At 63.9% G+C, this 56,573-nt stretch carries 59 protein-coding genes and 1 riboswitch (1 of these 60 running past the window's edge); of the genes, 38 read left to right on the top strand and 21 right to left on the bottom strand.

The features are described 5' to 3' along the window. From BS38_RS0119505 to BS38_RS0119485, 5 genes are all read right to left on the bottom strand, one after another. Positions 1-585: the 5' portion of a sugar phosphate isomerase/epimerase family protein gene (locus BS38_RS0119505; RefSeq protein ID WP_028272329.1), read on the bottom strand. It extends 234 nt beyond the left edge of the window; only the first 585 of its 819 coding nucleotides appear in the window; the start codon lies at positions 583-585; its stop codon lies beyond the left edge, outside the window. Between the two features lie 78 nt (positions 586-663). After that, positions 664-1,650, bottom strand: coding sequence for an ABC transporter permease (locus BS38_RS0119500; RefSeq protein ID WP_028272328.1), 987 nt, complete (start codon positions 1,648-1,650; stop codon positions 664-666). A gap of 3 nt (positions 1,651-1,653) precedes the next feature. Further along, positions 1,654-3,162: a sugar ABC transporter ATP-binding protein gene (locus BS38_RS0119495; protein ID WP_028272327.1), complete on the bottom strand. Its 1,509-nt coding sequence runs from the start codon at positions 3,160-3,162 to the stop codon at positions 1,654-1,656. A 53-nt stretch (positions 3,163-3,215) separates the two neighbouring features. Continuing rightward, positions 3,216-4,352, bottom strand: a complete 1,137-nt coding sequence (locus tag BS38_RS0119490; protein WP_231511341.1) for a substrate-binding domain-containing protein — start codon at positions 4,350-4,352, stop codon at positions 3,216-3,218. A 74-nt stretch (positions 4,353-4,426) separates the two neighbouring features. Next, positions 4,427-4,912, bottom strand: coding sequence for a hypothetical protein (locus tag BS38_RS0119485; protein WP_028272325.1), 486 nt, complete (start codon positions 4,910-4,912; stop codon positions 4,427-4,429). A gap of 210 nt (positions 4,913-5,122) precedes the next feature. On the opposite strand from BS38_RS0119485, the gene BS38_RS0119480 reads away from it, so the two are divergent. Further along, positions 5,123-6,208: a LacI family DNA-binding transcriptional regulator gene (locus BS38_RS0119480; RefSeq protein ID WP_043439316.1), complete on the top strand. Its 1,086-nt coding sequence runs from the start codon at positions 5,123-5,125 to the stop codon at positions 6,206-6,208. Positions 6,209-6,555: 347 nt separating this feature from the next. On the opposite strand, the gene BS38_RS25730 is transcribed toward BS38_RS0119480, so the two are convergent. Further along, the gene (locus BS38_RS25730) at positions 6,556-7,524 is read right to left on the bottom strand and encodes a LysR family transcriptional regulator (RefSeq protein WP_081818980.1); all 969 of its coding nucleotides are present in this window, start codon (positions 7,522-7,524) and stop codon (positions 6,556-6,558) included. Between the two features lie 77 nt (positions 7,525-7,601). Here BS38_RS25730 and BS38_RS0119470 point away from each other — a divergent pair, with 77 nt between their 5' ends. From BS38_RS0119470 to BS38_RS0119400, 15 genes are all read left to right on the top strand, one after another. Next, positions 7,602-8,930, top strand: a complete 1,329-nt coding sequence (locus BS38_RS0119470) for an MFS transporter (protein WP_028272323.1) — start codon at positions 7,602-7,604, stop codon at positions 8,928-8,930. A 41-nt stretch (positions 8,931-8,971) separates the two neighbouring features. After that, complete coding sequence (locus BS38_RS0119465) at positions 8,972-9,901, top strand: carbon-nitrogen hydrolase family protein (RefSeq protein WP_028272322.1); 930 nt, start codon at positions 8,972-8,974, stop codon at positions 9,899-9,901. A 946-nt stretch (positions 9,902-10,847) separates the two neighbouring features. Then, a complete protein-coding gene (locus tag BS38_RS0119460) occupies positions 10,848-11,852 on the top strand; it encodes an ABC transporter substrate-binding protein (RefSeq protein ID WP_028272321.1) in 1,005 nt (334 codons plus the stop codon). Further along, positions 11,849-12,676 (top strand): ABC transporter ATP-binding protein, encoded by an 828-nt coding sequence (locus BS38_RS0119455; protein WP_051629037.1) that lies wholly within the window; start codon positions 11,849-11,851, stop codon positions 12,674-12,676. The genes BS38_RS0119460 and BS38_RS0119455 overlap by 4 nt, the downstream gene beginning before the upstream one ends. Next, a complete protein-coding gene (locus tag BS38_RS0119450) occupies positions 12,673-13,473 on the top strand; it encodes an ABC transporter permease (protein ID WP_197024997.1) in 801 nt (266 codons plus the stop codon). Before BS38_RS0119455 ends, BS38_RS0119450 begins: the two co-directional genes overlap by 4 nt. 137 nt (positions 13,474-13,610) lie before the next feature. Further along, entirely contained in the window at positions 13,611-14,270 is a 660-nt protein-coding gene (locus BS38_RS0119445; RefSeq protein WP_231511339.1) for an ABC transporter permease, read from the top strand. 63 nt (positions 14,271-14,333) lie between these two features. Further along, positions 14,334-14,999 (top strand): N-carbamoylsarcosine amidohydrolase, encoded by a 666-nt coding sequence (locus tag BS38_RS0119440; RefSeq protein ID WP_028272317.1) that lies wholly within the window; start codon positions 14,334-14,336, stop codon positions 14,997-14,999. 137 nt (positions 15,000-15,136) lie between these two features. Beyond that, positions 15,137-15,931: an aldo/keto reductase gene (locus BS38_RS0119435; RefSeq protein WP_231511337.1), complete on the top strand. Its 795-nt coding sequence runs from the start codon at positions 15,137-15,139 to the stop codon at positions 15,929-15,931. Positions 15,932-16,087: 156 nt separating this feature from the next. Continuing rightward, positions 16,088-17,551, top strand: coding sequence for a Rieske 2Fe-2S domain-containing protein (locus tag BS38_RS25725; RefSeq protein ID WP_231511335.1), 1,464 nt, complete (start codon positions 16,088-16,090; stop codon positions 17,549-17,551). Positions 17,552-17,553: 2 nt separating this feature from the next. Beyond that, complete coding sequence (locus tag BS38_RS0119425) at positions 17,554-18,159, top strand: 3-phenylpropionate/cinnamic acid dioxygenase subunit beta (protein ID WP_051629035.1); 606 nt, start codon at positions 17,554-17,556, stop codon at positions 18,157-18,159. Then, the gene (locus BS38_RS0119420) at positions 18,156-18,488 is read left to right on the top strand and encodes a hypothetical protein (RefSeq protein WP_028272314.1); all 333 of its coding nucleotides are present in this window, start codon (positions 18,156-18,158) and stop codon (positions 18,486-18,488) included. Before BS38_RS0119425 ends, BS38_RS0119420 begins: the two co-directional genes overlap by 4 nt. 18 nt (positions 18,489-18,506) lie before the next feature. After that, the gene (locus BS38_RS0119415) at positions 18,507-18,701 is read left to right on the top strand and encodes a ferredoxin (RefSeq protein ID WP_028272313.1); all 195 of its coding nucleotides are present in this window, start codon (positions 18,507-18,509) and stop codon (positions 18,699-18,701) included. Beyond that, complete coding sequence (locus BS38_RS0119410) at positions 18,701-19,933, top strand: NAD(P)/FAD-dependent oxidoreductase (protein WP_028272312.1); 1,233 nt, start codon at positions 18,701-18,703, stop codon at positions 19,931-19,933. The genes BS38_RS0119415 and BS38_RS0119410 overlap by 1 nt, the downstream gene beginning before the upstream one ends. Before the next feature lie 20 nt (positions 19,934-19,953). Further along, on the top strand, positions 19,954-20,679 hold the full coding sequence (locus BS38_RS0119405) for a class II aldolase/adducin family protein (RefSeq protein ID WP_028272311.1): 726 nt from the start codon (positions 19,954-19,956) through the stop codon (positions 20,677-20,679). After that, complete coding sequence (locus BS38_RS0119400; RefSeq protein ID WP_197024996.1) at positions 20,676-21,527, top strand: IclR family transcriptional regulator; 852 nt, start codon at positions 20,676-20,678, stop codon at positions 21,525-21,527. The genes BS38_RS0119405 and BS38_RS0119400 overlap by 4 nt, the downstream gene beginning before the upstream one ends. Before the next feature lie 373 nt (positions 21,528-21,900). Here BS38_RS0119400 and BS38_RS0119395 read toward each other — a convergent pair whose 3' ends face one another. From BS38_RS0119395 to BS38_RS0119365, 7 genes are all read right to left on the bottom strand, one after another. Beyond that, complete coding sequence (locus tag BS38_RS0119395; protein ID WP_028272309.1) at positions 21,901-23,985, bottom strand: hypothetical protein; 2,085 nt, start codon at positions 23,983-23,985, stop codon at positions 21,901-21,903. Positions 23,986-24,123: 138 nt separating this feature from the next. Beyond that, positions 24,124-24,858, bottom strand: coding sequence for a DUF6338 family protein (locus tag BS38_RS0119390; protein WP_156037188.1), 735 nt, complete (start codon positions 24,856-24,858; stop codon positions 24,124-24,126). A 721-nt stretch (positions 24,859-25,579) separates the two neighbouring features. Beyond that, positions 25,580-26,500 carry an AEC family transporter gene (locus BS38_RS0119385; protein ID WP_028272307.1) on the bottom strand — a complete coding sequence of 307 codons (921 nt, stop codon included), beginning with the start codon at positions 26,498-26,500 and terminating at the stop codon, positions 25,580-25,582. Positions 26,501-26,606: 106 nt separating this feature from the next. Further along, on the bottom strand, positions 26,607-27,935 hold the full coding sequence (locus tag BS38_RS0119380; protein ID WP_028272306.1) for an enolase C-terminal domain-like protein: 1,329 nt from the start codon (positions 27,933-27,935) through the stop codon (positions 26,607-26,609). Continuing rightward, entirely contained in the window at positions 27,932-29,548 is a 1,617-nt protein-coding gene (locus tag BS38_RS0119375) for an aldehyde dehydrogenase (NADP(+)) (RefSeq protein WP_028272305.1), read from the bottom strand. Before BS38_RS0119375 ends, BS38_RS0119380 begins: the two co-directional genes overlap by 4 nt. A gap of 42 nt (positions 29,549-29,590) precedes the next feature. Beyond that, complete coding sequence (kdgD, locus tag BS38_RS0119370; RefSeq protein WP_028272304.1) at positions 29,591-30,505, bottom strand: 5-dehydro-4-deoxyglucarate dehydratase; 915 nt, start codon at positions 30,503-30,505, stop codon at positions 29,591-29,593. A gap of 174 nt (positions 30,506-30,679) precedes the next feature. Then, positions 30,680-31,564, bottom strand: a complete 885-nt coding sequence (locus BS38_RS0119365) for a LysR family transcriptional regulator (RefSeq protein WP_028272303.1) — start codon at positions 31,562-31,564, stop codon at positions 30,680-30,682. Positions 31,565-31,707: 143 nt separating this feature from the next. Here BS38_RS0119365 and BS38_RS0119360 point away from each other — a divergent pair, with 143 nt between their 5' ends. The 5 genes from BS38_RS0119360 (at position 31,708) to BS38_RS26550 (ending at position 35,662) form a co-directional block, all read left to right on the top strand. After that, the gene (locus BS38_RS0119360) at positions 31,708-32,709 is read left to right on the top strand and encodes a Bug family tripartite tricarboxylate transporter substrate binding protein (RefSeq protein ID WP_028272302.1); all 1,002 of its coding nucleotides are present in this window, start codon (positions 31,708-31,710) and stop codon (positions 32,707-32,709) included. Between the two features lie 5 nt (positions 32,710-32,714). Continuing rightward, positions 32,715-33,239 carry a tripartite tricarboxylate transporter TctB family protein gene (locus BS38_RS0119355; protein ID WP_231511333.1) on the top strand — a complete coding sequence of 175 codons (525 nt, stop codon included), beginning with the start codon at positions 32,715-32,717 and terminating at the stop codon, positions 33,237-33,239. Between the two features lie 9 nt (positions 33,240-33,248). After that, complete coding sequence (locus BS38_RS0119350) at positions 33,249-34,781, top strand: tripartite tricarboxylate transporter permease (protein WP_028272300.1); 1,533 nt, start codon at positions 33,249-33,251, stop codon at positions 34,779-34,781. Beyond that, a complete protein-coding gene (locus BS38_RS0119345; RefSeq protein WP_028272299.1) occupies positions 34,778-35,182 on the top strand; it encodes a universal stress protein in 405 nt (134 codons plus the stop codon). Before BS38_RS0119350 ends, BS38_RS0119345 begins: the two co-directional genes overlap by 4 nt. A 144-nt stretch (positions 35,183-35,326) precedes the next feature. Then, positions 35,327-35,662 (top strand): hypothetical protein, encoded by a 336-nt coding sequence (locus BS38_RS26550; protein ID WP_051629033.1) that lies wholly within the window; start codon positions 35,327-35,329, stop codon positions 35,660-35,662. A 39-nt stretch (positions 35,663-35,701) separates the two neighbouring features. Here the strand turns inward: BS38_RS26550 and BS38_RS0119335 are convergent, their stop codons facing one another. Further along, positions 35,702-36,451: a TetR/AcrR family transcriptional regulator gene (locus BS38_RS0119335; RefSeq protein ID WP_028272297.1), complete on the bottom strand. Its 750-nt coding sequence runs from the start codon at positions 36,449-36,451 to the stop codon at positions 35,702-35,704. 108 nt (positions 36,452-36,559) lie between these two features. Between BS38_RS0119335 and BS38_RS0119330 the strand changes: the two genes are divergently transcribed. Next, the gene (locus tag BS38_RS0119330; protein ID WP_028272296.1) at positions 36,560-37,945 is read left to right on the top strand and encodes a flavin monoamine oxidase family protein; all 1,386 of its coding nucleotides are present in this window, start codon (positions 36,560-36,562) and stop codon (positions 37,943-37,945) included. Positions 37,946-38,058: 113 nt separating this feature from the next. After that, the gene (locus tag BS38_RS0119325) at positions 38,059-38,541 is read left to right on the top strand and encodes a pyridoxamine 5'-phosphate oxidase family protein (protein WP_028272295.1); all 483 of its coding nucleotides are present in this window, start codon (positions 38,059-38,061) and stop codon (positions 38,539-38,541) included. A 33-nt stretch (positions 38,542-38,574) separates the two neighbouring features. Here BS38_RS0119325 and BS38_RS0119320 read toward each other — a convergent pair whose 3' ends face one another. Together BS38_RS0119320 and BS38_RS0119315 are read right to left on the bottom strand one after the other, a co-directional pair. Continuing rightward, positions 38,575-39,180, bottom strand: coding sequence for a DUF6919 domain-containing protein (locus BS38_RS0119320; RefSeq protein WP_028272294.1), 606 nt, complete (start codon positions 39,178-39,180; stop codon positions 38,575-38,577). A gap of 75 nt (positions 39,181-39,255) precedes the next feature. Next, positions 39,256-39,840 (bottom strand): hypothetical protein, encoded by a 585-nt coding sequence (locus BS38_RS0119315; protein ID WP_156037187.1) that lies wholly within the window; start codon positions 39,838-39,840, stop codon positions 39,256-39,258. A 166-nt stretch (positions 39,841-40,006) separates the two neighbouring features. Here BS38_RS0119315 and BS38_RS0119310 point away from each other — a divergent pair, with 166 nt between their 5' ends. Together BS38_RS0119310 and BS38_RS0119305 are read left to right on the top strand one after the other, a co-directional pair. Then, positions 40,007-40,396 (top strand): VOC family protein, encoded by a 390-nt coding sequence (locus tag BS38_RS0119310; RefSeq protein ID WP_028272292.1) that lies wholly within the window; start codon positions 40,007-40,009, stop codon positions 40,394-40,396. A gap of 51 nt (positions 40,397-40,447) precedes the next feature. Beyond that, positions 40,448-40,627, top strand: coding sequence for a PspC domain-containing protein (locus BS38_RS0119305; protein ID WP_051629032.1), 180 nt, complete (start codon positions 40,448-40,450; stop codon positions 40,625-40,627). On the opposite strand, the gene BS38_RS0119300 is transcribed toward BS38_RS0119305, so the two are convergent. Then, entirely contained in the window at positions 40,611-41,678 is a 1,068-nt protein-coding gene (locus BS38_RS0119300; RefSeq protein WP_028272290.1) for a LacI family DNA-binding transcriptional regulator, read from the bottom strand. The two genes, BS38_RS0119305 and BS38_RS0119300, sit on opposite strands and share 17 nt — an antisense overlap. Positions 41,679-41,825: 147 nt before the next feature. Here BS38_RS0119300 and BS38_RS0119295 point away from each other — a divergent pair, with 147 nt between their 5' ends. Beyond that, positions 41,826-42,755, top strand: coding sequence for a hypothetical protein (locus tag BS38_RS0119295; RefSeq protein WP_028272289.1), 930 nt, complete (start codon positions 41,826-41,828; stop codon positions 42,753-42,755). On the opposite strand, the gene BS38_RS25720 is transcribed toward BS38_RS0119295, so the two are convergent. Beyond that, positions 42,724-43,359 (bottom strand): thymidylate kinase, encoded by a 636-nt coding sequence (locus BS38_RS25720; protein WP_442853354.1) that lies wholly within the window; start codon positions 43,357-43,359, stop codon positions 42,724-42,726. The genes BS38_RS0119295 and BS38_RS25720 overlap by 32 nt on opposite strands. Positions 43,360-43,560: 201 nt before the next feature. Here BS38_RS25720 and BS38_RS27710 point away from each other — a divergent pair, with 201 nt between their 5' ends. Next, complete coding sequence (locus BS38_RS27710) at positions 43,561-44,040, top strand: hypothetical protein (protein ID WP_231511331.1); 480 nt, start codon at positions 43,561-43,563, stop codon at positions 44,038-44,040. 111 nt (positions 44,041-44,151) lie between these two features. Here BS38_RS27710 and BS38_RS0119275 read toward each other — a convergent pair whose 3' ends face one another. Continuing rightward, positions 44,152-44,556 carry a DUF5997 family protein gene (locus BS38_RS0119275; protein WP_028272288.1) on the bottom strand — a complete coding sequence of 135 codons (405 nt, stop codon included), beginning with the start codon at positions 44,554-44,556 and terminating at the stop codon, positions 44,152-44,154. A 90-nt stretch (positions 44,557-44,646) separates the two neighbouring features. On the opposite strand from BS38_RS0119275, the gene BS38_RS0119270 reads away from it, so the two are divergent. Then, the gene (locus tag BS38_RS0119270) at positions 44,647-45,447 is read left to right on the top strand and encodes a LysR family transcriptional regulator substrate-binding protein (protein ID WP_028272287.1); all 801 of its coding nucleotides are present in this window, start codon (positions 44,647-44,649) and stop codon (positions 45,445-45,447) included. A gap of 86 nt (positions 45,448-45,533) precedes the next feature. Next, positions 45,534-45,857: a hypothetical protein gene (locus BS38_RS0119265; RefSeq protein WP_231511330.1), complete on the top strand. Its 324-nt coding sequence runs from the start codon at positions 45,534-45,536 to the stop codon at positions 45,855-45,857. 20 nt (positions 45,858-45,877) lie between these two features. Here the strand turns inward: BS38_RS0119265 and BS38_RS0119260 are convergent, their stop codons facing one another. Together BS38_RS0119260 and BS38_RS0119255 are read right to left on the bottom strand one after the other, a co-directional pair. Then, a complete protein-coding gene (locus BS38_RS0119260; RefSeq protein ID WP_028272285.1) occupies positions 45,878-46,213 on the bottom strand; it encodes a hypothetical protein in 336 nt (111 codons plus the stop codon). Positions 46,214-46,263: 50 nt separating this feature from the next. Further along, a complete protein-coding gene (locus tag BS38_RS0119255) occupies positions 46,264-47,277 on the bottom strand; it encodes a LacI family DNA-binding transcriptional regulator (protein WP_028272284.1) in 1,014 nt (337 codons plus the stop codon). A 152-nt stretch (positions 47,278-47,429) separates the two neighbouring features. Here BS38_RS0119255 and BS38_RS0119250 point away from each other — a divergent pair, with 152 nt between their 5' ends. The 9 genes from BS38_RS0119250 to BS38_RS0119210 all read left to right on the top strand — a co-directional run bounded on the left by BS38_RS0119250 (position 47,430) and on the right by BS38_RS0119210 (position 56,573). Beyond that, the gene (locus tag BS38_RS0119250) at positions 47,430-48,608 is read left to right on the top strand and encodes a Gfo/Idh/MocA family protein (protein WP_028272283.1); all 1,179 of its coding nucleotides are present in this window, start codon (positions 47,430-47,432) and stop codon (positions 48,606-48,608) included. Further along, positions 48,605-49,639, top strand: a complete 1,035-nt coding sequence (locus BS38_RS0119245; RefSeq protein ID WP_028272282.1) for a sugar phosphate isomerase/epimerase family protein — start codon at positions 48,605-48,607, stop codon at positions 49,637-49,639. The genes BS38_RS0119250 and BS38_RS0119245 overlap by 4 nt, the downstream gene beginning before the upstream one ends. Before the next feature lie 115 nt (positions 49,640-49,754). Next, positions 49,755-50,186 (top strand): DUF3592 domain-containing protein, encoded by a 432-nt coding sequence (locus BS38_RS0119240; RefSeq protein ID WP_028272281.1) that lies wholly within the window; start codon positions 49,755-49,757, stop codon positions 50,184-50,186. Positions 50,187-50,188: 2 nt separating this feature from the next. Next, positions 50,189-50,620 carry a DUF3592 domain-containing protein gene (locus BS38_RS25710; RefSeq protein ID WP_081818978.1) on the top strand — a complete coding sequence of 144 codons (432 nt, stop codon included), beginning with the start codon at positions 50,189-50,191 and terminating at the stop codon, positions 50,618-50,620. A gap of 186 nt (positions 50,621-50,806) precedes the next feature. Continuing rightward, positions 50,807-51,544 (top strand): DUF5058 family protein, encoded by a 738-nt coding sequence (locus BS38_RS0119230; protein ID WP_028272279.1) that lies wholly within the window; start codon positions 50,807-50,809, stop codon positions 51,542-51,544. Between the two features lie 23 nt (positions 51,545-51,567). After that, on the top strand, positions 51,568-52,332 hold the full coding sequence (locus BS38_RS25705; protein ID WP_051629030.1) for a hypothetical protein: 765 nt from the start codon (positions 51,568-51,570) through the stop codon (positions 52,330-52,332). 14 nt (positions 52,333-52,346) lie between these two features. Next, entirely contained in the window at positions 52,347-53,597 is a 1,251-nt protein-coding gene (locus BS38_RS0119220) for an amidohydrolase (protein ID WP_028272278.1), read from the top strand. Between the two features lie 99 nt (positions 53,598-53,696). Next, entirely contained in the window at positions 53,697-54,695 is a 999-nt protein-coding gene (locus BS38_RS0119215) for an Lrp/AsnC family transcriptional regulator (RefSeq protein WP_028272277.1), read from the top strand. A gap of 83 nt (positions 54,696-54,778) precedes the next feature. Continuing rightward, positions 54,779-54,876, top strand: a riboswitch (glycine riboswitch). 254 nt (positions 54,877-55,130) lie between these two features. Next, complete coding sequence (locus BS38_RS0119210) at positions 55,131-56,573, top strand: L-serine ammonia-lyase (RefSeq protein WP_028272276.1); 1,443 nt, start codon at positions 55,131-55,133, stop codon at positions 56,571-56,573.

Raw genomic sequence — 56,573 nt, 5'->3', positions numbered from 1 at the left:
GGCGGCCGGGTCGCCGCCGCCGGCGGCAAGATGGGCGGTGTCCGGGCAGAAGCCGATGCGGGTCAGGCCCATCAGCCGGTTCAGCTCGTCGGGGTTCTCAACGATCGTCGTAAGGTGGGGATGGTAGCTGGCAGAGAGACCGGCGGACTCGGCGATGTCGGTGACCCTGTCCAGGGACTCCCCCAGCCGGCGGTAGTCCTCGTCCGTGGTGCCGGTGGCGCGCCGGGCGCCGCCTCCTACGACGAGGCGCTCGGCCCCGAAGGCCGCAGCGAGCTCGGCGGCGCGCTGGATGCGGTGCAGCTCGTCGGGCAAAATGTCAGCGTAGATGAAGTTTCCGCCGGTGTAGACGCTGGCGAGGGTGACGCCGGCCTCGTCGAGGATGCTGCGGAGTTGCTCGGGCTTGTCGGCGTATTCGGCGAGGTTGCCGTCGAACATCTCCACGCCCTCGTAGCCGGCGGCTGCGATGTCCTTGATCGCCCTGTCCATGGGGCCATGGGTCATGTAGAAGAGGTCTTTAATGCTGGTCACCCCTACCGGGTGGCCTACGACGCCACCCCAGGTGATGGTGGAGTATCCGAGTTTCATGTTGAGGCCTTTCAGATAAGTCAAGAGAAGACGGGTGGGTTACGGGGCCGGTGGCGCTGGCAATTGTGCTGGCCAGGGCTATTTCTTCCGGGCGAGGGCGACGGCCAGGATGATGATGGCGCCGCGGACCACCTGCTGCTGGCTGCTGTCGAGGCCGGCCAGGATCAGTCCGTTGTTGATCAGGCCAATTAGAAGGGCGCCGAAAAGAGTGCCGATGATGGATCCGAATCCGCCGAAGAGGCTTGTCCCGCCGAGGATGACCGCGGCGATGGCGGAGAGCTCATCGCCCGATCCCCACTGGAAGCGGCCGGACTGAAGGCGGCCGGCGTACAGCATGCCGGCAACGCTCGCGACCGTGCCCGAGATGAGGAGCACCTGGAATTTGATGCGTTTGGTGTTGATGCCGGTGAACTCCGCGGCGTTGCGGTTACCGCCGGTGGCGAGGACCTGTCGGCCGAACTTGGTGCGGTTCAGCACGACGGCGCCGATGGCAACGAAGATGGCGCTCCAGACGACCAGGCCAGGTACTGGACCGAAGTCACCGGATCCGAACAGCATGTTGAAGGTGTCATTCAGGATCGGCTGGGGGGCCGACGCCGTGATCCACTGGGCGACTCCGGCAGCGATACCCAGCATGCCGAGTGTCACCAGGAAGGAGGGGATGCCGAGGAGACTGACCAGTGCACCGTTGATGGACCCGACCACGAGTCCGACTGCGAGGCCGGCGAGGATGCCGGGGACCAGGCCCCACTGGGACAACGCCATTGCCGTGCAGACGCTGGACAGTCCGGCCACCGATCCAACGCTCAGGTCGATTTCTGCGCAAGAGATGACGTAAGTCATCCCCACGGCGATAACGGTGATCGTGGCCGTCTGCCGGAAGATATTGAGCAAGTTCTGTGGGGACAGGAAGCCCTGGTCACGCAGCAGAATGGCGAAGAAAATGAAGACGACGACGAAACCGATGTAGATGACGTAGCGCCGCCAGTCGAGCTCTTTTAGCATGGTGCCGAAATTGCGGGGTGCCGCGGTGTCGCGGGGGGTGATGGTGTTTGCGTTGCTCACTGTTCAGACTCCCTGGACTGCAAGTTGAAGATATTCCTCGTCAGCGATCTCGCTGCGGGGGATGTCACGGATGACGGAGCCGTCCTTGAGGACGAGGACGCGGTCACTGACCGCGAGTAGTTCGGGGTACTCGGAGGAGATGACGATGACGGCTTTGCCGGAGTTGGCGAGATCGCGGATCATGTCCAGGATTTCGCTCTTAGTACCGATATCGACGCCGGCGGTTGGTTCGTCCAGGATCAGGATGTCCGGATCAGTGCCCAGCCACTTGGCGATGACCACTTTCTGCTGGTTGCCGCCCGAGAGCAGGCGCACGGGGCGGTGGGGGTGAGCGACCTTGACCGCGAACTTTTTGATGAGGGACGAGGACAGTTCCTTGCCCTTGGCGGAGTCCAGAAGAGGTCCGCGCTGGATCTGGCCAAGCAGCGGCAGCAGCAGGTTGTCTTGGACTGAGTGGTCCAGGACGAGGCCTTGGGCCCTGCGGTCCTCGGGGATGAGGGCGACACCGGCATCGATGGCCTGCTGCGGGGAGCTCAGGTTGATTTTCTCCCCCCGGATGAGGATCTCGCCGCTGTCCCGGCGGTCGATGCCGAAGAGTGCGCGGGCCAGTTCGGTGCGACCGCTACCCATAAGACCGGCCAGGCCCAGGATCTCACCGGGCCGGATGGCGAAGGAGATGTCCCTTACCCGCGGCCCGGCGTTCAGCCCGCGGACCTCCAGCAGCGGGGCGCCCTCATGAGCCACGTGGTCCCGCTCGCGGTAGGCAAGTTGGCCCTCGATCTTCTTGCCGACGATGCCTTCCACGATCTGTTCGGGTGTCACGCCGGTCAGCGGCTCGGTGAGGAGTCGACGACCGTCGCGCAGGATGGTGATCCGGTCGGCAAGCCGGTACACCTCGTCCATGCGGTGGGAGATGTAGATGATTGAGATGCCGCGCTGCTTGAGACGGTCTATCAGTTCGAAGAGCGCTTCGGACTCGTGCCGGGCAAGGCTGGCGGTGGGTTCGTCCATGATGAGCACCTGGGCGTTTTGCGAGAGTGCCTTGGCGATCTCGGTCAACTGCCAGTAGGCCGTGCCGAGCCGGGAGACTTCGGCGTGGGGGTCGACGTCAACCTCCATCTCGGCGAAGACCTCCTTGGCCCGCCGCTCCGAGGCGCGGTCGTCGATGAGGCCGCCCGCCCCGAGCGGCTCAGCGGCAAGGAAGATGTTCTGAGCGACAGTCAGGCTCGGTACGAGGCTGAATTCCTGGAAAACCATCCCGATGCCGGCGGACTTCGCGTCCTGAATCGAGTTGATGGCGACCGGTTTGCCTCCAATGAGGATCTCGCCGGCGTCTGCCTGATAGACGCCTTGGAGGATTTTCATAAGGGTGGACTTCCCGGCGCCGTTGCCTCCTGCGAGGGCGTGGACTTCGCCCTTCCGGACGTCGAAGCTGACATCCTTCAGGACTGAAACGCCGTTGAAGCCCTTGGAAATCGAGCGCATCTCGACGACATTGTCTGCGGTGTTCATTGTTGCCCTTTCGGGACAGTGGGGGAGGGTGGGTGCCCCGCCCTCGGGGCTGGCTACTTTTTGTAGGACTCTTGAATGTCCTTGGGAGCGTCCTCGTGGTAGACCTGCTTCCAGGCTTCGAGGACGTTGGAGTGGTCAACCGGGAGTGCACTCAGCGCCACATATGCCGGCGCTTGCTTACCGATCAGTGCGCCTGCGGCCAGCCGGGCCTCCGTAACGCCTTGGTCGAACGGAACCTGGGCCCCGAGGCCGACGATGAGTTGGTCTTTGGCCAAGGCGATGGCGACGTTCTTGCCGAGGTCCTCCGTGGCGATCTTCAAATCCTGTCGGCCCGCGGCACGGGCTGCGGCCATCACACCTTCCGCGGGGACGTCCCAGACCGCCCAGATGCCCGACAGGTCGGCGTATTTGCTCAGCATGGCGTTCGCAGCGGCCTGGGCGTCCCCGGCGAAGTCCGGCCCGGCGATGCCCTTCTCCTCGACGATCTTGATCTCGGGGTACTCCTTGGTGATCGTTTCCTTGAATCCCTGGTAACGCTGCTTGGTCACGAAGAAGTCGGCCTGGTGGAAGACAAGTCCGATCTTCCCCTTGCCACCGATGGCCTTGGCCATTTGGTGGGCGGAAACGACACCGTTGCCGTAATTGTCGGCAGAGACAACGGAGACGTAGTCCTTGCCGGCAGTCAGCCCCTGGGGAATGTTGTCCATGAAGACGAGCTTGGTGCCGGCGGCCGCGACTTTCTTGTAGGCGGAGGCCGTTGCCACGGGGTCCGTGGGGATGGAGACGATGACGTCCGGGTCCTGCGTCATGACAGTCTCGAGATCCGAAACCTGCTTGTCCGGCTTGAAGTTCGCATCGGTTGTGGCGATGACCTTGATACCGAGCTTTTCGAATTCACTCTTTAGCCCGTTGGTTTGGGCGGTCGCCCAGTCGTTGCCGCCGTAGTGCATCACGATTGCGGCCTTGGCGTTGAGTGCCTTGACCTTCTCGATCTCGGCGGGTGTCAGATCTGCAACGGATGACGGAGAGGGCGTCTCGCCGTTGGGGCCCTTGCTCAGGACCTGTCCCTTGATCTTGTCAAGGGCCTGCTGGGCCTTCTCGGATACTCCTGCATCGGGAGCGTTTGAGGTGCCCGTTGTCGAACTGCTGCAGGAAGCGACGGAAAGTGACAGGGCTGCGGCCAAAGCCACGATGGGAAGCCTGCGGATCATCATTGTTCTCCAGTGCTTGTGAGTGGATGGATAGGTCGGAAGGTGGTGGTGGATCAGGCCAGGGCTATGGCGAGGGCAGGGGGAAGCGGCGACAGGACGAGCCCGCTGGCGGCGGCGGCCGTGCGGATAGCAGCGGCCTTGTCTGACGCCGTCAGGATCGCCTCCGCCTGCGCTTTGTCGACGAAAAGGCCCAGGGAGCACGGTCCGTGATGGGATTGAACCCACCGAACCGCCTCGCCTGCCGCTTTGGTCATTTCAGCGCCAGCTGTCTCGGTGACCGAGCCGTCAATGGTTGAGAGTGACGTCGGCGCGCCTGATTGGTCGACAGAGACCACCAGGCTCGCCCAAAGGAGATTGTCATCAAAGACGCCGACGACAGCCGACGAGCCTGCGGAGACGAAGGTGCGGACAGCAGCTGCGAGATCATCACGTGCTGCGTTCGTCAGGAGCATTTCCAAATTGGCCCACTGGGCGGGGTCAATATTTCGAATGCCAACGCTGGGATCGAGTAAAAGTGCATCGACGATGGTGTTGCTCATACCGTTCCCTCTTCGTTGAAGTTCGCCTCCGTGAACGTTTACGAAGGTACCGTGAACGTTTACGCTCCAAATCGTAAACGTTTACGGAGGTTTGTGTCAAGCATCACGCCACGGGCCGATTTGAGGTTCAGTAAGCGGCCGGCGACGTAAGATTAAGGACGCACGGAACGACCGCGGACCCGGCCCGGCCAGTGCAGGACAGGAGAGCAAGTGAGAGCAACAGCGATCCCCCGCGAGGCGAAAGAGGGGCTTCCAGACGCTTCCTTGCGGCGGAAGCCGACTATCAACGATGTGGCGCAAATCGCCGGCGTCTCGTTCGGGACTGTCTCGCGAGTCCTCAACAACGCACCGGACGTCAGCGCTTCAACTCGCGAGCGGGTTCTGCAGATCGTTAAAGACATCGGGTACCGGCGGAACCGGGCCGCGACCGCGCTGGTCACCAGCCGGTCAACTTCCATCGGAATACTCTCGGACGGCTCGCCACGATTCGGCCCTGTCGGGACACTCATGGCCCTTGAGAACATTGCGCGTAAGAAGGGCTACGCCACAACCGTCATCAGTGTCGAAAAACCCTATGACGAGTCTGTGCAAGCAGCCCTCGACACCCTGGACGATACCGGCGTCGGGGGGATCATAGTCATCGCACCTCTCGTCGACATGGCAGCAGCTGTCTGGAATGCCTCATGCCGTGTACCAGTGGAAATGATTGCGGCCGGAGCATCATCAACTCCAAACGTCTTCACATACTCAGAAAATCAGGAGCTCGGAGCGAGGCTGGCCACGCAGCACCTCATAGACCTTGGCCACACCGACATCGCCCACTTCGCCGGCTCTATGGACTGGTTCGACGGACGCGTACGCAAGCGCGGCTGGGAGGCCGCGCTTCGTGATGCCGGACTTGCACCAGGACTGTGCATCGAGGGAGACTGGAGCCCCAAATGGGCTTACGAGACCGGCCTCCAGCTCGTCCGGGAGGGAAGGATCCCTCAGGCGATCTTCGCAGCCAGCGACCATACCGCCCTTGGGCTTATTCGCGCTTTCGCCGAAAATGGCGTCCGAGTCCCGGACGATGTCAGTGTCGTCGGATTCGACGACATCGAAGGGTCGGACTATTTCCTGCCGCCCCTGACCACTGTGCGCCAGGACTTCACCGCGCTGGCACTCATGAGCACGGAGGTGCTTCTCGGTGCCATGGAAGGCCGGGACGTGGACCGTACACCGATCACGCCGACGCTTGTAGTACGCAACAGCTCCACCCGCGCCAGCCCCCACAGCACCTCACCACAAGACACATGACCTGCCTCTAAGCAATAGAGCCGGCCAGTACAAATGGTCCTTTTCGGCTGCCCTCTAGCAGGAACCAAGCCCAACGGACGGGTCCTTGGTGTTTGCCGCTGCCGGGCAGGTAAGCGCCTTTCCACCGCGAGGCTCGTAGGTTCGGTGGGGGGCCTATCCGATTCTTCCAAGACGGGGGACAGGCCGACGGAGCCTGCAGGAGATGAGCCTCTGCCGCTCTCGCCGCATCAAGCGGTCCCGAAGCCGGGGCAGGGCCCCTCTCCTGCAAGCCCGTCACCAGCCAAATCACCGCCGGCCACAGAATCCCCGTGCCAGGGCCGACACGGCTGCAGGGCTGAGCGACCCGGTCACTTACGGATGACAGCGCCTTCGACTGCGACGGAGGCGGAGGGAAAGTCGAGGTCTGCGCAGGATTCGACCATTTTTCTGAGCCAAGCATGTTCGGGCTGCGTTTCCTTTGGCACCTCCCAGAGCAGGGAGATGGTAAATCTGGGCACCGGAATCGGTGGGCGGCTCATCGTCAGCCCTGCCACTTGGGAGAATTCTTTAGCCGTGTAGGTGGGGATCGTGGCGATCAAGTCCGCGTTGTGCAGAACGGTGACAGCCCCGGCAAAGTGACTGATGGATGCGACCGCCTTGCGCTCATATCCTTGAGTCTCGAGGATCTCATCGACGAAACCACGTTGCGCGTCGTAGGAGACGCGAAGATGTCCGGAATTCGCATAGTCCTCAAGGGACAACGGATCCGATAATTTCATTCGCCGTCCGTCGTAGAGGCATGAATAGCTGGATGCGAACAGGACGCTGTGCTGGTAGGCGGCAGGCACTTGTGGCGGAGTCGCGCAAATCACCAGGTCCATCCGTGAATCGTCCAGAGCGTCCTGCCAGAGCAGGCTGTTGGTCTGGTGAAAGGCGAATTTCACGTTCCAGCTGCTGCGGATGGCTTTAGTGACGATTTTCGGTACGAATACAGCTTCGAGATCGTCGGACATCGCGATGTGGAAGGTTCGGTTCGAGGTCGTCGGATCGAATTCCTCGTCTTCGAACACCAAATCAGAAACCATCTTCAAGGACTGGCCAATCCTGGGCGCTAAGGCCAGCGCCTTAGCCGTCGGCACCATACCGGACCGTGATTTTTGAAACAGCGGATCCTCGAATATGAGGCGTAGGCGCCCAAGGGCGGCGCTCACGGCTCCTTGGGTTATGTACAGCTTCGCTGCCGCCCGTGTGACGTGGCGCTCTTGCATCAGCACATGGAAGACCACGAGAAGATTCAGATCAATCTTCCGGAGATTAGTTTCATTAATGGTGCTCATCCTGACTATTAGTTGTACATGTGACCAGCCTAACTGCGATTCTGTTGGAAAGCCCCCATCTATCTGGAGAGGAACCAATGAAACGTGCAGTAGCGCTGACGGAGCCGGAGGCTTCACCGACTGTTCCACAACCGGCCAAGACCGACATCCGGAAGCGGCAGGTGGCCGTGGGGATCGGAAACTTCATGGAATGGTTCGACTTCGCCATCTATGGGTACTTCGTGGCTGTGATCGGTGCGCAGTTCTTCCCAGCCGGCGACCCGGCAACCGAAGTGTTGTCTTCGTTGGCCGTTTTCGCGGTTGGATTCATCGCCCGGCCTCTCGGCGCCGTCGTCTTGGGTCCGATCGGAGACCGCCACGGGCGCAAGCTGGTCCTCGTGATCACGGTGCTGGGCATGGGCCTAACAACGGCACTGATCGGCGTCATTCCTTCCTACGCGTCGATTGGAGTTGCGGCACCAATCCTGGTGGTCATCCTGCGTTGCATCCAGGGCATGATGGTCGGCGGTGAATGGTCGACCGCCGCCACGTACTTGGGCGAGAGCGCCCCGGCAAACCGGCGGGGGCTCCACGCCAGCCTGGTCACCGCAACCGCCGGTCTGGCATTCCTTGTTGGAACAGTCGTGGCTGCAACCATCAATGGCATCCTGACGCCACAGGAAGTGTCCGCATGGGGCTGGCGGGTTCCGTTTATCGCATCGCTGGTGATGGCGGTCGTCGCAATCTTCATCCGTCAGAGGCTCGGCGAGACCCCGGTCTACGAGGAAATGGCCCGCCGCCGCGAAGAGTTCAGGCCCGACCCCGTGCCGATGGCCGTCAAGATGCGCGCGTTCGTCCTGACCTTGGCATTTTCGGCGCTCTTCGGTGTCAGCCTGTACTACTTCATTACTTACGCGAACAACCACCTGTCAGGGGTAGTGGGCATGCCCCGTGTCGAGGCCCTCACGGCCTGCGGCATTGCACTGGCGGTTTATGTGGTCGCCAACCCCCTGCTGGGCAGCCTCAGCGATCGCATCGGCCGGCGCCCCCTCGTGTTGCTCTCAGCCCTGGGCCTGACCATCTTGAGCGTCCCGATCTTCTTTGCCCTGAACAGCGGCATCTTCGCCGTCGTTCTCCTTGGGCTTGTTGTTCTGGGAGTGCTGGTAGCCATGGCTGCCGTCATGAACGTGGTGCTGCTGGTTGAGGTTTTCCCAGCATCTATCCGCTCCACCGGCTCCGCATTGGGCTACAACGTCGCACTGGCTGTGTTGGCTGGCCCGGGCCCCCTGGTCGCGGCCAGCCTCATCAAGGCCACCGGTAACAATGTCGCGCCAGCCATCTACCTCGCGGGCATCTCCCTCGCCGCGCTGATCGTTCTGTGGATCATGCTGCCGGAGACAAAGCACAAAGACATTAGCGAAGGCTAGCCCCGGCGCATCGATCACGACCATCTGAAAGGTAAGTACCAATGACCCAAGTAGCAGTAGTTCAAGCAGCATCCGTCCCCTTCAACGCCCAAGCGGCGGCAGACAAGGCCGTGGATCTGATCCGGCAATGTGCCGAAGGAGGAGCCGAACTCGCAGTCTTCCCCGAAGCGTTCGTCGGCGGCTACCCCAAGGGCAGCACCTTTGGAAGCACCATAGGTAACCGAAGCGCGGCCGGCCGGAAGCTCTTCGAGCAGTACTGCTCCGCTTCGATCACTCTGGACGGCAAGGAAGTCGCCCAGCTCGCGGCCGCGTCGCGCGAGTTCAACGTCTTCGTAGTTATCGGCGTCATCGAACGACTCGGCAACACCCTCTACTGCACCGCCCTGATGATCTCACCCGAAGATGGTCTGGTTGGCAAACACCGCAAGCTCATGCCAACCTCCGTGGAACGCCTGGTCTGGGGATTCGGCGATGGCTCCACCCTGGACGTCGTGGACAGCCCGGCCGGGCGCCTCGGCACTGTCATCTGCTGGGAAAACTACATGCCCCTGCTGCGGCAGGCGATGTACGCCAAAGGTGTGGAAATCTATTGCGCCCCGACCGCGGACGACCGCCCGAGCTGGCAGCACTCCATGGTGCACATCGCCATCGAAGGCCGTGTCTTCGTATTGTCGGCATGCCAGACCATCACCAAAGACGCCTATCCGGCCGACTACGAATTCGAGTTCGAAACCGGCGAGAACGTCATGCGTGGCGGAAGCATGATCGTGGACCCGCTTGGCAACGTCCTCGCCGGACCTGTTTTTGACGAGGAAACCATCCTGTATGCCGACGTAGAACTCCGCAAGAAAACAGAATCCCACCTCGACATGGACATCACCGGCAACTATGCCCGTCCCGATGTCTTTTCGCTCAGCGTCGACACCAGGGCGAAGAACTCCGTCGAATTTTACGGCCATGTGACCGTGTAGTCCCGAGTAGAACCATGAGGCCCCTGCTTTGTCGGGGGCTCTCATCGGTTCCTGCTCCGGGGCGTTCGCTTCCGCTGCATGCGACGAGCGCCTTAGCCACCATTCCCGGAAAACCTAACCGTGCCACTATCGACCCCATCGCTGAACCCCCGAAGGATGCAATCGCCTACACCTGCTCGGCGGGGGCGGCTCTTAACGCCGGTTTGGCATGACGCAGGTTACTGATACACACGTTTTCCCGGCTGATGGCGTTTTGATGGGCAAGCTGAATTCGGGATTCCTATCCCGCACGCCGGACCAGCGTGACCACTCGGGCTTTTCCGCCCGCGGTATGCCCAGCCTTACTGGGGCAAAGGCGACGCCTTCCCGCTGCCGCTCCTAATGAGGAAGCGTTCCCAGCCTCTCGCGGAAAAGGCAAACATGCCAACTACACGCTGCCAGATGGGGTGTTCTTCAAAGCTGTTGTTCGCTCAGCTGCGACGGACGCCAGTCCGCATGCGGCCGGTTGCAAGACCTGAGCAATGAGGCACTAACCGTTCCCTTGGAAGTCTCACCGCTAGTGTCTTGCTGCCCTGTCTCTCACGCGACGGTTCTATTGCTGTCATCAAGCAGTGCTGTGACACGGGTCAAAGTCGGACATGACCTAGCCGATAGGTGGAACGCCGTCCGACGAGGGCTCGGGATGTCGTCTGTTGACGCTTCTACCGGAGCTGCGCCAATTTGACATCGGCGCAGCGTCTCGGCGATTCCAACAGCCGCCGACCGCCCGTGTCGTGGGTCGTTGCTTCCTGGGCTCAGCCGGCGGTACTCGTGGTCGGGGCACCACTGCCGCCCGGCGGCCTATCTGCCACATCTCTGCTCTACAGAATTAACATCTGGACAGCAGTGATGTGTTGTGCTTCACTTGCTGAGTTACGGATCTGACACAAAGACGAGGGAGAACCGAATGAGTTTGGATGCTTTTGGCCGCCGGGGGTTTTTGAAGATTTCCGCCGCGGCAGGAGGGGCAATATTTCTTAGCACCGCAACGGGCTGCGCATCAGCAGGGAACAGTGCCGTGGGAGGGGGGACGGCCTACTCCGGAGATGTCGCTATTACTGGCCTCGCCAGCCTGATCCACTCTGCTCCGTTCTTCATCGCACAGTCCGAGGGCTATTACGCGGACGAAGGACTCACCCTGGAGCACATCCAGTTCCCCGGAGGACTGGACACGGTGCGGGGAATCGAGTCGGGCATAGGATTTGGCACCTCTTCGACGATCCCCGTTTTTATCGGCGCGGAGAAGGGGATGAACGTAAAGATAATTGGCAACGTCTACACTGCCGCATCGGTGGACTTCATCGCGCTGCCGGACTCGCCGGTCAATTCCATTGAGGACGTCAGAGGCAAGAAGATCGCGGTGAGTACGCCCGGCTCCAACTCGTCGTATTTCGCAGAACGCACCCTGCGGGAAGCCGGCATCATTCCCGGCAAGGATGTCGAGCTGATCAGCGTCGGTTCAGCCAGCGATTCCTGGACCGCTGTGTCGCAGAAAGTCGTCGACGTCGCGTGGACCGCCTCGCCGCTGTCCGAGAAAATCGCCGCAGAAAGCGGGGCGAAGGTTATCTGGCGTTCCCGCGACTTCGTCACGGACTGGTCCGACACATGCCTCGTTGCCACAGGGTCTTTCATCGATGAGAATACCGAGGCGTTAAAGAGCTGGGGCCGGGCGCTCAAGAAGGCAACGAACCTTATCTCGAGCGATCTGAATAAGGCCGCCTCAACGTACGGCAAGGCGATCGGGTACAAGCCCGAGGTGGCACTCGAGGCGCTCAAGAATTCGCAACAGTTCTTCAGCCTGGACTTCACCGACGCGCAGTTAGCTGCCGTTGTGGCCGCGGGCAAAGCCCAAGGCCAGCTAACCAAGGACCCGAACATGGACGCCATCGTTATGAGGAGTTTCCTGTCATGAGCCAGTCACCCACCGTGCAATCGATTGCCCACGACAGCGAAGTCGTTTTTGACAACATCGGCATGACATTCGACACCGGCGCCGGGGTCACCCGAGCGGTCGCGAACGTTTCCGGGACCATACCGGAGGGAAAATTTGTCTCCGTCATCGGTCCCAGCGGCTGCGGCAAGAGCACTCTGCTGGACATGGTTGGCGGTCTACTCAAGCCAACACAGGGCACCGTGAGAATTAACGGTGAGACGGTGACCGGGCCACGGCGCGATACCGCAATGGTGTTCCAGGAGGACTCCACCCTGCACTGGCGCACAGTGCTGGATAACGTCGCGTTCGGTCTCGAAGTCAAGGGCGTTTCAAAAGCTGAACGCTATGAAAAGGCGCGCCGCATGACTGAGCTCGTGGGGCTCACCGGGTTCGAAGACCACCGTCCAGGCCAGCTCTCCGGCGGAATGAAACAACGTGTGGCTATTGCACGGGCGCTGGCTATGGAACCACGCGTCCTTCTTATGGACGAACCGTTTGGCGCTCTCGATCAGCAGACCCGGCAGTTCATCGGACGGGAGTTGTTGCGCATCTGGGAAAAAACCCGCAACCGCGTCCTCTTCATTACCCACGACATTCAGGAGGCCGTCTACCTCTCCGACGAGGTCTGGGTCATGTCCGCCCGGCCCTCCGTCGTCAAGGAGGTGGTCACGATTGATTTGCCGCGACCTCGACCGGAAGGAACCCACGCGCTGTCCCGGTTCAGGGAACTGGAAGATCATCTCTGGGCACTTGTAAAGGTCGAAGCGGCAAAAACCCTCGGCCCAGGGGCGCAGCGGGCGTGACTGTTGCGGAAAAGACCCGGCGCGTCCGGTCCACGCAGAGGAACCCGCCGTTGCCGCGCGCCACAGCCGTCCGTTGGGTGATCCTGGCCGGCCTGATCATCGCTCTCGAGCTCACCACCAGGACTGGGCTAATAAACCCCACGCTCGTGGTGCCGCCTTCTGAGATCCTGGCGCGTCTAGTGTCGATAATTCCGACAGAACAGTTCGGCCTGGACGCAGCCCGCACCCTTACGACGATCGTGATTGCCTTCGGCATCGGACTTGTCCTAGGGGTTCCCCTCGGCGTCTTCTTGTGGCGGATTCCGGCTGCCGGGAGAATTCTTGAGCCGTTCATCGTCACAGGATATGCAATGCCTACGCTGTTGTTCTATCCGGTTCTTCTTGCCGCCATGGGACTGAATGCAGGACCCATCATCCTGATTGCGGCCTCCATGTCCCTGATCCCGATCGCGCTGACCACGATGGTCGCCTTGAACGCCATCAAGCCGATCCTTCACAAGCTCGCGAACTCTGTGAGTGCTTCGCCTGCCCAGTATTACCTGAAGGTCCTTTTCCCCGCAGCCACGCCGCTTATTTTCCCCGGCGTCAAGCTCGGGTTCATCTACGCCGTCATCGGCACCGTGGCCATGGAATTCATTCTGGCAGCGCAGGGCATCGGTTTCCGGGCCGGTCTTTACTACCGGGAACTCAACACCTCCGACATGTGGGCCTACATCGCCGTAGTGATAATCCTCAGTGTGCTGGTCAACAGCGGCCTCACCTGGTTGGAAAAGCGTATTAGAAGGGACATGCTGTGAGCACCGACCTAACAAGTCCTTCAACTCCGCAAATTACCGCCCACGCGGGGGCAACGAGGTCACGGAAGCTAAAAGACAACCTATGGCGTGCTGCAGTACTGGTGGCGCTGGTCCTCATCTGGGCACTTCTGTCTTCCATGAGCGATCTGATCGCTTCTCCCACGGCCTCAGTTACGGCACTGGGGAAACGTTTCGCCGATGGCTCCATCTACCGGCACCTCGATGCAACGCTGCAAGCGGTGGCCATCGGTTTTCTTATCGCTGCTACCATCGGCTTTCCTCTGGGCTATGCCATTGGACGGAGCAAGTTTCTCGGGGCGGTGTTCGATCCGATAGTGGCAGGCGCGTTCGCCATTCCGCGTGTCGTCTTCTTTCCCATCCTTCTCCAGATATTCGGCGTCGGTGTGGGAGCCCAGGCGGCCATGGCTGCCCTGGCCGCGGTATTCCCCATCATCGTCTCGACGACCGCGGGCGTCCGAGCCATTAACGCACTCTTACCGAAGCTGGCTCGGTCCCTGAGCCTGTCTCCGCTGCAGACTGTGTTCAAGATATACATCCCCGCCATGGCGCCGTCACTGATGGTTGGCATCCGAATCGGATTCAGCATTGCGTTCATCAACGTGATCATCGCGGAGTTCTTTGCCGCCCGGGCCGGGCTGGGCCTTCTGGCACTGCGCGCCTACGGCATGCTGGACCTGCCCACGATGTACGGCATCATCGTCTTGCTCGCCGCAATCGCACTGGCGGGAAATCTGGCGCTCTGGGCTGTGGAACGCCGTCTGGGTGAAAAGGCTTAGGGCCGGCCCCGTGCGCTTTCTCGTCACATCTTTGACATCTGAACGTTTTAGGAAGAGGTAACCATGTCAGCGAGTGCTGCCTTTGAAGAATATGACCAGCTGCGGGCCGAATTCAAGGAAAAGGGGCTGGGCGGGAGAATCGGGTTCGGGAATCGACCGGCCCTGCTGGTAGTCGACTTCATCCGGGGTTTCACCGACACAAGCTCGCCGCTGGCCGGAGAACTCGACGACCAGATCGAGGCGACACAGGAACTCCTGCAGAGTGCCCGGGCCGCGGCGGTTCCAGTCATCTTTTCAACCGTCTCCTACGACACCGACCTGCAGGAAGCGGGCAAGTGGATCCGGAAGATCCCCTCCAATAGCTGGCTGGTGGAGGGGAGCGAGTGGGTAGAGCTGGATGAACGGCTCGACCGCAGAAGCAATGAAATGCTCTTGGTCAAGAAATACGCGTCCTGCTTCTTCGGTACTGACCTGGCCGCACGCCTCGTTTCGAGGGGTATCGATACGTTGATCATCGTCGGCTGTACCACCAGCGGCTGTATCCGCGCCACCGCAGTTGATGCCTGCTCGTATGGATTCCACACCGTCGTTGTAGAAGAGGGCGTCGGCGACCGTGCCGAACTGCCGCATCTGGCCAGCCTGTTCGACATCGACAACAAGTACGGCGACGTCGTTGGCTTGCAGGAGGCAAACGCCTACCTTGGGTCGCTGGCGCCCGCGATGGCCTAAACAGACAAGCTGGGGCTTCAGCCTTTGAGCAAACTATCGACAGATTCGAAAGACGAGGCCCTTCAATGACAGAGGACACGAGTACGTCTCCGGGACCAGGTACGACATCAAAGCTGCCCTTGCTGAACGGACACAGTATGCCGCGGATCGGCCTCGGAACATGGCCGATGCTGGACGCCGAATGCGAGCAGGCCGTCCACTGTGCCGTTCAGGCAGGCTACAGGCTGGTGGACACGGCCGTTCAATACCGGAACGAAGAAGCCGTGGGGCGCGGCATCAGAACCGCCGGAGTCCCCCGGGAGGAACTCTTTATTTCCAGCAAGTTCAACAAGGAGTCCCACAGCGTCGACGGGGTCAGGCGGGCCTACGACGAAAGCCTGCGGAAGCTCGGCGTCGACTATCTGGACATGTTCATGTGCCATTGGCCGGTGCCTGCGCTTGGCGCCTATCCGGAGGCATGGAAAGGCCTTGTAACCCTGTTAAGGGAAGGCGCGGTCAAAGCCATCGGCGTCTCCAACTTCAAGCCGGACCACCTGAGGAAAATCATCGAAGCGACGGGAGTCGTTCCGGACGTCAACCAGATTCAGCTAAGTCCCACCCTGGCGCGCACACAACCGCGTGCGGTCCACCGGGAGCTGGGAATCCTCACCCAATCCTGGAGCCCGATCGGGCGTGAATCCGGGCTGCGCGGAAACCCCGTAGTGGTGGCCATCGCGGGCCGTCTGGGCAGGTCACCTGCCCAGGTCCTGCTGCGCTGGCACATTCAGCAGGACCTGGTGCCCATACCGCAGGCGTCGGATCCCGCCTGGTTGAGAGAGAACCTCTCTGCATTCGATTTCACCCTGACCGCTGCCGACATGAACGATCTCGCCCGCCTTGATATGGGCGAAACAGCTGCGCGGGACTCAGATGCTGCGGAAAACGGTCATTGAGTCCCGACAACGGGCGCGGTCCGGCAAGGCCTCGACCATCTGGTCGAGTGGGGCTTGACGAACGGCACCCTTTAAGTCATTCTCTTTCTAACAGAATCTTTCTCTGGTTGACAGAGAATTCCGGCATCTTGCCGGCACAGACAAGGAGCTCCGTCCATGACTGACCACAGCGGCGTGATTCAGGACGTACGGCAGGGCATGATCCCTGCGCACATTTACAACGACAAAGAGATCTTCAAGCTTGAAAAGGAACGGGTCTTTGGTCGAAGCTGGCTTTTCGTTGCCCACGAATCCGAGGTGCCCGAAGCTGGCGACTACGTGGTGCGCCGCGTTCTGGAAGATTCATTCATCATTTCCCGTGATGAACATGGGGAAATCCGGGCACTGTTCAACATGTGTCTTCACCGCGGCATGCAGGTCTGCCGCACGGAGATGGGAAACGCTTCCCACTTCCGTTGCCCGTACCACGGGTGGTCCTACCGCAACGACGGCCGAATAGTCGGACTGCCCTTCCACAAAGAGGCCTACGGCGGGGAAGAGGGTTTCAAGAAGAAGGGACAGACGTTGCTGCCCGCTCCTTCCCTGGGCATTTACAACGGCCTTATCTTCGTCAGCCTGGATCCTGACGCAGAGCCGTTGGAGGACTTCCTGGGTGACTTCAAGTTCTACATGGACTACTACACGAAGCAAAGTTCCGGCGGGATTGAACTGCGCGGGCCGCAGCGGTGGCGGGTGAAGGCCAACTGGAAAATCGGAGCCGAAAACTTTGCTGGCGACATGTATCACACGCCCCAGACCCACACCTCGGTCGTCGAAATTGGCTTGTTCCGCGAACCAAAGGCGGAAAAGCGCAAGGACGGCACAACCTATTGGGCCGGCAACGGCGGCGGAACTACCTACAAGCTCCCAGAGGGGAGCCTGGAGGACCGCCTCCGCTACGTGGGCTACCCGGACGAGATGATCGCCCGCATGAAAGAGCAGTGGAGCCAGGAGCAGCTCGACGTTGTGGGCAAGGATGGGTTCATGGTGTCGGCGGCGTCGGTGTTCCCGAACATGAGCTTCGTTCACAACTGGCCGCGGGTCGAAGAAGACTCCAATGAAGTGCTCCCGTTCATCTCCATCCGGCAGTGGCAGCCAATCAGCGAAGACGAGACTGAGATCGTATCGTGGTTCGCCGTCGATAAGAACGCGCCCGAAGAGTTCAAGGCACTGTCCTACAAGGCATATCTCATGTGCTTTGGCAGCGGCGGCATGTTCGAGCAGGACGACGTGGAAAACTGGGTTTCTTTGACCAGCACCGCCGGAGGCCCGATGGCACGGCGCCTGCTGCTGAACAGCCGCATGGGCATGCTGGAAAACGGACAGAACGTTGTGGAACCCCTGACGCCCGAGCAGTACTCCGGCCCAGGTTCGACCCGCGTCGGATACAGCGAATACAACCAGCGTGAACTGCTCCTGCGATGGGCAAACCACCTTGAACGACCGATGGAAAAAACGGCCCAGGTGCACGTCGGCAGCAATCCGGTGCAGGACTGCCCGGCTGACACGCCGGATTCGTTTCGGGCTCCCGCTGAGCACAACGGGCACGCCCCGGCAGTGACCGCTTCGAAGGAGGGCTAGCCGTGGGTATCGAAGCCGTAACCGAACGCAGCAACAAATCTCTCTCGGAGCAGTCGGTGCTGGGAGGGCACGCCCCCCGTACTCAAAGGACGGGTGACTCCCTGCCGTTCAATGATGAACTTCATCTGCAGGCCCACAAGTGGCTTGTCGATGAATCCTATTTGCTCGACGCACAGGAGTACGACGAGTGGCTGAGCCGTCTCACGGACGATGTGCACTATCTCATGCCAGTGAGGGTGACCACTGCCCTCGGGGCCGGTTACAGCACGTCGCCCGGGATGGCGCACATGGACGAAAACAAGTACTCCCTGAGCCGCAGGGCGGCGCGCTTCGCCACGGAACACGCCTGGACCGAAGACCCTCCGTCGCGGCTGCGCCACTATGTCACCAACGTCCGGACGTTCCGTACCGGTAACCCGGAGGAGATCATCGTGGATTCCGCGGTCCTCCTGTTCCGCAGCCGGGGCGACGTCCGCGAAGCCGCGACCGTCTCGGCGGGCAGGGAGGACCTACTGCGCCGCACCGGCTCCAGCTGGCAGCTCGCCCGCCGCACCATCATGGTCGACGAGGCGGTCATCCGGATGCAGAATCTGGCCATATTCCTATGAAACTCGAATGGGAAGGCGAAGAGGAAGACCGCCTTGCCGCCATTCGAGCGGCCGAGGAGCGCGACCGGTTGGAAGCCCGGGTCAATGGCGCCCCGATCGTGATCGCCAACGAATTCTCCGAAGTCCGGGTAAGCCGCGTCGAGACGCGGAACGGCTCGCGGCTGATGATCAAGTCCCCGCGCTCCGGCCAGTGGGTGTCTTTGTGCCCCCTGGAGCTGGAAGCCCTCACCTGGCAGGCTCCGGCAACCTTCTCGGCCATGATCGGGCATCCGTTCGGGCCGCTGGTCGCCGAGGACGAGCAGCCGCCCCAAAACAAAAACAACATCTAGAGGCCAAGGAGATTGACAATGCCTACCGTAAAAGCAGATCTGCACGCCTGCCAGGGCTACGCCAACTGCGTCGTTGGGGCAACCGACTACTTTGATCTGGACGACGACGGAATCGTCGTCCTCCTCAAGACCAAAGTTCCCGAGCCCGAGCGTTCCCGTGTCACCGAGGCTGCCCGCAGCTGCCCGGTCTCCGCACTAGTAGTGGAGGACTGATGAACACAACCACAGTTATCGTCGGCTCCTCGATCGGCGGCGTGCGTACTGCCCAGTCCCTGCGCCTGGAGGGGTATGAAGGCGACATCGTCATCGTCGGTGCTGAGAGGGCACTCCCGTACGACAAGCCGCCGTTGTCCAAATCCATCCTCTCCGGCAACGCGGAGGAGTCCTCCATCCTCCTCCTTACCCGCGAGCAGGCGGAGGAGGCCAAGATCCAGCTCCTGCTCGGGCACGCCGCCACAGGCATCGATGTCGCCGGAAGCCTGTTGTACCTCCAAGACCACGAACCCCTAAACTTCGACAATCTTGTGATCGCCACGGGTGCGTCTGCCCGGCCCTCACCCTGGGGCCAGCGGCCCGGGATCCATGTGCTCCGTTCCCTGGACGATTGCCGGAAACTGCGCGCCGACCTCCTGAAAGGCGGGGGACTGGCAGTGATCGGCGCCGGTTTCATCGGTGCGGAAGCAGCCGCTACGGGACGTACGCTCGGTCTGGAAGTGACCGTCATCGATCCGCTTCCCATTCCCATGAGCCGCATCTTCAACGCCGAAATCGGGCAGCTGTTTGGAGAACTCCACCGCAACAACGGCGTCACCACGATCTTTGGCACCGGAGTCGAGGCTATTGAGGGCGAGCAGGGATCCTTCAGCGTTCGGCTGACCAACGGCCAGACGGTACAAGCCGCCACCGTGCTCGTCGGGATCGGCGCGGTTCCCAACGACGCCTGGCTGGACTCATCGGGACTGCTGGTGGACAACGGCGTCGTGCTGGACGAGTTCTGCAGGGCGGTGGACGCCCCGAACGTGTATGGAGTCGGCGACGTGGCGCGCTGGCGGCATCAGAAGCACGGTGCGGACATCCGGATCGAGCACTGGACAAACGCAGTTGAACAAGCCTCGTGCGTCGCCCACAACATCACCCATCCGGACAGTCCCCGCGAGTACACACCAGTTGAGTACGTCTGGAGCGACCAACACGACTGGAAAATCCAGGTCGTCGGTCGCGTGGGAGGCAACGCCGACCATGTCCTCATCGGAGATCCTGAGCTGCACGGTAAGTTCGCAGCGCTCTACACCACCGACGGAGTGGAACTGTATGGTGCCGCGATCGTGAACTGGCCGAAGGCCCTGCTTGCCTGCCGCCACGGCATGGGATCAGAAATCGGCGTGCAGGAACTCCGGGACAAACTCGAGCTACTGCTCGAGCCTCAGCCGACGGCGGCACTCTAATGCGGGGAAGTCAGCCGCCGGTGGCCCACGAAGAGCAAAGGGAGGCCATCGCAATGGCCTGCCGGGTCCTGGCCAGCCGCGGCCTCGCCGACGGAATCCTCGGTCACATCAGTGTGCGAACGGGGGAGAACGAGCTCTTGGTCCGTTGCAGGGGTCCCCAGGAGCGTGGCCTCGCTCACACCGAAGCCAACGACATCCGGCTTGTCGACCTCGACGGCAATCCCGCCGCCGAAGGCGAACTCGACAGCGGCTACACGGTCCCCAACGAGCTGCCTCTGCACACCGAGCTGCTGCGGCGGCGCCCGGATATCAACTCTGTAGTGCATGCCCACCCACCGCAGGTCGTGACCGCCGACTTGGCAGGACTCGCCGTCCGGCCGATCGTCGGGGCGTTCGACATCCCGGGCACCCGCCTCGCGGCAGGCGGAATACCCGTCTACCCGAGAGGAGTGCTCGTGCGGAACCGCGAGCTCGCAGCGGAAATGCTCGACGCCATGGGCGATAGGCCCGTGGTGCTGCTGCGCGGACACGGCCTCACCAGCGCGGCGCCGACGATGGAGCAGGCGGTCCTCCAGGCCATCAGCGTAAACACCTTGGCAGGGCTGTCCCTTCAGATCACAGCAGCCGGAGGGCAGCTGCAAGACCTTCCCTGTCCCGACATGGCGGAGCTGCCGGATCTCGGAGGGCCGTTCAACATAGCGACCGCCTGGCGACACGAGCTCGCCCGGCTGAGCGTCAGTCCATGAAGTCGGCCAGCGCGGCAGTGCCGACAGCCCCGCCGACGCTGGGTACGATACAAAGCATGCGATCGACAGAGACAGAAGACGGATCCAAATACGGTCCGCCGCCGCAATACCCCATCGAGTCGGTTGATAACGCCCTGCGGCTTCTCCTGCTGTTCGAAACCCAGCCCAGCATCAGGCTGACCGATGCCAGCACCTACTTGGGCGTGGCGTCGTCAACGGCGCACCGGCTGATGGGCATGCTTCTCTACCATGGCTTCGTTCGGCAGAACCCGGCGACCCGAGCCTACGAACCTGGGCAGGCGCTGAGCTCGATTGCCTTTGCGATCAGACGGCAGGTGGACATCCGGACACTGGCCCGGCCGGTCCTCGAACGGATCTTTGAGGAAACGGGGGAAACCGTCCACTTTGCCAGGCTGGAGAGGACCGACACCCAGTTCATCGACGCCATTGAAAGCGTGCGGGCGGTGCGAGTCGGTTCCCGCCAAGGCCTCACCTTGCCAGCAAACTGCACTGCTACCGGTAAGGCAATGCTCAGCCTCCTCGATGAGGAGCAGCTACGGAAGCTCTATCCGCGGCAGGAACTACCCCGGCTAACTACTAACTCAATTACCTCCAGATCGGACCTAGAAACGGAGCTCGACGAAATCCGGCGCAGGGGTTACGCAACCAGCCGAGAAGAGAGCGAGGACGGGGTGACATCGGTCGCCGTGCCTCTTGCCGGTCCAAGCGGCACTGTCTACGGAATCAATGTATCCGTGCCGGCCCACCGCATGTCAGAGGAGCTTCGCAGCGACCTCGGGGCCATACTACGGGCAGCCGCAGAAGAACTCCGGGGGCGTCTGGTCTAGAAGACTGGGCTTGACGTAAATCCGCTATCGGTGTCTGTCCTTTTAGAGGCGGAAGTCCTTCGGGCAAAGCGCAACTGCAGTAAGCCGTCTGCGGTCTGCCCGCTGTGTAGGTTGGTGTCCACCAGCCTGTGCCAGCAGTTTCTGTCGCGCCTTTCCGCCACTTTGGCTGGCTTGTAACGCTGATAATGGAGATTTCGTAAACCTAGGGTATGCAGTACCTGCGTATCCTCCCGGCGTGCGGCCATCACTCATGAGACAGCGCTCCTGGAGGAGGAGCGACAAGGACCGATTCCGGCAGTCCAATGCCGTAGGGAGCGTTAGGCTGCACCGGCCAGTGAACTTGAGTCCCGCTTAGCTTGGTGGCTTCCTCGTGTCAGCCGTTGGGCGAGGCCACTTTTTCTCGGTCCTTGGTTAGCGATTGATCAAGAAGGACTTTTCGTAGCTCCTTGGCTTGAATTCGGGCGGCGAGTCGCCGTTCCACTGGTGCGAGCCACTGGGTGACAGTGCCTTGCCCGAGCGAGTCAAGGATGGCCAGGCCGGCGGCAACCACAGCAGCAACAATAATCGACCACTCAAGCCAGTCCGGGACTTCCTTGAGCCATGGAGGATCGATAAGTTTGAGGGCCACCAAAGCTACCAGGGGAACCGCAATACACCAGAGGATCACCTTGGAAATGAACTTGGCACGTCGATCGGCATGGGACTTGAGAGCGGTGCGGCGATCGGCGTCTTCCTGGCGACGATTCTTTAGTTCCACTTGGAGACCTTCGTTGGTCTCCTTTTGTTTCTGAAGTTCGCCGGCGAGACGTTCGACTTCTTCGTGAGTCTTCATCCATGCTGCGGCGGCATTGTCTGCTGATGTCGTGGCAGAAGCTTCACTGTTCTGACGCGCTCGGAGCTGTTCGAGGACCGGCTCCTCAATCTCACTACGAATGCGCTCAAGCACAGCGAGAGGTGATTCTGAGGTCATTTCGGCATCGATGCCGAGCGTTTCTTCCATAAGAGCGTTGCGACCAACTGACGTGGAGCGGAGGACTATGGCATCGTCAGCGCTGACACCGCCTCGCCCTTCTAGAACTCCCACTTCATCGACGTACCGCGACCATAGATGTGGGTCCGGTTGCATCCCAGCATATGCAGCAGCAAGCACCATGTGTCGAGGAAGCTCCGTTGCCACTGTGGGGCTTCGGGCCCAAAGGATGCCGGCCAATGCGGAATCTGTCATTGCTAGCGGCCAATCGTGACGTTCGTCTTCCACAAGCTGAACCGCTCGGACCAGTTCGGTATTGTCCGTCAGCAGCACAGCACCGCAGCGGTCAAGAGTTCCGCGAGAGCTTCCCTTTCGGAGGCGATGGATGGCCGAGATGCTTTCGACATCGTACCGGCGTGTATTTTCAGATTTGTAATGGACTACGTCCTGAAGCGACTTCTCAAGCTTCTCCTCATCCAAGCCGTATCGGCGGTAGTCGTCGGGCTTCATCGATGTTTCGATGCCAAAAGCTTTTATGGCATCGGGTACAGATTGACGAGCGATAACGATGTCGGCAGCATTCCACCCCTGCTCCTGGAAGTGGAGATCAATCGGACGTGCCTCCCTTCGCCCTGCACTGCGGGAGTAGTTCTCGGCACTCTGCAGGACTCCGTCGACTTCTCTAAAGGAATGTTCGAAGACTCGCAACGAGGCTCCCTGGGCCTGCGCGAGTTCTATCAGCTGGTTTGTTGCGCGCATCGAAGCAGCGCCCGAGTAGCCGAGTAAGTCAATCAGCACGGGCGTGTCTAGGTAGATCGAAAGGGCTCCAAGAGAGTTCCGGAAGGATGACGTGTCTAACGTTACGACCGCGGCCAGAATGGCCCCCTTTGCAGACTCCTCGATGTACGAGAACCCAACGTCGTCGCGCTCGTAGAGATGAGCAACAAAGCGAGCGATTACATACTCAAATCCCGGCGCCTGACGATCTGACTGTGGCCGGCTGACACCTCTTCCTTTGACCGAGCTAGCTATCAGGGGAACGGCGTGGCGTTCGAGATACTTGCTAAGCTCTTCGGCTACTGGCGCGGCCAACATATCTCTATGTTCCGGAAACTCGGAACCCACAAACTTCAGGAAGCGATCCTCGAGCTCCCTCTGCTGGCGGAGATATTTGTCTCGCAAGCCTCGGACAGCGGGGGCAGTCTTGAGCCCCAATTTCGTAAGGACATACCCCGTCTCGCTACCCTCGATATGCTTGGTGTGCTTCGCACGCTTAAGAATTTTGCCGACAACCAGGTCTGGGATGCGAATGCCAAAACTGTCGTTAATCTCGGAGGCCACTACATCGCGAGTGAGCGGTTTCGGCTCATGTTCGGCGAGAACGCCGAGAACGAAGCCTCGGAAGTTGTCGATGTAGCTCGGCGCTTCGGCGTTGTAGTTGGCTCTAAGAACAGCAAAGCCCACTAGTGCACTCGAATACTCGCTCATGTCATCCCCCTTGCGGCGGCCAACGATAGCAGCCGCATGACTTACTTGGCTGCCCCGCCAAACTATTCCAATCCTAAATGGAATATCGATCTTCTCCGCCTGACGTATAACGTGTGGCGCTGGCCATCAGTGTGACTTTCACTTTCCTGAGGACGATTCATTGTCCTCAACGCTGCCGCCTTCGTGTTCTATGGGTTCGTAGCCCACCATCAGGTGATCGATTTCCGCAGCCTGAACGACCACTGTTGAAAAGTCCTCCATGGCGTGCAGGTTCTCGCTACCTGCCATCCGGTAGTGGATCCGTCCGCGAAGCGTCAGGGCACGCTCAGGGACTTCATCTCCGGTCTTGGTGTAGGACCACAGGATTCCCTGAAGCCAGGCTCCGCTTTTGAGCTGAATTCCCACATGAATTCGTTCGTCCGGAGCTGCCCGGAACGCTTCGAGCCATCCGGACTGCTCTCGGTCCATGACATCGGCGTCGTCTCTGTTCAATGCTTTTCGCCAAAGGGTTTGAAGTTTCCGCCGTAGCGTGTCAGCAGGGCGACTGCCGAGGAACAGCCCGACAAGTATGGCCGCAAGAAGGTCGACGAGGACTACGCCCAAGAACAGTTGAGAGTCTTCGCGGAACAATTTCCCGGGTTCAAGGAAGAACTCACGCAGGGATTTTGCGGCTGGCTCCCAAAAGAATCCCAGCAGGTAATGGACGAGGAAGACCGCCACGATGGAGGTGACGCTGGCTATTACCACGGCGGCTGTTTCCCGGAAGGCAGTCCGCTTCATGAGGGAGCGATGGCCCTCGTAGCTCCAGATGAACGCCACGCCGGGGAGCAGCAGGCAAATGTATAGCAGCGCGGCTATTGGTTCTGTCGGCACGTCGTGTCCCTCAGGTTGAAAGGTCTGCAGCGATAATAGGTTCAAGCGTCAAGCAAGGGAGATTACCAGTGGCAGAAAACAAGTCCGGCACATCCAAGGGCGGGAACTCTGGTTCCTTCAACATCCGGAAGGGTGGTCAAACGCCGGCTCCCAACCGCGTACAGCCTACGCAGATGAAGCCAGGAACTACCCCTTCGGCGCCCAAAAAGTAGCCCGGTCAGCGCACCCACTTGGCCAGATGTCGCAGTCGCCGTCCCCGAAGCGGACTGATGGCCTCGAACCTCACTTGCCGGCCGGTATGGCGTAGCCGGTGATATTCTCGCGCAGCCGTTCCACAGGTTGAGATTTCCGAGTGCTCTGGGCTTGAGTACGTACTACCAGTTTGGGCCGTGGAATTCCCGCCCGTAGGCGGTTAAATCAAGCCCAGCCACGGTACTTCCTTCATTTGGGCTCGTGAGGATGTTTTCGGGGCGCTGGGCCACGCAGAGTCCGCCAAGCAAGTTTCGTCGCCGAGGTTTCCGATCCCCAGGCCACGTCGGCGTGCAACAGGACGGTGGAGCCGTAGTGCTCAGTTTCCGATGACCAGGTTTTGTTCCTTTTCAGGCCACTCCCCTGGCCATTTTGTAAGGCCGATAACGGACGTTTCGTCAGGCTGGAGCGCCGGGGATTGGGACGGTTGGAGCCGCCGCGCCGCTGGCAGAGCGCTGGCGCGAAGGTAGTCCTACCGAACCAGCCACGCCACCACCAGCAGCGCCCCGACGCTCAGCACGGTAGTGCACAGGATGACGTCGCGGGCCACGGTCATGCCTCGGCCGTACGGCGACGCGAAGAGGAACACATTCTGGGCCGTGGGGAGGGCTGCCATGATGACGCTCGCGAGCAGATGCTGCCCTTCGAGTCCAAAGACGAACCGGCCCAGGACCCACACAACCACCGGCATCCCGGCAATCTTCAGGAACGTCGCCACGAGCGTTTCAACCCGGCCGTCATCCTTCTGCAGCGGTGCCCGGCCGGCGAGGGACAGCCCGAAGGCCAGCAGCACCATGGGCACGGCGCCGCCGGCCAGCATGTCGATGGGCTTCTGCAGCAGGTCCGGGGCGCTCCAGCCTGTCAGGGCCACGGCGGCGCCCAGTCCGGAGGCGATGATCATGGGGTTGGCGAACGGCTGGAGGAGCAGCTTCTTCCAGGAGATCTTGGAGCCTGACACCAGGCCCAGAACCGTGAGGTAGAACGGTGCCATCACCAGGATCTGCACCAGCAGCACGGGGGCCACGTGCTGCGCCGTGCCCACTGCGTACAAGGAAACAGGAATGCCGATGTTGTTCGCGTTGGCGTAGCTGCTGGCCATGGCGCCCACGGCGGTCTCGGCTGCGGGCCGCCGGAAAAACAGAAAACTGGCCAGGCAGAAAAGAAGCCCCACTATCGCCGCCGAGAGCAGCGCCAGCGGGGCATCCGTTCCGAGGGCGGCCCGGATGTCGCTGCCGGCCACCACTGTGTACAGCAGCGCCGGGTTGGTCACGTAATAGGCGGTGCGGGTCAGTGCGCCCTGGACTTCCGGTCCCAGGATCCGGAAGCGGGCGGCGAAATAGCCCACGGCAATCACAGCGGAGACGATGAGTATTCCGGAGACAACGCCGCCCAAAAGTGCGCCCTTCTATTTATCTTTAGGTCTTGGGTCCCGCACGGCCGTCTTCCTGTTGCGCCAGGAGGGCCGGCCGTGCGGAAGCTTCAGTTCTATCGCAGGACGCCTAGCGCACCAGGCACGGGCGCTTCGGATCGAAGGACCAGCCGTCGATGTAGTACTGCATTCCGATGCTGTCGTCGCGGGCATCCAGCCCGTGCTCCAGGTACAGCTGGTGAGCCTTGTCCAGGGCGTCGCGGTCCAGCTCGATGCCCAGGCCGGGCGCAGCCGGAACCTCGATGGCGCCGTCCTTGATCTGGAGCGGGTTCTTGGTCAGTCCCTGGCCGTCCTGCCAGATCCAGTGGGTGTCCAGCGCGGTGATCTCGCCGGGGGCCGCTGCACCGGTGTGCGTAAACATGGCCAGCGAAATGTCGAAGTGGTTGTTGGAGTGCGAGCCCCAGGTGAGCCCGAATTCGTGGCAGAGCTGCGCCACCCGGACGGAGCCGTGCATGGTCCAGAAGTGCGGGTCCGCCAACGGAATATCGACGGCGTTGCTGCGGATCGCGTGGGACATTTCGCGCCAGTCCGTGGCAATCATGTTGGTGGCCGTCTTGAGCCCGGTGGCGCGGCGGAATTCCGCCATGACCTCGCGGCCGGAGAACCGTCCTTCGGTCCCGCACGGATCCTCGGCGTACGCAACAACTCCCTGCATCCGCTTGCCGAGCCGAATGGCTTCCTCGAGGAGCCACCCGCCGTTCGGGTCCAGCGTGACGCGGGCTTCGGGGAAGCGCTTGGCCAGCGCGGTGACAACGTCCACTTCGTCGTCGCCGGACAGCACGCCGCCCTTGAGCTTGAAGTCGCTGAACCCGTACCGTTCCTGCGCGGCTTCGGCCAGGGCCACCACCGCTGCCGGGGTCATGGCTTCCTGCCGCCGCAGCCGCTCCCAGCGGTCCGCCGGCGCATCCTCCACCAGGTACGGCAGGTCCGTCCGCCGGCGGTCGCCGATGAAGAAGAGGTAGCCGAGCATCGGAACCGAGGAGCGCTGCTGCCCGTCACCGAGCAGTTCGGCCACCGGGACGCCCAGGAACTGGCCGTGGAGGTCCAGCAGGGCTGATTCGACGGCGGTGACGGCGTGGACGGTGGTCCGGAGGTCGAAGGTCTGCAGCCCGCGGCCACCGGCGTCGCGGTCCGCGAACTCGGCCGCGATTTCCCGCAACAGGGAACGGTAGCGGGCCACGGGCTTGCCGGCGATGAAGGCCCCGGCCTCCTCGATGGTGGTGCGGATCTTCTCGCCGCCGGGGACCTCGCCGAGGCCGGAGCGTCCGTCCGAGTCGGTAATGATCACCACGTTGCGGGTGAAAAACGGTCCGTGCGCGCCGCTGAGGTTCATCAGCATGCTGTCGTACCCCGCGACGGGAACTACCTCAACCTTGGCAATGGTGGGCTGGGTGCTCATGCGTTGACCTTATCTTCTGCGCCGGCTGCGGCTTCGACCGTACCGTCGATCCTGCGGTTCAGGTGCCACGGGTTGGCGTCCTGCAGCGGAGCCGGGAGCAGTTCCTGGGGGAGGTTCTGGTAGGCGACCGGGCGGAGGAAGCGGTTGATCGCCAGGGTGCCGACCGACGTCGTACGCGTGTCCGACGTCGCCGGGAAGGGGCCGCCGTGGACCATGGCATGGCCCACTTCGACGCCGGTGGGCCAGCCGTTCACGATGATCCGCCCCACCTTCTGTTCGAGGGCGGGCAGCAGCTGCGCCGCCGTCGGGTAGTCCTCTTCGGTGAGCTGCAGGGAAGCCGTGAGCTGTCCCTCAAGCCGGTTGATGGCGTCGATCAGCTCCTCGGCGGTGGAGTAGCGGATCACCAGGGACGCGGCGCCGAAGATCTCGGCGTGCAGCACATGGTTGGACACGAAGTCGGCGATGTCGGTCCCGAAGATGGTGGGGGCCGGCGCGTTTTCGGTGGGGCCGGTGGTTCCCTGGCCGACGACGGTCACGTTGTCGGCGGATCCGAGCGCCTCGGCGCCGGTGTTCCACGAGCCGGCGATGCCTGCGGTCAGCATGGTCTGGCCGGCACAGGCGGATACTGCGCGTCCGACGGCGGCAGCCAGTTTGTCGCCCAGCTCACCTGCGGGGGCGAACAGCAGGCCGGGGGAGGTGCAGAGCTGTCCGGAGCTGCCGGTGACGGCGGTGACGTACTGCTGCGCCAGTGCGTCGATCTGCTCGGCGGAGCCGGTGAGGGCGCCGGGGAAAACGAAGACCGGGTTGAGCGAGGACATTTCCGCGTAGACCGGGATGGGCTCCGGCCGGGCTGCCGCGGTGCGCATCAGGGCGATGCCGGCGCTCTGCGAACCGGTGAAGCCCACAGCCTTGATGGCCGGGTCCGCCACAAGGGCCTGGCCGATGCTGGCCCCGGGGCCGTAGATCAGCGAGAAGACGCCCGGGTGCAGCCCGGCATCGGCAACAGCTTTGGCGATGGCCTGGCCAACGAGTTCGCTGGTGCCCGGGTGGGCGTTGTGGGCTTTGAAGACCACAGGACAGCCGGCGGCGAGGGCCGAGGCGGTGTCTCCGCCCGCCGTCGAGAAGGCCAGCGGGAAGTTGCTGGCACCGAACACCGCCACGGGTCCCAGCGGGATCTGGCGCTGGCGGATGTCGGCGCGGGGGAGCGGGGTGCGTTCCGGCAGGGCCGGGTCGATGCGGACACCGCGGAAATCGCCCTGGCGGACCACGTTCGCGAACAGGCGGAGCTGGCCGGTGGTGCGGGCCCGCTCGCCCTGCAGCCGGCCCGCGGGCAGTCCGGTCTCCTGGCCGGCGCGGATGATGAGTTCGTCGCCGATGGCCTCGATGTTGTCCGCGATGGCTTCCAGGAAGCCGGCGTGCGTCTCGGGGTCCAGGGTGCTGAAGGACGGGTAGGCGTCGGCGGCCGCGGCCGTGGCTGCCTTGAGCTGGTCCTCGGTGAGCAGGGTGTAGGGGGGCTCAAGCTGTTCGTTGCTGGCGGGGTTGAAGCCAAAGGCGGCTTTGCCTTCGCCTGCCACGGGCTGCCCTGCAATCAGGGAATGTCCGGTGAGTGTCACGGTGGTAACTCCTAGGAAGGGGATCGATCAGGAGACGGTGGGTCAGGAAACAGTGGCGATAAGTGCCTTGAGGTCGGCGAGGTCCTGCGGCGCCAGGTTCTGCAGCGGCGGGCGGACGCCGCCGGCCGAGCGCCCGATGGCATCCAGGCCGCCCTTGACGATGGACACCGAGTAGCCCTTGACCCGGTCGCGGATGTCCAGGTATGGGATGACGAAGTCGTTGAGCTTCTTGTTGACGGCCACGCGGTCCTGGTTGCGGACATCCTGGTAGAAGTCCAGGGCGAACTGCGGGACGAAGTTGTACATGGCGCTGGAGTAGGTGCTCATGCCCAGCTGCAGCAGCGGCAGCGCGAAGGTCTCGGCCGTCGGGAGGCCGCCAAGGTAGAACAGGCGGTCACCGAGCTTGGCGTAAACGCGGGCGTCGTGTTCGAGGTCGCCCACGCCGTCCTTGAAACCGATCAGGTTTTCGTGCCGGTCTGCCAGGGTGGCCACGGTGGTGTCCTTGTAGATCGCGTTGGCGCGGTTGTAGATGATGACGCCGAGCGAGGTGGCACTGCAGACGGCGCTGACGTGCTCGATCAGGCCGCCCTGGTCCGCTTCCGTCAGGTACGGCGGCAGCAGCAGGATGCCTTCCGCGCCGGCGGCCTCTGCGGCCTTCGCGTTTTCAATGGCCTGGGCCGTGGACCCGCCGGCGGATGCCAGGACGGGAACGGTGCTGCCGACTTCTTCGACGGCGGCGCGGACCACGCGGGCTGATTCAGCCGGCGTCAGGGAGAACCCTTCGCCGGTGCCGCCGGCGGCGAAGAGCCCCGCCACCGGGTAGCTCGCCTGCCAGGCAAGGTGCTTGCGGTAGTTCTCTTCGTCGAACTGGAGCTGCGAATCGAACGAGGTCACCGGGAAGGAGAGCAGCCCGTCTTTGAGAACGCTGGCAAGTTCCTGGGGTGAATGTTTGGCCACGATGAGTCCTCCATGTCGGCGCCGCGTCGGTGCGGCAGTAGATGTTTTCTCCTTCAGCCTAGGGAGCCATGTGATGCCTGTCTAAGTTCATTTTTGTATGCATTGATACCCTTCGTGCATGGTGCGGGCGGGCATGGGAACGTGGCGTTCCAGTGGCTGTTCCGGCGCGACGGTTCAGTTCTCCTGGAAGTCGAGGGTCCTCAAGGCCAGGGCGAGTGCGGGGTTGGTGATGTTGCGGGTCCAGATGGCGTGCAGTTCCACGGGGTCGTTCACGCTGCTCTCGAGCGGGAGGAATTCCACCGCGTGGACGCCCAGCAGGGTTGCCGAGTGCGGAACGAAGGCCACGCCGCGCTTGGCGGCAACAAGGGACACCATGGTGAGGATCTGGCTGACCGTGTGGACCACGTTGGCGTGCTGGACGGGGAACATCCGGACCACCAGGTCATAGAAGTACCGGGCCTGGGTGGAGGAGTGCATGATGAGCGGCTCGTCCCGGAGGTCCTTTTCGGTGATGTCCCTGTTGAGTTCAGCCAGCGGGTGGCCGGACGGCACCGCCAGGACCATGGCTTCCCGGTAAAGCAGATGTGAGTCGAAGATTTCGTTGTCAAAGGGCGGCCTTGCCAGTCCGAGGTCGAGCTCACCGGATAAAAGTCCGGCAATCTGCTCGCCCGTCACGAGCTCCTGCAGGTCGATGTCGACGTCGGGCAGTGTTGCGCTAATCTCCTCCAGCAGTGGGCCAAGGATGCTGAAGCCGCTCGCGGCCGTGAAGCCGATCCGGAGCAGGCCTGAGCGCCCCGATGCAATCCGACGTGCCGTCACGGGCGCCCGGCTGGCCAGGGCCATCAGCCGGCGGGCCTCCTCCAGGAAGGCCCGTCCCGCGGCCGTCAGCTGGACTTTCCGGTTGTCGCGTTCCAGCAGTTCGGCACCTACGGCCTTTTCCAGCTTCTGGATTTGGCGGCTCAGCGGCGGTTGGGTCATGTTGAGCCGTTCCGCGGCCCTCCCGAAGTGGAGTTCCTCAGCTACGGCGATGAATCCCGCCAGTTGGTCAAAGGTAAACATGATGCCTTCCGGGTATCACTCGATGCATATTTGGGCTTAGACATGCATCATAGTGGGTTCCTACACTCGATACAGCCGACCGGCAGTGATCCGGTTCACAAACGTATTTGGGCGTAGCCCGATAGCGCCAACGAGGAGTTCCAATGATGCACTTCCCCACCCGCCGAGCCGTACTCGGAGCGACGTCCGCCATGACGCTCCTGGCACTGACCGCCTGCGGCAACGTTGCCGGCGGGAGCACGGATTCTTCTAAATTCCCCAGCGGTCCGATTAGCGTCACCGTCGGCCAGGCGGCCGGCGGCAGTACCGACCTGATTGCCCGGGCCGTGGCCGAGGGCGCCTCCAAGACGCTCGGTACGCCGATGCCGGTGGTCAACAAGCCCGGCGCGAACGGCGCCCTCGCCACCAAGGAAGTGGCGGGCAAGCCTGCCGACGGGCAGAACCTCCTGCTCGTGACGGCGTCGCTCGTGACCATCACGCCGCTGGCCGTCACGGCGGATGAAGCCGTCAACATCGACGACCTGGACATCATCACCGGCCTCTCCCAGGACGACTACGTCCTGGTTGCCAGCACCCAGTCCGGCTTCAAGTCCATCAAGGACGTGACCGGCGCGGGCCGCAACATCACGTTCGGCACCACGGGCGTGGGCACCGGCAGCCAGCTGGCACAGACCGTGCTCTTCAAACAGGCCAACGTGCAGGGTACCGACGTTCCGTTCGACAGCGGCAAGCCCGCCCTGACGGCCGTCCTGGGTAACCAAGTGGAGCTGGCAACCATCCAGCTGGGTGAAGCCATGCCGCAGATCCAGGCCGGGAAGGTGGCCCCGCTGCTGGTCTTCTCCGAGGAGCGCAACACCTTCCTCCCGGACGTTCCCACCGCCAAGGAATCCGGCTACGACGTTCCCGTCGCGCAGTACCGTGCCGTGGCCGCTCCCAAGGGAACGTCGCAGGTTGCGAAGGACAAGCTGCTTGCAGCCTTCAAGGAGACCTTCAAGTCGGAGGCCTACCAGGAGTTCAACAAGAAGAACATGCTGACCCCCAAGGAGATCTCCGGTGAGGAAGTGGTCACGCAGTGGAAGGAATACGCCGCCAAGTACAAGTCCCTGGTTGAGAAGTACGACATCAGCCTCAGCGGAACGAAGTGATTCCAGTGAAGGAAACCTCCGCGGACCCGGTGGTCGAGGACGACCTGACGCCGGAACAGCTGGCCGCGCAGTGGGAAGACGAAAAACCGCCGGCCGCCGGCCCCCTGGCGAATGCCGCCTCATCCCTGGTGGTCCTCGGCGTCGGCATCGGAGCCGTCATCCTGTCCGTTGCCATGGGACTCGGCACGCCGTCGGCACCGCAGCCCGGACTGTGGCCGTTCATCATCAGCTGCGTCATGGTGGCCCTTGGGCTGTTCCAGCTGATTGCCGGGCGGCACAACAGGGACGCGGAAAAGTTCACCCGCATGTCCATCTCCCCGCTGACAGGCCTGGTGACGCTCGCCGCCATGGTGGCCGTGATGCCGCTCATCGGCTTTGAACTGCCGGCGCTGGTGCTGTGCATCATCTGGATGCGGTTCCTGGGCGGCGAAACCTGGCGCTCCACGGTGCTCATCAGCGCCATCGTCGTCGCGGCGTTCTACGGCATCTTCGTGCTGGCGCTCGGCACCTCCATCCCCCACCTCTTCTAGGAGACCTCCGTGGATTTTCTAAATCCCGTCATCAACGGATTCGCCGTTGTCCTGGAGCCGACCAACCTCCTGTACTGCCTGATCGGCGTCGTGATCGGAATGCTGATCGGGGTGCTGCCCGGACTGGGGCCCGCGGCAACCATCGCCATCCTCCTTCCGCTCACCTACAACGTGGAGCCCGTCACCGCCATCATCATGCTGGCGGGCATCTTCTACGGTGCCCAGTACGGCGGCACCATCACCTCCGTGCTCCTGCGGCTGCCCGGTGAGGCGTCGTCCGTCGTCACCGTTTTCGACGGCTACCAGATGGCCAAGCAGGGGAAGGCCGGCACGGCCCTGGGCCTGGCGGCCATCGGCTCCTTCGTCGGCGGCACCGCGGCCATCATCGGCCTGACCTTCCTGGCACCGGTAGTGGCCAGCTTCGCGCTGGACTTCGGACCGCCGGAGTACACCGCGCTGGCCCTCCTGGGCATCCTCCTGGTGGCCACCATCAGCAGCGGCGCCAAGGCCAAGGCACTCATCGCAGCAGCCCTCGGCCTACTCCTGGCCACGGTTGGCCGGGACATCTTCACGGGCGAAAGCCGCTTCACCTTCGGCAGCCTTGACCTGGCGGACGGCATCGACTTCGTGCCGATCGCCATGGGCATCTTCGGCCTCGGCGAAATCCTCTACAACCTCGAAGAGCGGCACCGCGCCGCCAAGGCGCCATCCAAGGTGGCCAACGTCTGGCCGTCACGCAAGGAACTCAAGCAGGCTTCCGGCGCAATCGGGCGCGGCTCCGTCCTGGGATTCTTCCTGGGTATCCTCCCCGGCGGCGGCGCCACTATCGCGTCGATGGCGTCCTACGCCATGGAGAAAAAACGGGCCAAGCAGCCCGAGCGCTTCGGCAAGGGAGCCCCCGAAGGAGTCGCAGGTCCGGAAACAGCCAACAACGCGGCAGCGACGTCATCCTTCATCCCACTGCTGACCCTGGGCATACCGGCGAACGCCACCATGGCGCTGATGTTCGGTGCCCTGCTGATCCAGGGCGTAACCCCGGGACCGCAGCTCGTGGAACAGGATCCGGAGCTCTTCTGGGGCGTTGTTAACTCGATGTACATCGGCAACGTCCTGCTGCTGATCATGAGCCTGCCGCTTGTGGGAATCTTCGTGAAGATCCTCCGCGTCCGCGCCGCCATCCTTGCTCCCGTCACCGCCCTCATCACGCTGCTGGGCGCTTACACCATCAACAACAGCATGTTCGAGGTCTCGCTGGTGGTGGTCTTCGGCATCGTGGGCTACCTGATGAAGAAGTTCGGTTTCGAACCCGGGCCGCTGGTGCTGGCGTTTGTGCTCGGCGAACTCCTGGAAAGCTCCATGCGCCGCTCCCTGCTGGTCTTCGGCGGCGACCCCATGGGTTTCTTCGGCCGCCCGATCTCCGCCACGCTGCTCGCGGTGTTCGTGCTGGTGGCCGTGCTTCCGGCGCTCAAGTCCATGCTGGCCAAGCGCAAAGCCTCCGCGGCTGTGGAGCCCGCACCCACCAAAATCAAGGAGAAGGTATGAGCATCATCGTCGGATTCGTTCCCACACCTGCAGGCGAGGCCGCGCTCACGGCGGGCATCGCCGAGGCAACCCTCCGCAACGAGGACCTGGTGATCGTCAACTCCGCCCGTGAAGGCGCTCTGGTGGACAAGACCGTGGCGGGAGGGGACGTCCTGGCGCGGGCCGCGAAGCGTGCGGAGGAGGCCGGCGTCACGGCAAAGATCATCCAGCCGCCGTACCACCACGACCTTGCCGATGAGTTCCTGGAGGTGGCCCGTGAAGCGAATGCGTCCCTGATCGTCATTGGCCTGCGGCACCGCTCCCAGGTGGGCAAGTTCATCCTGGGCAGCCACGCCCAGCGCATCCTGATGCAGGCCGACCGGCCCGTCCTGGCCGTCAAGGCCGACGGCGCGCACTTCTAACGGCCCGCACTTCTAACGGCGCCCACATCTAGGGGCCCGCACTTCTAGGGGCTCACGCAGCATCCAAGGGGCGGCACGCGACCTTCCACAGGGCAGCGGCCGCCCCTTTCCGCCTTTTTAGCCATCCAAACACCTGAGGACACCATGACCGTTGTTGTGAACGCGCCTGTTGTGAACGCGCCTGCCCGGGCATCGAGCAACCCCCGACGGCGCCCTGCCGGCCCGCAGCACCCGGCCCGCCAGGCCCGCAGCGGAACCCGCCCCCTGGAACCGATGCCCAACTGGGTGAAGCTTTCACGCAAGGACGAGGTGGAGATCTACCGCGATGGCGGGCTCGTCGCGTCCGGCCGGGTGGACATGCTTGCCCTCGACGGCAGTGTGTTCTGGGTTGTCCAGAACGACGGCCGGGGCCGCGCCATGTTCCTGCACAGCGACGGATTCACCGTCCTCCGGCTGCCACGCGCGCGGCCGGCCGACTGAGCACGCCGGGCACCGCCGCAGGCAGACTGACCGAGTCCGCTACCGCCGCAAGGCACCCAGCCCTGAAATCAACGCCTCCAGGCCAAGGCTGAAGGCGGCATCGGCAGGCTTTTCGTGGCCCTGTTCGGCGAGGCTGCGAACCGCGGCCGTAAAACTGGGCGTGGATTCGGCCATGCTGCCCGGATCGAAGATGTCCGCGGGGGCGGTGACGTCGAAGGCCGAGCCGAAAATGAAGGACTCCAGCGCCACGATCGAGGAGATGATGCGTTCCTCCGGGAAGCCGGCCTCCCGCAACCCTTGGCTGACGGCCTCGTACATGGCCAGGGTCTGCGGCGCATCCGTGACGGGCAGGACTGCGATCACCGGGATCAGCGGCGTGTGCTTGGAGAAGACATCCCGGTAGCTCCACGCCCACCGCCTTACGGCTTCATCCCACGGTTCAGCACCGAAGGCGGACACGTCCACCAGGGCGGCGAGGTGGTCCTCCACCAGGACCAGCACGTCCCGTTTGGACGCCACGTGGTTGTACAGGGCCGACGGCGCCACATTCAGTGAGCGGGCCAGTGCAGCCATGGTGAGGCCGTCGTAGCCGCTCTTCCCGATGAGCTGCAGCGCTGCCGAGGTAATCACTGCCTGATCCAGCACCGCTGTGGCCGGCCTGCCCGCGCGGCGCTTCGCCGGGGCCGCGGCCACGCGGGGCGCGGCGTCCCTCGGTGCCACTGGGGGCTTGGTGTTCGGACGGGCGGCTGCCGGCATCGCTGGCCTTTCTGCTGGCGGGGTCCCCAGCATTATTCCACTGAGCTCTTCCGTGACGGTGCTGGAACCGCTATAGTGATCATAAATGAATGGCATTCATTTAGTGGTCCGCATCACTCGAGCGGCCACGGAGAGGACATCATGCTGGAACTTGACCGCGACGTCGTCGTCGTAGGCGCCGGCCCCTCGGGTCTCACTGCGGCCCGTGAACTGAAGAAAGCCGGCCTCAGCGTCGCCGTGCTGGAAGCGCGGGACCGCGTGGGCGGCCGCACCTGGACGGACACCGTTGACGGCGCCATGCTGGAAATCGGGGGCCAATGGGTCTCGCCGGACCAGACGGTGCTGCTGGAACTCCTGGACGAACTGGGGCTGGAAACGTACTCCCGCTACCGCGATGGTGAATCCATCTACGTGGGTGCCGACGGCAGGAAGACCCGCTACACCGGAGACTCCTTCCCGGTCGGTGACACCACGGCTGCTGAAATGGATAAGCTGATCGGCCTGCTGGACGGGCTCGCTGCGGAGATCGGCGCCACCGAACCCTGGGCCCACCCCAAAGCGCGCGAGCTGGACACCATCTCCTTCCACCACTGGCTCCGGCAGAACTCGCCAGATGAGGAAGCCTGCAACAACATCGGCCTGTTCATCGCCGGCGGCATGCTGACGAAGCCCGCGCACGCCTTCTCCGCGCTGCAGGCCGTCCTGATGGCCGCCTCGGCGGGGTCCTTCAGCCACCTGACGGATGAGGACTTCATCCTGGATAAGCGGGTTGTAGGGGGCATGCAGCAGGTGTCGCTGCTGCAGGCGCGCGAACTGGGTGACGACGTCGTGCTTAACAGTCCGGTGCGGACCATTAACTGGACGGAAGAGCGCGACGGCGGCCCGAGCGTCACCGTGGTGTCGGAGCGGGCCACGGTCAATGCACGCTACGTGATCATGGCGGTGCCGCCGAACCTGTATTCGCGGGTATCCTTCAACCCGCCGCTGCCGCGCCGCCAGCACCAGATGCACCAGCACCAGTCGCTGGGCCTGGTCATCAAGGTGCACGCCGTCTACAAGACGCCGTTCTGGCGCGGCGAGGGGCTGTCCGGCACCTGCTTCAGCGCCGGATCGCTGGTGCAGGAGGTGTACGACAACACCAACCATGGGGATTCCCGCGGCACGCTGGTGGGTTTCGTGTCGGACGAGAAGGCCGACGCCGTCTTCGAGCTCAGTGCCGAAGACCGCCGCCGCGCCATCCTGGAATCGATCGCAGCCTTCCTGGGGGACCAGGCGCTGGAACCCGAGGTGTACTACGAGTCCGACTGGGGCTCGGAGGAATGGACCCGCGGGGCGTACGCCTCCAGCTACGATCTCGGCGGCCTGCACCGGTATGGCAAGGACCAGCACCAGCCCGTTGGTCCCATCTACTGGAGCTCCTCCGACCTCGCGGCAGAGGGGTACCAGCACGTGGACGGCGCCATCCGGATGGGCCAGCTGACTGCCGCCCGGGTTGCCGCCGTCGCCAGGGTGGGCGCCCCGGCTTAGGGCCGTGGCCAAAGGGTCCGGACGAGTCCCCGCCAATCGTTGAAAGTAAGCAAACTTACTAATACGCTGGGCTGGCGGGGAACTTCCCCGTTCGATACGAACGAGGTGAATGCATGTCTGACACTGAGCGCATCAGCAAAGTCACGGAAATCATCAACAGTTCCCACATCGGGATGCTGACCACCCTCAACGAAGAAGGCGCGCTGGTCAGCCGGCCGCTGGCCGTCCAGGAAGTCAAGGACGACGGCGACATGTGGTTTTTCACGTCGTCGGAAACTTCCCAGGTGGCGCACGTCCGCGCCGACCCGCGCGTGAACGTGTCCTTCGGCAAGAACACCGAATGGGTCTCCGTGGCCGGCACCGCGGAAGTGGTCACCGACCGGCAGAAAATCCACGACATGTGGAACCAGGTGGTTGAAGCCTGGTTCCCGGACGGACCGGATACGCCGGAGGTGGTGCTGCTGCGGGTCGACTCGGACTCGGCGGAATATTGGACCAGTCCGGGCGGCAGGGCCGCCACGGTGCTTCAGTGGGTCAAATCCAAGGTGACGCACAGCCGCATGAGCGTCGGCGAAAGCGGGACCGTGGACCTGTAGTCCCTGCGGCTCCGCCCGACCTACGGCACCCGCCTACGGCACCTGCCGGAGGGCCGACAGCACCTCCGGCAGCAGGACGTCGTTCCGGCCCCACACCGGATCCAGGACTTCCACGTACCAGGAGTCGGCGAGAAGCAGGGCCAGCGTTTCGTTGGTTTCGTCGGACCAGTCGCGGAGCTGGTCCTCGTCCACCGGGCTCTCACTGGACCCGAGGACGGTAACCACTGCATCGCCGTCGAACGTTACCGGGATGGCCGCGGCGCTCACTTCACCGGGGGCATGGCCAACGGTGATGAGCTCGGACCTGGTGGACAGGGCCATGAGTTCAGCGGCCGCCTCCGCGCTGCAAAAGCCGGTCACGTATTGTCTTTGCGCGTGGCCGGCGTCGGCGCGCATGCCGGGCTGGGATTCTTTGGTGAAGAGGCCGTTCCGGTTGATCTCCGCGAGTTCGGCGGCGATGGGCCGGGTCTCCTCATCGAAGCTGGGCGCAAACGTTCCCGGCTGGAATTCGCTGTGGGATTCAAGCCATCTCGCGGTGAGTTCGCCCGCCGCTGCGAGGGTTGTTGCCTGCCGCCAGACTCCCCGGTCCGATCGCAACCTGCCGTGCTGGTCTCGTGTGTCCGTGACTAAAGGCTCCATTATGGGATGCTACCGCCGCCGGTTCCGGCCTTTCCAATGCTCCCGACACACCAGTTAACGTCCGCTGGCCGGGCTTTACCTGGAGGGCACGCCCGCGGCGGCTTCCGCCCGGCCCAGGGCATGTTCCAGCCGGTCGACGGCGGGAAGGTAGCCGGCTGCCTCGGCCGCCCGGAGCCGTTCGGCCTCCCTCATGGCCTTGATCAGGGCCGCCGTTTCCGGACGGCGCACATCGGTCATGTCCGGGTAGTCGATGCAGCACGCGGGATCAAGCTCGTAGCGCTGCCACCGGATCAGCACTGTCCGGTGCCGAGCCGCTGCCGCTTCGATCTCCGCCCGGGCGGTTCCGGTGTGGACCCGGGCGTCCCGCCAGGCCATGACACGGGGACTCCACACATAGGCGGCCGCAGCTGTGGCGGCGGCGAGCGAACCTACGGCGAAGCCCAGCCACGGCGAGGCGAGCGAAGGAATCAGGATGGCCGGGAACACGATCACCAGCCCGGCGAAACCGTCCCAGAAGACGGCGTCCGTCAGCTGTCCGGCGTCACGCCTTGCGTGATAACGCGCCGAAAATACTGCGCCCGCAACGCCGCAGACCACGACGGCGGCGCAGACCGCCAGTTGCAGGGGTCCCATGGGGACCGACTCCGTTATGACAGACACCGTTCCACCTCCAACGGAACCTGTCCGGGCTGGCTGGCTCCGCTACTTCCATTGGAGTCCCGGCAGGGCCGGCCGTCAATGGGCAGGACTTCCTGACGGGCGGCGCGTCCGGCGTTGCCGGCCGGCCCCGTTCCGGGGCAGGCGGGGCACCGGTAGCCTAGGCTCCATGCGACTAAAAATGTGCAGCATCCACGTCAAGGATCCGGCCTCGGCCCACCAGTTCTACACGGAGACCCTGGGTTTCGAAACGCTCATGGCGATGCCCGAATACAACCTGTACATCGTGAAGGATCCAGGTTCCGCCGGAGGAAGTTCCGGGTCCGTGGGACTCCTGCTGGAGCCCAGCGACAACCCCATCGGCGCGAACTACATGAACGCCCTGCACGACGCCGGGATGCCGGCGATCGTGTTCGGCGTTCCGGACGTGCGGGCCGAATATAAGCGGCTGGCAGCCCTCGGCGTCATCTTCCAGGACGAGCCGGCGGAAGGCCCTACCGGGACCTCGGTGGTGCTGGACGACGGCTGCGGGAACTTCGTCCAGCTGCACCAGGACTAGGGGCTAAAGGACTCTGGACTCGGCCACTGCCCCGGCTGGTACTGTGGCCGCATGACAGCAGCATTGGTTCGGCCCAGGAATGGCAAAATGATCGCCGGCGTCTGCGCCGGGCTCGCAGCCAGGTTCGGTGTGTCAACAGCCCTCGTCCGCATTGGCTTTGTGCTGTTCGGCCTGTTCGGCGTGGGCGAATTGGTTTACATCGCGCTGTGGATCATCATGCCCAAGGAGTGACTGCCTGACCTGAAGGCGGCGCAACGGAGTCTCGCGCAACCAGGGTGCATGGCAGGACTGCGGGAAGGGCCGTTAGCGGCCCCGGGCCGGTGTTGCCTTCAATGGCGTCGATGAGTATTTCCACGGCCCGGGCGCCCATTTCGTAGTGCGGCAGCGACACTGTGGTGAGGGCCGGATGGAGGTTCCCGGCGATGAGCTCCTGGTTGTCGAAGCCGACCACCGAGAGCTCGTCTGGAATGCTGAAACCCAGTTCGGCGGCGGCCCGGTAAAGGCCCATGGCCATGAGGTCGTTGAAGCAGAACACCGCTGTGGGCCGACGGTCCCGCTGCATCAGGCGGAGGGCGGCGCGATAGCCGCCGGCCGCGTCCGTGGAGGGCTCAGACTGGACCAGTTCGGCGCGGAATTCCAGGCCGGCATCCACCAGCGTGTCCTTGAAGGCCAGCAGGCGGGAATGTGCCTCCGGGACGTCGTCGGTGCTGGTGATCATGCCGATCCTGGTGTGGCCGGCGTCGATGAGAGTCTGGACCGCTGTTCGGGCCCCGTCTTCCTCGTCCGGGATGACCGACGAGACGGAGTGCCCCATATCTTCGGCGTCCACGAGCACCGCCGGAAGCCCAACGAGGCCGGCCGGGACGCGGAGCCGACGGCGGCCTTTGGCGGCGTAAAGTATCCCGTCCACCTGGCGGTCCATCAATGTGGCCACGCCGGCATCGCCGGAGCCATCCGGACCGGTGCCCGGGGCGTTGATGATCATGATGGTGTAGCCGCGGACCTTGGCCGCCTCCACCGAACCCAAAATGACGAGGCCGGAGTTCGGGGCCGTGGCCATATCTTCACAAATAACTCCGATGACGTCCGAACGGCGGGTGCGCAAGGCTTGGGCCAGCCGGTTTGGACCGTACCCGAGCCGGCGGGCGGCCTGATGGACCCGGTCCCGGGTTTCGGCCCCCACCCTGGCGTAGGCGACATTGTTGAGGACCTGGGAGACGGTGGCGATGGAGACTCCCGCGGCGGCTGCCACGTCCTTGATTCCCACTTGCCTGGTGCTCATGCGTCTCCCGTGTCCTCATGATCTAGGACCCGATTCTACGTGCGGCCCGTTCGGCCGGAGGCCCTGGTCCGTATCACCGGCCACCCCTATCCAACAGCCCGCGGCCGGAGCACAATGAATCCACCCTTACGTTGGTGGTGATGACCCGTGGCGCTGGCAATCGTGGTTGTTTGTACGCTGTTGCTCCTTGTTGGTGCGGCCATGGTCATTGCCTGGGGAGGGCGCACGCTGGGGGCGCCGGCTTCAACCGCGGATCTTCCGGTGCCTTCGCCGGCGTCCGCTCGGGATGTTGTGGTCGGGGCCCAGGTCTCCGCGCTGCGCAAGTACTTGTGGTGGGCCAACGTGGCCACGGTGGCCGGGGTCGCCTCAGGGCTGCTGGTCGGGTGGGCCGGCGGCAGGTTGGTGATGCGCGTGCTGGCCGTCACCTCGCCCGCGTCAGCCCAGGGCCGCCTGACCGAGGCCCAGGCCAATGTGGGCTTTCCCACCGTTGAGGGCAGCATTGCCCTGCTGTTCTTCGCGGGACTTCCGGCCGGCTTCGCCGCAGCCATCGTTTACGTGCTCATACACCGGTGGCTTCCTGCCGGCCGGTGGGCAGGGCCGGTGCTGGGCGTGTTGCTTCTCCTCGTCTTCGGTGCCTCCGTGGAACCGTTCCGTGCGGACAACATCGACTTTGCCATTGTGGGTCCGGGCTGGCTGTCCGTGGTGCTTTTCTCCGTGATGGCCATCCTGCACGGTGCCGTGGTGGCGGCCGTGGCGGGCGCCTTCAGTCAACGCCTTCCGCTTCCTTCCGGACAGAACTGGAAGTACTACCTGCCGCTGCTGGCGGCCGTGCTGTTCGTCCCTGCGGGCGTGTTGCTGGGCGCCGGTGCACTCGGGGTGCTGGTGTGGGCGCAGGCCGCTGCAGTTCTCCGGGCCCGGCGGCTGCGTGCGGGCCGCGAGGCGCGGGTGGCCAGGCTGCCCGGGACCGGCCGCCGCGGAGTGGCCGTTGACTGGGCGGTGCGCGGCGTTCTCGGCGTTGCAGCCGTGGCGGCCGTCCCTCCGTTCGTCAGCGCAGTGACGTCGATTGTTTCTCGCTGATCCGCCCGGCCCCGCCGGTTTGTCCGGTCCTGCCGAACGGATTGACGGCCGTACCGCCGGCTGCGCCGTGGATCGCGTCGGTGAGCGCGGCAAGGACCTCGTCCTGGGTGGCGCCGGCGTCGATCAGGGCGAACCGGGCAAAGTCCGGAAGGCCGCGGTAGCCCTCACTCAGCGCGGTCAGTTCCTCCAGTGTTTCGCTGTCCGTCCCCCGCCGGAGGATGCGCTCCAGCGCCCGCTCCGGAGCGACGTCGAAGTGGATCACCAGGTCCGGCGCCGGGAGGTGCCGCAGCAGCCAGGGGAGGAACCGGCCGGGCCGGATCCCCCGGACGCTGCGCAGGGCAAGCTGGCAGTAGAGGTGGCGGTCCATGACCACCAGGCCGGAAAACCTGCGGGCCCGGGCGTGAGACACCAGCACGTTGACTGTCCGGATGACCGTCTCCAGTGCGTCAGCGAGGCGGGGATTTAGGGGAATTCCGGAGCGTTCCGACCACTGCGTCATGTTGCGGCGGCCGGCGTGATTGCGCAGCAGCAGGGCACCGCCGCCTGCCAGGCGTGCGGCGTCAACGGCTGCGCGTGCAGCGGTGGTCTTTCCGGCGCCGTCAATTCCGGTGAGGACAATCAGCAGGGTGGCTCATTTCGTTGGGTGCGGACTGTATAGCGCGCAGCGTCACTGGTTCAACGAGGTGGCGGTCCGGATTGTCCCCCGCGGAAACTTGTTCGTTGTTCGCCGTCCGGATTTCATGCGCCGTTAATGGCGGGGTTCTAGCGTGGTCCTTCAGGCACCATTCGCTAGAAGGGATCCACCATGGCCGACATTGCTGCTGTGCTGGGACGGCTCACTCCGGAAGAGCTCGACGAGCTCCGGGAGATTGGTCCGCAGGGGCACCTCACCAGGCGCCTAGTTGACGCCCTGGACAGGGCGGCCGGCGGGGCAGGCGCGGGCCGTGGCTACTACGTGCCCACGGGAAGCGTGAGCGCAACGGGCGGTCCCCACCTTGTGCTGCGAAGTGACGTCGCGGCCTGGCTGTTCGGCGCGGGGCCGCAGGTTCCGCGCGGACACCAGGCCGACGACGTGCCAGCCGCGTCCGCACGGCCGGAAACCGACTGGTCGGAGCTGCGTCCCGGAGACAAGGTGGCGGTTGTACGGGGCAACCGGGTCACGGCGTCGGGCATTGTTGACTCCATGACCGACGACGCCTCCACCGTTTGGGTGCTGTTCGAAGGCGTCGCACCGCGGCGCATGTTCCACCGCGAGGACCCGGACGACCTTCGCCCCGTCCGCTGAACAGCCACGCGTCAGAAGCTTGTTCGCAGATCCTGCCCGTCACGGCGCGGATGCGCGGACAAGCCTAGGATTTCCGCGGCGTCGCCAAATTCCGCAGCGCGGACAGGGGGCCTACTCCGCCTTGGCGCGGGCTTTCTTGGCGTCCTTCTTGGCGGCCTCGTCCTTGACGCGCTGGGCTTCGGCGCGGACCGCGGCGTGCGTGGAGCGCTCGGTGACCAGCCACGCCGGGGGAGCCTGCAGCAGCGCGGTGATTTCCGCCGTCGTGAGTGCTTCTTCGACGCCGCCGCGGGCAAGGCCGCTGATGGAAACGTTCAGCTTCTGCGCCACCACCGGGCGGGGGTGCGGGCCGTTGCGGCGGAGTTCGGCCAGCCACTCCGGCGGGTTGGCCTGGAGCTCGGCGAAATCGGCGCGGGTGATAACCGAATCCTGGAACTCCTGGGGTGTTGCGGGCAGGTAGATGCCAAGCTTCTTGGCAACGGTGGCCGGCTTCATGGACTGGGAGTTTGCAGAGGTCATGCTTCAAGGGTATCCGGCCCGGGGCTGAGTGGGCACCGGTACTGGACACTGACACCCGCCATGCGCCGGGCCGGGCGGTACTGTGAACATGTGTCCGCAGCAGAAGAAGCACCCCAGACCCCCGACGAAACCGCCGCGATCCCGGCCGAAGCTGCCGTGGGGGAGCTCCGCTTCGCCTACGTTGCCGGCGTGACGCCGGGGAAGTGGATCCGGCGGTGGGAAGAGCGGATGCCGGACGTTCCGCTGCACTCCTTCATGTCCGACGACGGCACACAGCTTTCGGTCCTGCGTGACGGTTCCGCGGACCTCAGCTTCGTCCGGCTCCCGGTGGAACGCGAAGGCCTGAACGTGATCCCCCTCTACGAGGAGCAGCCGGTGGTGGTTGCTCCCAAGGGGCATGAAATTTCGGTCTTCGAAGAAGTGGCGCTGGCGGACCTTGACGCGGAATCATTCCTGGACGTTGCGGAGCTCGGCGGCCCGGAGGCGGCCCTGCAGGTGGTGGCATCCGGTGCGGGGCTTGCCATCCTGCCGATGTCCGTCGCCCGCCACCTCAACGTCAAGGACACGGTGGCGCGGAAACTCACCGGCGCACCCACCACCCAGATTGCGCTGGCCTGGCTCAACGAGTCCGGGCGGGCGACCACGCGCGAGGCAGCGGCCGACGCTGTGGACAAGCCCACGGATGAAGTGATCGAGGAGTTCATCGGCATTGTCCGGGGCCGGACCGCCCAGAGCTCACGCCAGCCCTCCGCGAAGGTGGAGCCGCCCAAAAAGGAACCGAAGCCGGACCGGCGGGGGAGCGGCGTCAAGAAGCCCAAAGTGGCCCAGCGTTACGCGCCCAATCCGGACAAGGGACGCGGCAAGGGATCCCGCAAGAAGGGCAAGCGCTGACGGGCAAGGCCTGAACCAGCAACCCGTAGTGCCTTTCGGTCCGCCACTCTGTTTTGAACCGGCATTCCGGGCCTATGGTTGGGCGTGTGGAACCTTCGACGGGAGCAGCCTTCATGATCACCCTGCAGATTGAACACCAGGTCCGGGACTTCGCCATGTGGCGGAAGGCCTTCGACAGTGACCCGCTGGACCGCTTGGCGTCGGGGGTGCGGTCCTACCGGATTTCGCGTCCGCTCGACCAGGAGGACTACGTGATGCTGGAGTTGGACTTCGATACCCAGGAGGCGGCGGTGGACTTCCTGGCCCGGCTGCAGACCGACACCTGGAAGACAGGGGTGACTGCTCCTGCGCTGGTCGGTGAACCGTCCACCCGGATCATTGAAACGGTGGAGGTCCAGACCCTGCAGTGACACGCACCTGCTGCCGAGGCTTAGGCGGTGCAGGCATCCTTGAGGGCTGTGACGGATTCCGCCGGAACCTGATCGCCCGATGCCGCAATCTGACGCAGCGGCGTGGTGATCTCGGACGGCACACCCGCCGTCTCGGCGCCGGCCACGAGGCCGCCCAGGAGTTCCTTGTCCTTGACGGAAACCAGGCCGTCTTCCACGAGGGCGCACACCTGGCCCTTGACCTGCTCCGCCGCGGCAGTGGCGACCTGGGAGGCGCCGTCGTTCACGGCCTTTTCGGCTGCCTCCTGGACCTGGCCGCAGCCGGTCAGTGCAACGATGAGGGCGGCAACGGACAGGGCGGCGAGGCGGGATTTCATGGGTCCAGCCTAACAAGGGGTGCCGGGCGCAGGTTCCGGCGCCGTGGTTGTCAGCCGGAAATACGGGCGGTGGTGCCGCGGACCACCAGGACGGGTTCGATCAGCTTGCGCTCGGGTTCCAGCGCCGGATCCTGGATCCTTGCCAGCAGCGTGCGTGCCGAGTCAGCTCCGACCACGTCGCTGCGGTTGTCCACGGTGGTGATGTCCAGGTACCGCGATTTCGCCAGCGGCGAGTTGTCGTAACCGATCACCGACAGGTCTTCCGGCACGGAAAGGCCCCTCGTTTTCGCCGCTGCCAGCGCGCCCAGTGCCATGGTGTCGTTGGCCGCGAAAATGGCCGTGGTGTCGGGGTGGTGGTCCAGCAGCCAGCAGGCCGCCGCGTAGCCGTCCTCCTCAGACGTTCCACCGGATTCCCCGGCGATCCGAACCCCAAGGCCGGCAGCCACCATCTGGCTGCGGTAGCCCTCGCGCCGGTGCGCCGCCGCCCCGTCCGAGCCGGACAGGTGGCCGATCCGGGTATGGCCGAGCTCCAGCAGATGGCTCGCTGCCAGGCGGCCGCCGCCGTCGTCGTCGTTCGTGATGAGGTCGGCGCCGTCCGGGACGCCTTTCCGCCAGCCCGCGACCACCGTGGGAACCCAGGTGCCGGAGAGCATTGACTCGCTGGGTTCCGCGGCGATCACGAGGCCCGCAACGTGCAGGGCCAGCAGGCCGTCGGTCGCCTCCTTGATCCGGTTCTGCCCGGGCCGTGAGTCCGCCACCGTGACCTGGTAGCCGTGCACCGAGAGCGCGGATTCCATGCCGCGCAGCAGATCGACGAACCAGGGGTTCCGGAAGTCGTCGATCACCAGCCCGATGCTCTTTGTCTGGCTGCTCGCGAGGGCCGTGGCGGCGCGGCTGGGCCGGTACCCGAGCTGCGCAATCGCTGCCAGTACGGCCTCCCGGCGTTTGTCACTGACCCGTGAAGGATTCTGCAGGACCAGGGACACCAGCGACGGCGAGACGCCGGCGCTCTTGGCGACGTCGTAGATCGTGGGGCGGCGGGTCCGAGGGGTGTTCAGCGTCATGGCAGGGCCTTTCGTGTCTCGTTATCGAGGATAGCCGCACGAGCATTGACAGGACATATAGACAAAGCTACGCTTTTTCCAGCGGACATTTTTGTAGCGCTACAATTTTCCCGGACAGGCGATCCGCCTGGCCACATTTCAAAGGAGAAATCATGGCTGAAAGCCTCGGCGTAGCCGTCATCGGCGCAGGGATGGCCGGCAAGGCCCACGCTGCTGCCTACCGGACCGCATCCACGTTGTATAGCCCCGTCCTTCCCCAGGTCCGGCTCGTCTCGATCGGCGACGTCAACGCCGAATTCGGCTCGCTGGCCGCCCGCCGCTTTGGCTACGAGCGCAACGACACCTCATGGCAGGCCATCGCTGAAGCCGATGACATCGACGTCGTCAGCGTGGTAATCGCCAACTCCCTCCACCGCGAAGTGGTGGAAGGCCTGCTCGCCGCCGGAAAGCACGTACTGTGTGAAAAGCCGCTGAGCGACTCGCTGGAAGACGCACGCGCCATGGCCGATGCCGCCCGCAACGCGAGTTCGATTGCCCGCATTGGCTTCACTTTCCGCCGCACTCCCGGCATCGCCTACATCCGGGACCTCATCCGCACCGGCGTCCTGGGCAAGGTGTTGCACTTCAGCGGCCGCTACTGGACCGACTACGGCTTCAGCCCCTCGGCGCCGATGAGCTGGCGCTACAAGGGCGGCCCCGGCTCCGGTGCGCTGGCCGACGTCGGCAGCCACCTTGCGTACGTCTCGGAGTTCCTCTGCGGCGACATCAAGTCCATCAGCGGCGGCCGGCTCAGCACCGTGATCGACAAGCGTCCCCTGCCCCTGGCGGCCGTCATGGGGCATGACCACGTTGCAGTCAGCGATACCTTCGAAGCGGTGGAGAACGACGACTACGCCGCATTCTCCGCGGAGTTCGAAAACGGTGCAGGCAGCTTCGAGGTCTCCCGCGTGGCCGCCGGGCACGCCAACAGCCTCAACTTCGAAGTGTTCTGCGAGAACGGCGCTGCCAAGTTCGACCAGCGCCGGCCCGCCGAAATCCAGCTGTTCCTCAACGACGGATCGGGCAACGAGAACGGCTACCGCCAGGTGATCCTCGGCCCCGGCCACCCCTACATCGCAGGCGGCCTCGCCATGGACGCGCCCGAAGTCGGCTTCGGCCAGAACGACGCGTTCGGCTACCAGGCCCGCGCGTTCCTCGAAGAGGTGGCCGGCCTCAGTGAAGCCGAATCGCTGCCCCGCTGCGCCACTTTCGATGAGGGCGTCCGCAACATGGAACTGCTCGGCGCCGTCGCCGAATCCGCGCTTAACAACGGCAAGAAGGTCACGCTATGAAACTCGGCGTCTACAACGCAATCCTGCACGACCGCCCGCTTCCCGAGGCCCTGAAGGTCATCGCCGACCTCGGCCTGACCGGCATCGAGATCAACACGGGCGGATTCCTGCCGGCCGTCCACGTTCCCACCATGGACCAGATCCTGGAAAGCGACGCGGCCCGCGACGACTACCTGGCGATCTTCGAGGGGACCGGCGTCTCGATTGCCGGACTGAACTGCAACGGCAACCCGCTGCACCCCAAACGGGAAATCGGAGAGAAGCACGCCGAGGACATCCGCCGCTCCATCCAGCTGGCCCGCCGGCTGGGACAGGACCGCGTGGTGACCATGTCCGGCCTGCCCGGCGGCGAACCGGGAGCCACCACGGTCAACTGGGTGGTCAACGCCTGGAACTCGGCCGCCCTGGACGTCCTCGACTACCAGTGGGGCATCGCGGCCGACTTCTGGAAGGAAACCGACCGCCTCGCCGCCGACCACGGAGTGAAGGTGGCCCTTGAACTCCACCCGCAAAACATCGTGTTCAACACCGCCGACGTCCACAAGCTCATCGAACTCACCGGGGCCACCCACGTCGGCGTCGAACTGGACGCCTCGCACCTGTTCTGGCAGCAGATGGATCCGGTCGCCGTGGTCCGCGAACTTGGTCCGCTGGTCTTCCAGGCCGCGGCGAAGGACGTTCGCGTCAACACTGCAAACGCCGCGCTCTACGGCGTCCTGGACAACAGCTTCCGCCGGCTCTCGCCGGAGGAGAACCGCACCAACCTGGGCGGCGACGAGTGGGCCAACGAATGGCCCAAGAACTCCGCCTGGGACTTCGTGGCACTCGGCCGCGGGCACGACACCGCGTACTGGACCGAGTTCCTGCGCGCACTGTACGAGGTGGACCCCAACATGCTGGTCAACATCGAGCACGAGGACACCTCCCTGGGCCGGATCGAAGGCCTCCAGGTGGCAGCCAAGGTCCTGCGGGACGCCGACGCAGCTTTGACTGCGTCACAGGCAGAGGCGCTTCACCTCACCTCCCAGTAGCCCAGGGCTGATCTAAGCCGGCACTGCGCGTATGCCATCGCCCGGCGGCCGCCTGACTGACAGGCCGCCGCCGGGCGATGGCATACTTCTTGGTGACTGGAACCTGGGGGGACACGTGAAGATCGCGCTGTACATCATTTGGGCGCTGTTTGTTGCCGGCGTGATTTTTTCGATTGTCCGCGTTTTGCGGAAGACCAGACGCCGCGAACAACTCACGGCCGGCTGGCCGAGGGTCCAGGCCGTCGTCACCGGAAGCGTGGCCGGCTGGACCAACGGGGGAGGCGGCGGGAGCCGCAGCCGGCGCTACTACCCCACCTACCAGTTTGCGGATCCCCGCGGGACCCTGTTTGCCGGCGAATCCGAGGTCTCATACGCCAGCCAGCCGGATCCGGGCTCGTGGGTGGAAGTGATGTACAACCCCATCAACCCCAATCAGTCGTTCCAGGTGTCATCCCAGGACCGCACGGCGATGGGCTGCATGATCCCGTTCTTCGCCGCGATTGCCGCTGGAGCGTTCCTCTTCATCAGCGTCCTCCCGGTGGGCTGAGCATGAACTCCATAGTGGCGCTGTTCCTGGCGGTGCCCGCGCTGTTTCTGGTGGCGGGCCTGATAGTCATGGGGGTTTCCCTGGCCGGCTCATTCCGGCGGCGGTCTGCCCTTCGCGGCTGGGTGCCCGCGCAGGCCCTGGTGACCGGGAACCTGCGCGGCGTGGACGGCCCTGCGAGCAACGGCCGGAACCGCTTTGCCCCGTCCTACGAGTTCCAGGATTCCCATGGCCTGAGGTGGCTTGGCCAGTCAGACATCTACGGCCCGGACCAGGAAATCATCGGCACGCACATCCCGGTGCTCTACAACCCGGCGAACCCGGCTGAATCGACGCGGCCCGTCTTTGTCATCTCCCGGGGCAGCCTCTGGGTGGGCCTCATGCTCGCCATCTTCGGCGCCGGCGGAACGGCAATGTTCGCAGCCGTGCTTCTCTAGCCTTCGCCCGGGGCCGGATAATTTACACCGGCGCTTCACTTTCGTGATCTGTCGGAAATCTGAAAACTGTGTACTTATCGACAACTCGTGCTGTAAGAATGAAACAAACAGGCACAAGGAGTTCATGAAGTATTAATTTCGGACACTCAAACAAGGAGTGTCCCCTCAGTTTCCAGAGGAGTAAACGTGGTTGTCGCAGCTGTCGATCCCGGTTCCACAGACATCACCCCTTTGATCCACCACCCCGTCTTATGGGCGTCCGCGGTAGGCGTTTTCGCCGTCGTCATCCTCCAATCGGTGATCTACTTCAAGGCCATCCGGAAAGCGGCACCGGCCGCCGAGCTCACGCCGGGGCAGGTCAACAGCTCAGTCCGCTCCGGTGCCGTAGCGGCTATTGGCCCCTCACTTGCCGTTGCCCTCATCGCCATCTCCCTCCTCCCGCTGTTCGGAACCCCCGCGGTCCTGACACGCATCGGCCTCGTGGGCTCGGCTGCCTTCGACGTTGCAGCAGCCGGCATTTCGGCCGGCACCCAGGGCGCACAGCTGGGCGGACCCACGTACACGCAGAAGATCTTCGCCCTCGCCTTCGCAGCCATGACCATCGGCGGCCTCGCCTGGATGCTGACGGCGCTGATCCTGACGCCCATCCTCAGCAAAGGCGACGCCAAGCTCCGCAAGGTTAACCCCGCAGTGATGGCCATTGTCCCGACGGCGGCGCTGCTGGGCGCGTTTTTCACCCTCGCCTTCCAGGAGGTGCTCAAGTCTCCCGTCCACCTCGTCACCATGCTCGCCTCCGCGGCAGCAATGGGCGTGTGCCTCCTGCTTGCCCATAGGCTCCGGCTTCCGTGGCTTCGCGAATGGGGACTGGGAATGTCCATCATCGTGGCACTCACCGCCGCTTTCGTCATGACCGCAGCCGCCTGAAACCCCCGACAGGAGCCAATCTGATGTCCACCACGACTTCCCCTGAAACATCCGCACGGTTTTCGGCCTTCGACCGCACCACGTCAGTCTGGGGTCCCATCACCCTGGGGCTCGGGCTGCCGATTTCCCTGGCCGCGGCCCTGTACGCCGCCTTTGGCGCGGGCATGGGCGTGACACCCCTGGAACTGGTCACCGCCGTCGGGGCCGTCCTGGCCACGTTCGGCATCATCGCCGTGATCGAGCCGGTGTCCTATTTCCCCATCCTGGGGCGCTCAGCCATGTACCAGGCCTTCCTGATCGGCAATATTGCGAACAAACTGCTGCCGGCGGCCATCGTGGCTCAGGCCAACCTGGGGGAGAAGCCGGGCACCCGCCGGGCTGAACTCATCGCCGGCAGCGCCATCATCGGCGCGGTGCTGGTCCACATCACCACACTCATTTTCTTTGTGGGCGTGCTGGGCACCTGGCTCGTGGGAATGCTCCCCGCGCCCCTGATCGCTACGGCACGCAGCTACATCCTGCCCGCAATATTCGGCGCCGTGGTCCTGCAGAGCGTCATGGCAATGAAGAGCCGCCGCACCACGATTGTGGCCGTCATTGTGGCCGCCGCCATCGTGTTCGTGGTGGTGCCGCTGGCTCCGGGCCTGACGTACTTTGCCACCGCGCTGGCTGTCCTCATCACCATCGCAGCCTCCTGGTTTGCGCGCTCCAGAGCCCCGCAGGCTCCGATGGAACCGGCCGCCGGCGAAAACGTCCAGGCCACCCGCATTTCCGAACCCACCCACTGAAAGGGCAGCCAGCAATGAGCACCACCACCACAGGCGTACGCCTGACCCCCGCCGTCGAAGTTCCCGAGGACTTCGTGGAGCAATACGTCGGCGTCTACAAGCACCTGCATGCCCACCCGGAACTCTCGGCACAGGAATTCAAGACCGCGGAGTACATCGAACAGCACCTTGCCGGCCTGGGCATCGAATCCTTCCGCTGCGGCGGGACCGGCGTGGTTGGCATCCTGAAGAACGGCGACGGTCCGGTCATCGGCTTCCGCGCCGACACCGACGGCCTGCCCATCCCAGAACAGACGGGCCTTGACTATGCCAGCGAGGCCACCGGCACCCTGCCGGACGGGACCACCGCTCCGGTGATGCACGGCTGCGGCCACGACACGCACATTGCCGCCGCGCTGGCGCTGGCCTCGCTCCTCACGGACCGCAGCGAGCTGTGGGCCGGAACCCTGGTGCTCATTTTCCAGCCCGGCGAAGAGACGGCGTACGGTGCCAAGGCGATGATCGACGACGGCCTGTGGGACCGGGCCCCCAAACCAGACGTGGTGCTGGCCCAGCACGTCATGCCGGTCAGCCAGGGCAAACTCATGATCCGGGGCGGGCACATGGCCAGCCTGGCCGATTCGTGGAAGATCACCGTCCACGGCAAGCAGGCCCACGGCTCGCAGCCCGAAAAGTCGATCGACCCGATCGTGGCCGCCGCCGCCATGGTCCTTCGCCTGCAGACCATCGTCTCCCGCGAGCTGGAACCCTCGACGCCGGCGGTCGTCACCGTGGGAACTTTCCATGCGGGCCTGAAGGAGAACATCATTCCGGACTCCGCCGAGTTCTCGGTCAACGTCCGGACGCCCGACGAGGACACACGCGCCACCGTGCTTGCCGCCATCCGCCGGATCATCTCAGCCGAAGCCGAGGCCTCGGCGGCGCCGGAACCCACCATCGTGGAACTGAACAGCTTCCCCCGCTGCTACAACGATCCCGCCTCCGCCGACCGCGTGACTGCGGCGTTCACGGCTGACTTCGGCGCCGATGCGCTGATCGACGCACCGCTCGGCATGGGGTCGGAGGACGCCGGATGGCTCAGCGACGCCATCGGCGTGCCTGGCGTGTTCTGGGCCTTTGGCGCCTTCGATCCGGAGCTCTTCGAGGACGGCGCGGCACCCGCCGGGAACCACTCGCCGCAGTTCGCGCCGGACGCCCGTGCCGCCGTCGTCGGGGGAACAGGTGCAGCGCTCTCCGGAGTGCTAGCCTATCTGGGCCGGAACTGACATGAGCGGGGCGGCGGCGGGTCCGCCGCCCCGGTTCCGTTCCGCGGAAGCAGCCGTCCGGCGTCGTACTTTCCCAGCCGCAATGAGAGGAGCCGGGACGTGGAGCAGCTTGACGCCCTGGACCGGCAGATCGTGGCCGCGCTGGTTCGGAACGGGCGCGCTCCCTGGCGCCTGATCGCCGATGTCCTGGGGCAGCAGGAACGCACCGTGGCACGCCGCGGCAACAAGCTGCTCGAATCCGGTCTGGTGCGCACCAACTCCTTCATCAACCCGTCGTCGGTCAGTTCGCGGTCGGCCTTCCTGCTGCGCGTGACGGCGGCCCCACGCAACCTGCGCGGTGTCTGCACATGGCTTGCGGAGCAGGAAGAGTCATCCTGGGTCACCGCACTGTCCGGCACGAACGAGGCCGTGGCGGAGCTCTTTCTTTCCCCGGATGAACTGGGCGGGCTTCTCTACCGGCGCCTGTCCGGGGTGGACGGTGTGCAGTCCTTTGCCATGACACCCCTGCTGGAGTATTTCCGCACCCCCAGCGGCTGGACCCCGGAGGTACTGGACAAGAAACAGTACGCCGCGCTCCACCGCGACGAGGACGGCCGGCTGGCCGGAATCCGCACCGGCCAGCCCGGTGAGGCGCTTGATGAAACGAACAGGGCCCTGGCCGGGCTCCTCCAACGCAACGGGCGGGCCACCGTGGATGAGCTGGCCTCCGAATTGTCGGTCTCCAAAGCAACCGTCAGCCGCCGCCTTGAAGCCATGACCAACTCCGGTGCCCTGTTCATCAGGGCAGTGGTGGATCCGGCAATACTCGGATTCCCCGTGGAGTCCCTGATCACCCTGACCCGTTCCGGCAACGCGGCGGAGGCGCCGGCGAAATACCTGGCCGGCCTTCCGGTGACCCGCTGGGCCGCCGCCTCAGGTGAAGACGTGCTGGCCCAGGTGGCCCTGCCAAGCCTGGACGAACTGCGGCTGCTGCTCGACGATCTCCGGCAGCTGGAGACGGTGACGTCCGTCCGGTCCTCGGTCTATGCCGAGATCTTCAAACGCAGCACCGTGATGTACCGGGACGGGATTCCGGAGCGGCCGGCGCGGGAAGTGTGACCCGTGTGAAGTGACTCTGTTGCATGCCGTCCCGGCAACGGAGTAAAGTGTGAGCCGTGTCACCGACAAGTGACACATGCTTTTGATCTGCGGCGGGAGAGTCCTGCCGGTACGTTCAGCAGGCGCCGTAGGAGCAAATCCTCCCCAGGAATCTCTCAGGCCCACGTACCGCCGCGGCGAGGCAACTCTGGAAAGTAGTCCGGTCTCCGGGCTCACCGACGGTGCAAGCGGCACGCTGTAACAGCAGGGTCCGCGGAAACTCTCAGGTCAGATACAGAGCGGGGAGGAACCCGAATCATCGTGGCACCCTGTGCCACCTGAATTATGGAGTTCCTCGTGCAGATACACCCGTCCCCATCCACGTTTCCAGGCCGCCGTGCTGGCGCGCGCCGCCGTGCTCCCCTTCCCCGCGTGAGCAACTAGGGAACCCCGGCCATGGCTGTTGGTGTGTTTGATCTTTTTTCCATCGGGATTGGGCCGTCGAGTTCGCATACGGTGGGTCCGATGCGTGCTGCGGCGGTGTTCGCCGAGGAGCTTCGGTCCTCCGGTGACCTGGCGAGGGTGGCGGGGTTGCGGGTGGATTTGTATGGCTCGCTCGCCGCGACCGGGCACGGTCATGGGACGATGACGGCGATCCTGCTGGGGTTGGAGGGTTTCCATCCGGAGAAGATCCTGCCGGCGGAGGTGGAGGAGCGGCTGGCGGCGATCGCGGAGTCCGGGAAGCTGCAGCTGGCCGGTGCTGTTGATGGTGGCGGGGTGGCCCTGGAGTATGGGGTGAAGGATATGGTGTTGCGGCCGTTGACGGTCCTGCCGCGGCATACGAACGGGATGACGTTTACGGTCACGGATGGCGCCGGTGAGGTGCTGCATGCGGCGACGTTTTTCTCGGTGGGCGGCGGGTTTATTGTCCGTGAGGGTGAGGAGGACGCGGCGCAGCAGGAGCTGGAGGAGTCGAAGAAGGAGCTGCCGTTGCCGTTCCGTACGGCGGCGGAGTTGCTGGGCCGGTGCCAGTCCAAGGGTTTGTCCATCGGGGAGATCATGTTCGTGAACGAGCGGGCGTCCCGGTCCGAGGAGGAGATCCGGGCGGGGCTGCTGCACATTTACTCCGTGATGGAGGAGTGCGTGGCGGTGTCCCTGAAGCGTGAAGGCCTGCTGCCCGGCGGGCTGAAGGTCCGGCGCCGGGCTCCGGACTGGCATGAGCGTTTGCTGAAGGAGACCCGGGACCAGGATGCGGGCCGGCAGGATCCGGAGTACCGGGATCCGAAGTACTGGCAGGAATGGGTGAACCTGATCGCGCTGGCGGTGAACGAGGAGAACGCTTCCGGCGGCCGGGTGGTCACCGCCCCGACGAACGGTGCCGCCGGCATCATCCCCGCGGTGCTGTATTACGCGCTGCATTTCGCGCCGGGCATGGACAAGGCCACGCAGGCGGACCGGGATGATGTGGTGGTGAAGTTCCTGCTGACCGCGGCCGCCGTCGGGGTGCTGTACAAGGAGCAGGCCTCGATCTCCGGCGCCGAGGTGGGCTGCCAGGGTGAGGTCGGTTCGGCGTCTTCGATGGCCGCTGCCGGTCTGGCGGAGGTGATGGGCGGGACACCCCAGCAGGTGGAGAACGCGGCGGAGATCGCGATGGAGCACAATCTGGGGCTGACGTGTGATCCGATCGGCGGTTTGGTGCAGATTCCGTGTATTGAGCGGAACGCGATCGCGGCCGCGAAGGCGATCAACGCCGCGAAGATGGCGCTCTGGGGTGACGGGACGCACCGGGTGTCCCTGGACGAGGTGATCGTGACCATGCGCGAGACCGGCAGGGACATGTCCTCCAAATACAAGGAAACCGCGATGGGCGGCCTCGCCGTCAACGTCGTCGAATGCTGA

Origin of the sequence: Arthrobacter sp. UNC362MFTsu5.1, assembly GCF_000685965.1 — a bacterium.
Taxonomy (GTDB): Bacteria; Actinomycetota; Actinomycetes; order Actinomycetales; family Micrococcaceae; genus Arthrobacter.
This window is presented reverse-complemented; position numbering and strand designations above follow the sequence as displayed.

Coding starts and splice junctions, on each gene's coding strand:
- BS38_RS0119495 (WP_028272327.1), bottom strand. CDS start 3,162: ATGAACACCGCAGACAATGTCGTCGAGATGCGCTCGATTTCCAAGGGC.
- BS38_RS0119485 (WP_028272325.1), bottom strand. CDS start 4,912: ATGAGCAACACCATCGTCGATGCACTTTTACTCGATCCCAGCGTTGGC.
- BS38_RS25730 (WP_081818980.1), bottom strand. CDS start 7,524: ATGAGCACCATTAATGAAACTAATCTCCGGAAGATTGATCTGAATCTT.
- BS38_RS0119470 (WP_028272323.1), top strand. CDS start 7,602: ATGAAACGTGCAGTAGCGCTGACGGAGCCGGAGGCTTCACCGACTGTT.
- BS38_RS0119465 (WP_028272322.1), top strand. CDS start 8,972: ATGACCCAAGTAGCAGTAGTTCAAGCAGCATCCGTCCCCTTCAACGCC.
- BS38_RS0119460 (WP_028272321.1), top strand. CDS start 10,848: ATGAGTTTGGATGCTTTTGGCCGCCGGGGGTTTTTGAAGATTTCCGCC.
- BS38_RS0119455 (WP_051629037.1), top strand. CDS start 11,849: ATGAGCCAGTCACCCACCGTGCAATCGATTGCCCACGACAGCGAAGTC.
- BS38_RS0119445 (WP_231511339.1), top strand. CDS start 13,611: ATGAGCGATCTGATCGCTTCTCCCACGGCCTCAGTTACGGCACTGGGG.
- BS38_RS0119440 (WP_028272317.1), top strand. CDS start 14,334: ATGTCAGCGAGTGCTGCCTTTGAAGAATATGACCAGCTGCGGGCCGAA.
- BS38_RS0119435 (WP_231511337.1), top strand. CDS start 15,137: ATGCCGCGGATCGGCCTCGGAACATGGCCGATGCTGGACGCCGAATGC.
- BS38_RS25725 (WP_231511335.1), top strand. CDS start 16,088: ATGACTGACCACAGCGGCGTGATTCAGGACGTACGGCAGGGCATGATC.
- BS38_RS0119420 (WP_028272314.1), top strand. CDS start 18,156: ATGAAACTCGAATGGGAAGGCGAAGAGGAAGACCGCCTTGCCGCCATT.
- BS38_RS0119415 (WP_028272313.1), top strand. CDS start 18,507: ATGCCTACCGTAAAAGCAGATCTGCACGCCTGCCAGGGCTACGCCAAC.
- BS38_RS0119410 (WP_028272312.1), top strand. CDS start 18,701: ATGAACACAACCACAGTTATCGTCGGCTCCTCGATCGGCGGCGTGCGT.
- BS38_RS0119400 (WP_197024996.1), top strand. CDS start 20,676: ATGAAGTCGGCCAGCGCGGCAGTGCCGACAGCCCCGCCGACGCTGGGT.
- BS38_RS0119395 (WP_028272309.1), bottom strand. CDS start 23,985: ATGAGCGAGTATTCGAGTGCACTAGTGGGCTTTGCTGTTCTTAGAGCC.
- BS38_RS0119380 (WP_028272306.1), bottom strand. CDS start 27,935: ATGAGCACCCAGCCCACCATTGCCAAGGTTGAGGTAGTTCCCGTCGCG.
- BS38_RS0119365 (WP_028272303.1), bottom strand. CDS start 31,564: ATGTTTACCTTTGACCAACTGGCGGGATTCATCGCCGTAGCTGAGGAA.
- BS38_RS0119360 (WP_028272302.1), top strand. CDS start 31,708: ATGATGCACTTCCCCACCCGCCGAGCCGTACTCGGAGCGACGTCCGCC.
- BS38_RS0119345 (WP_028272299.1), top strand. CDS start 34,778: ATGAGCATCATCGTCGGATTCGTTCCCACACCTGCAGGCGAGGCCGCG.
- BS38_RS26550 (WP_051629033.1), top strand. CDS start 35,327: ATGACCGTTGTTGTGAACGCGCCTGTTGTGAACGCGCCTGCCCGGGCA.
- BS38_RS0119335 (WP_028272297.1), bottom strand. CDS start 36,451: ATGCTGGGGACCCCGCCAGCAGAAAGGCCAGCGATGCCGGCAGCCGCC.
- BS38_RS0119330 (WP_028272296.1), top strand. CDS start 36,560: ATGCTGGAACTTGACCGCGACGTCGTCGTCGTAGGCGCCGGCCCCTCG.
- BS38_RS0119325 (WP_028272295.1), top strand. CDS start 38,059: ATGTCTGACACTGAGCGCATCAGCAAAGTCACGGAAATCATCAACAGT.
- BS38_RS0119320 (WP_028272294.1), bottom strand. CDS start 39,180: ATGGAGCCTTTAGTCACGGACACACGAGACCAGCACGGCAGGTTGCGA.
- BS38_RS0119310 (WP_028272292.1), top strand. CDS start 40,007: ATGCGACTAAAAATGTGCAGCATCCACGTCAAGGATCCGGCCTCGGCC.
- BS38_RS0119305 (WP_051629032.1), top strand. CDS start 40,448: ATGACAGCAGCATTGGTTCGGCCCAGGAATGGCAAAATGATCGCCGGC.
- BS38_RS0119300 (WP_028272290.1), bottom strand. CDS start 41,678: ATGAGCACCAGGCAAGTGGGAATCAAGGACGTGGCAGCCGCCGCGGGA.
- BS38_RS27710 (WP_231511331.1), top strand. CDS start 43,561: ATGGCCGACATTGCTGCTGTGCTGGGACGGCTCACTCCGGAAGAGCTC.
- BS38_RS0119275 (WP_028272288.1), bottom strand. CDS start 44,556: ATGACCTCTGCAAACTCCCAGTCCATGAAGCCGGCCACCGTTGCCAAG.
- BS38_RS0119260 (WP_028272285.1), bottom strand. CDS start 46,213: ATGAAATCCCGCCTCGCCGCCCTGTCCGTTGCCGCCCTCATCGTTGCA.
- BS38_RS0119255 (WP_028272284.1), bottom strand. CDS start 47,277: ATGACGCTGAACACCCCTCGGACCCGCCGCCCCACGATCTACGACGTC.
- BS38_RS0119250 (WP_028272283.1), top strand. CDS start 47,430: ATGGCTGAAAGCCTCGGCGTAGCCGTCATCGGCGCAGGGATGGCCGGC.
- BS38_RS0119245 (WP_028272282.1), top strand. CDS start 48,605: ATGAAACTCGGCGTCTACAACGCAATCCTGCACGACCGCCCGCTTCCC.
- BS38_RS25710 (WP_081818978.1), top strand. CDS start 50,189: ATGAACTCCATAGTGGCGCTGTTCCTGGCGGTGCCCGCGCTGTTTCTG.
- BS38_RS25705 (WP_051629030.1), top strand. CDS start 51,568: ATGTCCACCACGACTTCCCCTGAAACATCCGCACGGTTTTCGGCCTTC.
- BS38_RS0119220 (WP_028272278.1), top strand. CDS start 52,347: ATGAGCACCACCACCACAGGCGTACGCCTGACCCCCGCCGTCGAAGTT.
- BS38_RS0119210 (WP_028272276.1), top strand. CDS start 55,131: ATGGCTGTTGGTGTGTTTGATCTTTTTTCCATCGGGATTGGGCCGTCG.